The sequence below is a fragment of the Micromonospora sp. NPDC048170 genome (genome assembly GCF_040652795.1).
Taxonomy (GTDB): Bacteria; Actinomycetota; Actinomycetes; order Mycobacteriales; family Micromonosporaceae; genus Micromonospora.
This window is the reverse complement of sequence record NZ_JBEZMR010000025.1, coordinates 56957-104483: the sequence shown is the minus strand read 5'-3', so window position 1 is coordinate 104483 and position 47527 is coordinate 56957. Positions and strand designations below refer to the sequence as shown.

The window sequence follows — 47527 nt, the reverse complement described above, 5'->3', positions numbered from 1 at the left end:
CCCGCCGTGCCCGGCGCAGGGATCAAGCCTGACCGCCCGGAGCCGGGCACGGCGGGCCACACCCCCACCCCCGCGCAGCGCAACCACCCCACGCAGCACAACCAGCCCACGCAGCACAACCAGCCCACGCAACAACCAGCCCGACCCAGCGCAACAGCCCGACCCAGCGCAACAGGCCGCACGCACACAACCAGGCCGCACGCACACAACCACCCCGACACCACGCACCACCACAGAACCCCGACCGCCCGACAGCGGGCGCGCAGGATTAGCCAGGCGCTGAGAGCATCTCCCGGTGCACGTGAAGACCTCCCGCATTCCGCTCGTCGCGACCCTCGCCGCCGTCGTCGTCGCCGCGGTCGTCGCCGTAGCCCTCCTCGTCACCCCGACCCCGCTGCGCGGCCCGGACGACTCCGGCGACGACGCCGGCGTCGCCTGGGTCACCGAGACGGGCCGAGCCGCGCAGACCCCGGCAGCATCGGCGACACCGGCGACACCAGGAGCACCGGCCTCGCCCGCCGCGACGGTCCCCGGCGCGACCCCGCCCGGAACCATTCCGCCCGTCGTCGACCACGGGCCACGTACGGGGAACAAGGTGGCGCTCACCTTCGACGCCGACATGACGGACGCGATGCGGAACCAACTGCGCAGTGGGGCGGTGCGGTCGTACGCGAACCTGAAGATCATCGACCTGCTGGAGCGGGAGCAGGTGCCGGCCACCTTCTTCCTCACCGGCAAGTGGGTCGAGCAGTACCCGGACGTGACGCGTCGGCTCGCCGGGAACCCGCGCTTCGAGTTGGCCAACCACACGTACGGGCATCTGGCTTTCACTCCGGACTGCTACGGCCTGCCCCGTGTCGCGGAGCGGGAGATGACCGCCGATGTGGCCCGGACGTTCGACGTGGTGGCCGCGTACGGGGGGCGCCAGACGCGGTACTTCCGTTTCCCGGGGCTGTGCCACGACCGCAAGGCGCTGGCCGCGCTGGCGCCGTTGGGGGTGACGGTGGTGGACGGCGACGTGGTCAGCGGCGACCCGTTCGCGAAGTCCTGGCGGCCGGTGGTGCGCGCTTCGCTGGACGGGGTGCGTCCGGGCTCGGTGATCGTCCTGCACGTGACGGAGGCGAACGCGCCGATGACGGACGAGGCGCTGCCGCACATCCTGGCCGGGCTGGCCGAGCGCGGTCTTGAGCCGGCCCCGCTCTCGGAGGTGCTCGGGCTGGGCTGAACCAGTCTCACGGAAAACCACAAAAGCCTAAAATCGGGGCAAGACTCTAGAGGAGGTCCCCATGACCGCAGCAGTGGAGATGCCCCGCGTCCAGGAGTGTGTGGTCGCGGCCTGCTCGTACAACCACACCAACGACTGCCACGCCTTCGCCATCACCATCGGCAGCCCGGACCACGCGCACTGCCACACCTTCATCGAGATGCCCGCGATCCGTGGCGGGGTGAACGGCGGCATGACGGCGCAGGTCGGCGCCTGCCAGCGCGCGGACTGCCAGCACAACGAGCAGTTGGAGTGCCATGCGCCGGCGATCAAGGTCGGCCCGGACAACGACATGGCCGACTGCATGACCTACGTCAGCCGCTGACCACCTCAGCGCAGACCGTTGGCTTCGCGGACCACGGTGACCAGCTCGTCGATGATGCCGGTCAGGGCGAAGTCCTTCGGCGTGAAGACCCGGGCCACCCCGGCGGCCCGGAGCTGATCCGCGTCGCCGGCCGGGATGATCCCGCCGACCACCACGGGCAGGTCCGGCCGGCCGGCGACGCGCAGGCCGGCCAGCACCGCCGGCACCGCCGCCAGGTGTGAGCCGGAGAGCACCGAGAGGCCGACCAGGTCCACGTCCTCCTCCACGGCGGCGGCGACGATCTGCCCGGCGGTGAGCCGGATGCCCTGGTAGACGACCTCGAAGCCCGCGTCGCGGGCGCGTACCGCGATCTGCTCCGCGCCGTTGGAGTGCCCGTCGAGGCCGGGCTTGCCGACCAGCAGTCGCAGCCGGCCGCTGCCCAGCTCACGGGCGGTGGCGGCGACCCGCTCCCGGACGGCGCCCAGGGTGGCGTCCCCGCCGGCCCCGGTGCCGCCGGCCAGGCCGGTGGGGGCCCGGTACTCGCCGAAGACCTGCCGCAGCGCACCGGCCCACTCGCCGGTGGTCACGCCGGCCCGCACGCACTCCAGCGTCGCCGGCATCAGGTTCGCCGTGGTCGCGGCGTCCGCGCGTAGCCGGGCCAGCGCCGCCTCGACCGCCGCGTCGTCCCGGCCGGCCCGCCACCGCTGTACGGAGGCCGCTGCCGCCGCCTCGACCGCCGGGTCGACCTGTTCGACGGCCTCGGCTCCGGCGGCGGTCAGCGGCGAGGGCTCGGTCTCGGTGAACCGGTTGACACCGACCACCACGTCGGTGCCGGCCTCCATCCGGCGGCGCCGCTCGGCCAGCGAGGCGACCAGGGCGCTCTTGAGGTAGCCGGTCTCCACGGCGGCGACCACGCCGCCCATCTCCAGCACCCTCTCCAGCTCCGCCCGGGCCCCGGCGACGATCCCGTCGACCAGGGCGGTCATCACGTGCGAGCCCTCGAAGAGGTCCGGGTACTCCAGCAGGTCCGACTCGTACGCGAGCACCTGCTGCATCCGCAGTGACCACTGCTGGTCCCAGGGCCGGGGCAGGCCGAGGGCCTCGTTCCAGGCGGGCAGCTGGACGGCGCGGGCCCGGGCGTCCCGGGAGAGGGTCACGCCGAGCATCTCCAGCACGATGCGCTGGATGTTGTTCTCCGGCTGCGCCTCGGTCAGGCCCAGCGAGTTGACCTGCACGCCGTACCGGAACCGCCGCTGCTTCGGGTCCTGCACGCCGTATCGTTCGCGGGTGATCTCGTCCCAGAGCACGCCGAAGGCGCGCATCTTGGCGATCTCCTCGACGAAGCGCACCCCGGCGTTGACGAAGAAGGAGATCCGCTGCACGACGTCGCCCATCCGCTCGGCGGGCACCTGCCCCGAGTCGCGGACCGCGTCGAGCACCGCGACGGCGGTGGAGAGCGCGAAGCCGACCTCTTGGACCGGGGTCGCACCGGCCTCCTGGAGGTGGTACGAGCAGATGTTGACCGGGTTCCACCTCGGCATCGCCTTCAGCGTGTGCGCCACGATGTCGGCCGTGAGCCGCAGCGACGCGGCCGGCGGGAAGATGTGGGTGCCCCGGGAGAGGTACTCCTTGATGATGTCGTTCTGCGTGGTGCCGGCACAGCGGGACAGCTCCGCGCCCTGCTCCGCACCGACCGTGCCGTAGAGGGCGAGCAGCCACATCGCCGGCGCGTTGATGGTCATGGACGTGTTCATGTCGGCCAGCGGGATGCCGTCGAAGAGGGCCCGCATGTCGCCGAGGTGCGCCACCGGGACGCCCACCCGGCCCACCTCACCGGTGGCGAGCTCGTGGTCGGGGTCGTAACCGGTCTGCGTCGGCAGATCGAAGGCGACCGACAGCCCGGTCTGCCCCTTCGCCAGGTTGCGGCGGAAGAGCGCGTTGGTCGCGGCGGCCGAGCTGTGCCCGGCGTAGGTGCGCATCACCCACGGGCGGTCTCGCTCGGGCAGCCGGCCGGGGAGAGCCTTCTCGTCCATGGCGGGAGTCTAAGTTACCGTTCAGTCACCGGAGCTGTGGAAAACCACACAGGTCCATGGAGCGGAAACCCGGGTGCGAAGCGCCCGACATGGGCGCGACCACCACACCCCGGCCGGCCCGCCGCCGCGGCCACGTCGCACACTTGACGGATGCATGACGAGCTGGCGATCTCCGTGCGGGGGCTGCGCAAGGCGTACGGCGACAACGCCGCCGTCGCGGGCGTGGACCTCGACGTCCACCGCGGCGAGGTCTTCGCCCTCCTCGGCCCCAACGGCGCCGGCAAGACCACCACCGTGGAGATCCTGGAGGGCTACCGGCAGCGCGACGCCGGCGACGTCGACGTCCTCGGCAGCGACCCGGCCCGGCCGGCCGCCGACTGGCGTTCCCGGGTGGGCATCGTCCTCCAGGGCACCGGCGAGTTCGACGAGCTGACGGTCTCCGAGGTGGTCCGTCACTTCTCCGGTTTCTATGCCGGCGCGGACGACCCTGACAAGGTCATCGAGCGCGTCGGGCTGGCCGGCAAGGCGAAGGCCCGTACGCACACCCTGTCCGGCGGGCAGAAGCGCCGGCTCGACGTGGCGCTCGGCATCGTCGGCCGACCCGAGCTGCTCTTCCTCGACGAACCGACCACCGGTTTCGACCCGGAGGCCCGCCGGGAGTTCTGGGAGCTGATCCGCGACCTGGCCGCCGCTGGCACCACCATCGTGCTCACCACCCACTACCTCGACGAGGCCGAGGCGCTCGCCGACCGGGTCGGCGTGATCGCCGGTGGCCGGCTGGTCGAGGTCGCCGCGCCCGACCGGCTCGGCAACCGGCGGGAGGCCCTCGCGACGGTCTCCTGGCGTACGCCGGAAGGGGCGCGGGAGGCGGCGGAGAGCGCGACGCCGACGGCGCTGGTGGCGGAGCTGGCCGCGCGCTTCGGCGGTGAGGTCCCGGGCCTGACGGTGACCCGGCCGACCCTGGAGGACATCTACCTGCGGATGATCGGACACCGATGACCACCACGACGAAGCCGGCCGCACCGGCCACCACGGCACCGGCCCGACGGCCGGGTGCGGTCGCCCTCACCCTGCGGCAGGGCCGGCTGGAGATCACCCAGTTCCTGCGCAGCCGGGAGTCCGTCGTCTTCACGATGGGCTTCCCGGTCGTCATGATCCTGATCTTCGCGGCGATCTTCGGCGACGAGATCGCCCCCGGGGTCAGCTACACGCAGTACTTCATCACCGGCATGATCGCCACCGGCCTGATGACGGTGAGCTTCCAGAACCTCGGCATCTGGATCCCGATCGAGCGGGACCGGGGGGTGCTCAAGCGCTACCGGGGCACGCCGATGCCGAGTTGGGTCTGGTTCGCCGGCAAGGTGCTCATGGTGGTGGTGATCGGCATCGCCGAAACGGTGCTGCTGATCGTGGTCTCGGCGGCGATGTTCGACCTGGAACTGCCCGGCACCGCCACGAAGTGGCTCACCTTCGGCTGGGTGTCGGTGCTCGGCGTCACCGCCTGCACGCTGTGCGGCATCGCCATCTCGTCGCTGGCCCGCACCGCCCGCAGCGGCTCGGCGGTGGTCACCCCGGTCGCGTTGGTGCTCCAGTTCATCTCCGGGGTGTTCTTCGTCTTCACCGAGCTGCCGGCGTGGATGCAGCAGGTTGCGGCGTTCTTCCCGCTGAAGTGGATGTGTCAGGGCCTGCGCTCGGTCTTCCTGCCGGATTCCTTCGGCGCCCGCGAGCCGGCCGGCTCGTTCGAGCTGGACCGGGTCGCCCTGGTGCTCGTCGCATGGTGTGTGATCGGCCTGGTGCTCTGCCTGACCACGTTCCGCTGGACGACCAAGCGCGACGGCTGAGCGAGGCGGGGCAGCCCTTCGCGCCGCCGAACGACCTCGCTCACCCGCCGGCGGCGAGCGCGCCGCCGAGCGGCGTGCGCCAGTAGAGCACCTCGCGCCCGGACCGCCGCTTGCCGACGGCGCCCGCGTCCAGCAGCACCCGCAGGTGGTCGCTCACCGTCCCGAGGGACAGCCCGGTCACCACCACGAGCTGCGAGGTGCTCAGCGGTGTGTCCAGCCTGGCCAGGATGTTGGCCCGGTTTGCACCGATCAGCCGGGCGAGCCCGTCGGGTGCCGGTGAGGTGGGATCGACCAGGATCCCGCGCACGGGATAAACCATTCCGAACCGGGTTGGCTTGTCCCAAACCACCCAGCCGCGACGGCAGTGCGCAGGTAGGAAGACCAACTGCTCGGCCTCGTCCAGCGACAGCGGCGGCTCCGGGTAGTCGTTGACCTGGAGACGGCCGTCGCCCAGCCAGCGCATGTTGCGGTTGAGGTCGGTGAACACCCCGGCCCAGCCGCCCGTGCTCAACGCGGCGGTGCGGGCCACGATGTCCGCCCGGAGCCGGCGTTCCCGCTCCGGCCACTCCGGCTCGACGGTGTGCGTCCAGACCCAGCCGAGGAGTTCCACCACCTGCCCGGTGAGACCGTCCGCCAGCAACTCGGCGTCGAGCGGCTCCGGCCGGGTGGCACGTAGGTCGGCCCGGATCCGCTCGTCGGACAACCGCCCGACGGCCGCCAGCTCCGTCGCGAACGTCGGTTCCGGCGTGGCGGGCGCGACGGTGAGGAAGTCCGCGGTCCACCGGGGGTGGAACGACGCGGGCAGCAGCGCCCGGACCACCGGCCGACCGGCCAGCATTCGTCGGAACGGCTCGACGTGACGCCCTCGCCATGCCCGCTGCCACGGGGTACGCGGGTCGTACAGCGCGCGCAGCGCGGCGATCGTGTCGACCATCGGCGAGACCGTGAAGCGGCTCCGCGCGAGTAGATCCGATGGCACCTGCCAGACGGCCACGTTTCGCCTCCAGACGTAACTCTACGAGATCCACCCGGCGTCCCACACGATGGCGCCCGTGAGAACGTACGCAGACCTGTTCGCGGTCCGGGAGTTCCGCAACCTGTTCCTGGCAAACTGCGCGGGGATCGCGGCGCACACGACGTCGGCGCTGGCGCTGGGCGCGCTGACCTACGCGTCGACCGGCTCGGCGCTGCTCACCGCGCTGAGCATGTTCGGCGCACCGCTCGCCGGCGTGCTCGGCAGCCTGACGTTGCTGTCGGCTGCGGACAGCGTGCCGCCCCGACGGGCGCTGACCCTCGCCGCCGTGCTGGTCGCCGTCGGAGCGGCGCTACAGGCTGTGCCCGGCCTGCCGCTGTGGGCGCGGTTCACGGTCATCTTCGCCGGCGCGTATGTCGGCTCGATCACCGCCGGGGCCCGGTGGGCGCTGCTCACCGACATCCTGCCGTCCGACGCCTACGTGCTGGGCAGATCCACCATGAACACGAGCGTCGGGGCGATGCAGATCGCCGGATTCGGACTGGCCGGTGTCCTGCTGGTCTGGCTGAACCCGTACGAGGTGTTCCTGCTCGCGGCGGTGCTGCGGGTGGTGGCGGCGGCGGTCGGGTGGTTCGGGCTGTCGGAGCGCCCGGCCCGGACCACCGCCCGGACGACGGTCGGGCGCACGCTCAGGGTGAACCGGGAACTGTGGGCGGACCCCGGCCGCCGATCCCTGTTGCTCAACCTGTGGGTGCCGGGCGGCCTGGTCGTCGGTTGCGAGGCGCTGTTCGTGCCCTACGCCGGGGACCGGGCCGGCTTCCTCTACGCCGCCGCAGCCCTCGGCATGCTGGCGGGCGACATCGTGGTGGGGCGGCTCCTGCCGCCGGCCCGGCGGGAGCGGCTGGTCCCCGCCCTGCGACTGCTGCTCGCCCTGCCCTACCTGGCTTTCGCGCTGTCGCCGGCGCTGCCGCTGGCCATGGTCGTCGCGGTCGTCGCCTCGGCGGGCTTCGCCGCCGGGCTGCCGTTGCAGGAGCGGCTGATCGCCCACTCGCCCACTGAGATCCGGGGCCAGGTGCTCGGCCTGCACCACAACGGCATGCTGGCCACGCAGGCGCTGTGTGCCGTGCTCGCCGGCACGGTCGCGGACCTGGTCCCGGCGAGTTGGGCCGTCACGCTGCTCGCCACGGCGTCGCTGGTCGCCACGCTCGTGCTCACCGCCGGGCTGCGGCGGACCGCCCCCGCGCCGCTGGAGGCGGTCCGCTGAGCGGCCGGGGGGGATGTCGCGCCCCCGGCTGCCCGTCAGTACGTGTAGAAGCCCTTGCCGGTCTTGCGGCCGAGGTCGCCGGCCGTGACCATGCGCTGGAGCAGCTCCGGCGGGAAGAACTTCTCGTCCGCCGTGTCGGTGTAGATGTTCTTCGACGCGTGCATCAGCACGTCCACGCCGGTCAGGTCGGTGGTGGCCAGCGGGCCCATCGCGTGGCCGAAGCCGAGCCGGCAGGCGGTGTCCAGGTCCTCGGCCGACACCACACCCGACTCGACCAGCTTGACGGCCTCGACGACCAGCGCCGCGATCAGCCGGGTGGTGACGAAGCCCGCGATGTCCCGGTTGACCACCACGACGGTCTTGCCGATCTCCTCGGCGAACGTCTTCACCGTCGCCAGGGTCTCGTCGCTGGTCTTGTAGCCGCGCACCAGCTCGCAGAGCTTCATCATCGGCACCGGCGAGAAGAAGTGGGTGCCGACGACCGCCTCCGGGCGCTCGGTCACCGCGGCGATCTGGGTCACCGGGATGGCCGAGGTGTTGGTCGCGAGCACGGCGTCGGACTTGCAGATCTTGTCCAGCGCGCGGAACACCTCGTGCTTGATCTCCAGCCGCTCGAAGACCGCCTCGACCACGATGTCCGCGTCGGCCGCCGCCTCCAGGTCGGTGGTCGGGGTGATCCGGCCCAGCGTCGCCTCGACCTCGGACGCCTCGATCTTCCCCTTCTCGGCGAACCTGGTCAGCGACTTGCGGATGCCGTCCAGGCCCCGCCCGGTGGCCGCGTCGTCCAGGTCCCGCAGCGTCACCTGCCAGCCCGCCTGCGCCGCCACCTGGGCGATGCCAGAGCCCATCAGCCCGGCCCCGACGACCGCGAGTCGACCCGCCATCTGCTTCTCCCTCGCCTGATTGAGTATCTGCCAGCACCCTAGTCGGCGGGCCTGAACGGGTGCTAAGGCGTGTCCGACCGGCGGGATCAGATGGTCAGGTCCGGTTCCTCCGGTGCGGTGCCCCGTTCCACCCCGACCCCGAGCGCGCGCAGGTCGGCCGCGAAGTCCGGGTAGCCCCGGTCGACGTGGTGCACGTGGGAGACCTCGGTGACCCCCTCGGCGCAGAGCCCGGCGATGATCAGCCCGGCGCCGGCGCGGATGTCGGTGGCCCGCACGGGAGCGCCGGAGAGCCGGTCGTGGCCCCGGACCACCGCGTGGTGGCCGTCGGTCTTGATGTCCGCCCCGAGCCGCATCATCTCGTTGGCGAACATGAACCGGCCGTCGAAGATGTTCTCGGTGATCAGGGACGCGCCGTCGCTGACCGCGGCCAGCCCGATCGCCATCGGCAGCAGGTCGGTGGCGAAGCCCGGGTACGGCAGCGTGACGACGTCCACCGCCGTCGGCCGGTCGTCCATCCGGATCCGGAACGCGTCGCCGCGGGTCTCCACCAGCCCACCGGCGGAGACCAGCTTGTCGAGCGCGACCTCCAGGAACGCCGGCTCCACCCCGGTGACCGTGACGTCCCCCCGGGTCATCGCCGCACCGAACGCCCAGGTGCCGGCCACGATCCGGTCCCCCACCGTGGCGTGCCGCACCGGCCGCAGCCCGGGCACCCCCTCGATGTGCAGGGTGGAGGTACCCGCGCCGGCGATCCGGGCGCCCATCTGGTTGAGCATGGTGCAGATGTCGACGATCTCCGGCTCGCGGGCGGCGTTGTCGATGAGGCTCGGCCCCCGGGCCAGCACCGCCGCCATGACCAGGTTCTCCGTCGCGCCGACGCTGGGGAAGTCGAGCACGATCTCCGCGCCGTGCAGCCCGTACGGCGCCGACGCGATGACGAAGCCGTGCTCGCCGGAGATCTCGGCGCCCATCCGGGTCAGCCCGGAGATGTGCATGTCCAGGCCCCGCGAGCCGATGGCGTCCCCGCCGGGGTGGGCCACCCGCACGTACCCCCGGCGGGCCAGCAGCGGGCCCAGCACGCAGATCGAGGCACGCAGCCGGCGTACGAGGTCGTAGTCCGCCTCGGCGCCGGGCTGCTCGGGCACGTCGATGACGACCGACCGGGACCGGGCCACCCCGCCGTGCGCGACCATCGGGTCGACCGGGTCGTCGGCGTCGAAGCGGACGCCACAGCCGAGCCGGCGGAGCACCTCGCCCATGATCGCGATGTCGGTGATCCGCGGCACGTTGGTGATCACGCTGCGGCCCGGGGCGAGCAGCGCGGCGGCCATCAGCTTCAGGGCCGAGTTCTTGGCGCCGACGACGTGCACCGTGCCGGCCAGGCGCGCGTCACCGCGTACCCGGATGACGTCGACGTCGTTGACCGCCGGATCACCGGCGTCGCCGGGGCCCCACCCGACCGGCCGGACGGCGGTGCCGCCCGGGCGCTCCGGGATCGTCAGGTCCGGTATCCGTAGGCTGTGCGTCATGGCCGTCCACCTCACGCGCATCTACACGAAGGCCGGCGATGCCGGCATGACCAGGCTGAGCAACAACGAGCAGGTGCCGAAGACCGATCCGCGCATCTCCGCGTACGCGGACGTCGACGAGTGCAACGCCGCGATCGGCGTGGCGCTCGCCCTGGGGCAGCTCGACGACGAGCTGCGCGTCGTCCTGGCGTCGATCCAGAACGACATGTTCGACGTGGGCGCAGACCTGTCCACCCCGGTCGAGCCGGATCCGAAGTACCCGCCGCTGCGGGTCACCGAGGCGTACGTCGAGCGCCTGGAGGGCTGGTGCGACGAGTACAACGCACGCCTGAGCAAGCTCGACTCCTTCATCCTCCCCGGCGGCACCGCGGGCGCGGCGCTGCTGCACGTGGCGCGGACGATCGCCCGACGCGCCGAGCGGTCGGCATGGGCCCTGGTCGCGCACGACCCCGAGCGGACCGGCGCGCTCCCGGCAAAGTATCTCAACCGGCTCTCTGACCTGCTCTTCATCCTGTCAAGAACGGCAAATCCGGACGGAGATGTGCTATGGGTGCCGGGCGGCGACCGCTGACCACCCGCCCCGCGTTCCCGCCGGAGTCTCCGGTGGGAACGCTGCACCACGTCGAGGTCTGGGTGCCCGATCTGGCCGCAGCTATTCACAGTTGGGGCTGGTTGCTCGGTGAGCTGGGCTGGACGCCGTTCCAGGAGTGGCCGGCCGGCCGTTCCTGGCGGCTCGGCCTCACGTACCTGGTGCTGGAGCGGTCACCGGCGCTGCGCGGGCGGCTGCATGACCGGCTCGCCCCCGGCCTCAACCACCTGGCCTTCCACGCCGGCCCGCCGGCCGCCGTGGACCGGTTGGTGGAGGCCGCGCCCGCGTACGGCTGGACGCTGCTCTTCCCGGACCGCCATCCCCACGCCGGCGGGCCGCAGACTTACGCCGCCTACCTCACCGACAACCAGGGATACGAGGTCGAACTCGTCGGATCCGCTGACGGGGACCGTGCGAGACGAAAGGCACCTGAGGACGCGCCAGGGACGTGAGGTGTTTCCGGGGACGAGGCCCGATTCAGGCGGCGGGCCAGTCCTGGGAGGCCAGACGCGGCGAGACCGCCCCCGGAGGGGCGGCCTCGAGCCAGGACAGGAACCCGGTGACGGTGGACCGGGCCATGGCGATCTCCACCGGGGCGTGGTCGCTCGTACAGCGGAGGATGACCCAGTCGGCGGGCATCGAGAGACGCTCCTGCCCTTCGGGGAGCCGTCGCCGCTCGACGACCAGCCCCTTGCGGGAGAGCACGCGGGTGGGTCGGATGGCGAAACTGAACAGCCGGTACCAGCGGAGTTGGTCACCGACGAAGCGGCCGAAGCCGGGAGACCAGCCGCGGCCGTCGAGCATCGTGGAGGTCCGGACGCCGAGCCGGATGATGCCCCCGCTGCGGGTGACGACAGCCCGCCGGGCGAAGAGGATCAGGAGTGCGCCGAGGATGACGGCGACGCCGATTCCGATCCCTCCGACGATCTCCATCGGCGTTTCGGCTCAGCGGCTCTGCGCGGCGGAAACCGGGGTGGCGCTCTCGGCCAGGACGGTCACGCGCTCGGCGGTCACCGACAGGAAGCCACCGGCCACCTCGTAGGAGACCTGCTCGCCGCCGGGAAGCTTGATGCGCACCTGGCCGGGCTCGGCAAGCTGGCCGAGCAGGGGCGCGTGCCCCGCCAGCACACCCAGCTCGCCCTCGGTCGTGCGGGCGACGACCATCTCGGCCTCGCCGGACCAGACCTTCTCCTCGACGGCTACGAGCTCGACGTGAAGCTGCTTTGCCACGCTGTCTCCTTGCTGCGGCGGCGGATTGTCGAAAGTCTAGTCGTGCCCCCGACCCGCCCCCAACGCGGGTGGCGAGACCTGCGCCACGGCTACTTCGCCTTGTTCTGGAAGTCGGGATGCTCCACCAGGAACGCGTCCAACTGCTCCTTCCGCAGGGCGGCGAAGAAGTCGTCCACGGCTGGCTCGAACCGTTCGCCCTGGTACTTCCCGTTCTGGGTCACCGAACCACCCGGCAGCTTGATCATCTGAATCGTCTCCGGGCGGATGTTCTTGAGCGCCAGCCCGAAGTCGACCACGCTGTTGCCCCGACCGTTGAAGATCAGCGACTGCCCGGCCGCCCGCAGCACCCGGTCCAGCTTGACCGGATTGGTCACCACGTCGGCACTGAGCGCCTGACCCGCCATCGCCTTGACGAACTGCTGCTGGTGCCGCTGCCGCCCGTAGTCGCCGTCGGGTACGCCGTTCTTCGGGTAGCGCTGCCGGACGTAGTCGAGCGCCTGCCAGCCGCTGAGGTGCTGGCTGCCCTTCTTGTAGACCGCCTGCGGGCCGACGTAGCCCTCACCGTTGGGGTTGCCCTTGCGGTGCTTGCCGTCCGGCTCGCGGTGCTCGGAGCGCACCTCGCGCTCGATCTGCATGGTGACGCCACCCATCGCGTCGACGATGCTCTTGAAGCCGCTGAAGTTGATGATCGCGCCGGCGTCGAAGCGCTCGATGCCGGTGACGTCCTGCACCGTCGTCGCCAGCAACTCGAAGCCGCGGGCCGCGTCCGGGTTGGCGCCGGGCACCCGACTGCCGTACGACATCGCCGAGTTGAGCTTGTCGGTGCCGCCCCTGAACTCCGCCCGGGCGAACTCGGGGATCTCCACGATGAGGTCGCGCGGCATCGAGAAGAGGTAGGCCCGGTCCAGCTCCGCCGGCACGTGCAGCACCATGATCGAGTCGGCCAGCGGCGGCATCTCCGGATTGCGCGGGTCGATGCCCACCAGCAGGATGTTGAGCGGGCCCTTGATGTCGCTCCTGCGTTCCTTCGCCCCGGCCGCCTGGTCGCCGAAGAGATCGGCCTTTCCGACGGCGCCCTCGTAGCGGGCCATCAGCACCTCGGTGCCGACCAGCACCGCGCCGCTGAGCAGCATCAGGACGGCACCGAACACGGTGCAGGCCCGGGCCCAGCGCGGCACCCCCGACCACCTGGACGACCTACCGCCGCCCTTGCCGGCCTTACCCACGATCATCTCCGTTCGTCACGCCCACGATCAGGAGACGGGCGCACGCAGCCGATTTCGTTGCACAGATCGACGCCCACGTGGTACGCAGGCGGATCGACGTTACCTCGCGTACCGCATGATCGCCGAGCACGCGCAGCCGGAAAGGGCGATCAGCGCGCGCCCTGAGGACGGCGAAAGGCCGCCCCGGCAGTGCCGGGACGGCCTCACCTCAGGACCGACAGGTCAGCCCTTCATCAGCTCCGCTGCCTTGCGCTCCAGGTCCTCCAGGCCACCGCACATGAAGAAGGCCTGCTCGGGGAAGTGGTCGTACTCGCCCTCGCTGATCTTCTTGAAGGCCTCGATGGTCTCCTGGATCGGGACCGTCGAGCCCGGCACGCCGGTGAACTGCTCCGCCGCGTAGGTGTTCTGCGACAGGAAGCGCTCGATCCGCCGCGCGCGCTGCACGGTGATCTTGTCTTCCTCGGAGAGCTCCTCGATACCGAGGATGGCGATGATGTCCTGCAGGTCCTTGTACTTCTGCAGGATCCGCTTCACCTCGGTCGCCACCGCGAAGTGCTCGGCGCCGACGAACTCCGGGGCGAGGATCCGGGACGAGGACGCCAGCGGGTCCACGGCCGGGTAGATGCCCTTGTCGGAGATCGACCGCTCCAGGTTGGTGGTCGCGTCGAGGTGGGCGAACGTGGTGGCCGGGGCGGGGTCGGTGTAGTCGTCCGCCGGCACGTAGATCGCCTGCATCGAGGTGATGGCCTGGCCCCGGACGGAGGTGATCCGCTCCTGGAGCTCGCCCATCTCGTCGGCCAGGGTCGGCTGGTAGCCCACCGCGCTCGGCATCCGGCCGAGCAGGGTGGAGACCTCCGAACCGGCCTGCGTGAAGCGGAAGATGTTGTCGATGAAGAGCAGCACCTCCTGCTTCTTCACGTCACGGAAGTACTCCGCCATGGTCAGCGCGGAGAGGGCGACCCGCAGCCGGGTGCCCGGCGGCTCGTCCATCTGGCCGTAGACCAGCGCGGTCTTGTCGATGACGCCGGACTCGGTCATCTCGGCGATGAGGTCGTTGCCCTCGCGGGTGCGCTCACCCACGCCGGCGAAGACCGACGTACCACCGAAGTTCCGGGCGACACGGGTGATCATCTCCTGGATGAGCACCGTCTTGCCCACGCCGGCACCGCCGAACAGGCCGATCTTGCCGCCCTTGACGTACGGGGCGAGCAGGTCGATGACCTTGATGCCGGTCTCCAGCATCTCGGTCTTCGGCTCCAGGTCCGCGAAGGCCGGGGCCTTGCGGTGGATGCCCCAGTGGTCGTCCGGCTGGAGCGTCTCGCCCTCGGTGAGGTTGAGGCACTCGCCGATCGCGTTGAACACGTGACCCTTGACCGTGTCGCCCACCGGAACGGTGATCGGCGAGCCGGTGTCGCGCACCTCGGTGCCACGGACCAGGCCGTCGGTCGGCTGCATCGAGATGGCGCGGACCATGTTGTCACCCAGGTGCTGGGCGACCTCCAGGGTCAGCGTCTTCTCGCCGCCGGAGAGCGTCACGTTCACGTGCAGGGCGTTGAACAGGGCCGGCATGGCGTCGCGCGGGAACTCGGCGTCGACGACCGGGCCGATGACCCGGACCACGCGACCCGTGGCCGTCTTGGTCTCTACTGGGGCAGTCATCACACTTCACTTCCCGACGCGGCCAGCGCGTTCGCGCCGCCGACGATCTCGCTGATCTCCTGGGTGATCCCGGCCTGGCGGGCCGAGTTCATCTCACGCGTGTACTTCTCGATCATCTCTTCGGCGTTGTCGGTGGCGCTCTTCATCGCCCGCCGACGGGCCGCCGACTCGCTCGCCGCCGACTCCAGCAACGCCGCGTAGATCCGCGTGTTGATGTACTTCGGCAGCAGCGCGTCGAGCAGCGCCTCCGCGTCCGGCTCGAACTCGTACGCCGGCAGCGCGCCCTCGGACCGCGGCCGGTCCTCGACCTGCATGGGGCCGATGATCCTGGTGACCGGGGTCTGGGTCATCAGGGAGTGGAACTCGGTGTAGACGATGTGCAGCTCGTCGACCCCGCGGATCCCGTCCGGCCCGGCGCCGCCGTCGACGTCGTCCGCACCGGCGGTGAACGCCTTGATCAGCGTCTCACCCACGGTGCGGGCGTCGGCGAAGGTCGGCTGCTCCGAGAACCCGGTCCAGTTGGCCTCGATCGGCCGGTCCCGGAACCGGAAGAACCCGACGCCCTTGCGCCCGATGACGTAGAGCACCGGCTCCTTGCCGTCGGCCCGGAGCCGGGCGATCAGCGACTCGGCCATCTTGATGGCGTTGGAGCTGTAACCACCGGCGAGGCCACGGTCGGAGGTGACCAGCAGGACACCCGCCCGCCGCACCTGCGGACGCGCGGTGAGCAGCGGGTGGTCGATCCGCGCGTTGGACGCCAGCGCCGTGAGCACGCCGGTGACCGCCTGGGCGTACGGCAGGGACGCCTCCACCCGGGCCTGGGCCTTGGCGATCCGGCTCGTCGCCACGAGCTCCATCGCCTTGGTGATCTTCTTCATCCCCTTCGCCGAGCGAATCCGTTGACGAAGAACGCGTACCTGGGCCGCCATGAGTCAGCCCTTACTGCTTCTCGGCGGAGCGGTCGCTCGCGCCGTCCCGGAAACGGGTCACCGTCTCGCGGTTCTCCTCGCCCTCCAGCGGCGCGGCCGGGGCCTCGTTGATCCGCCGCTCGTCTTCCTTGCCGAGGAAGATCTGCTTGAAGTCGGCGATGGCGGCGTCGAGCGAGCCGACGATGTCGTCGTTCCACTGGTGGTCGGCGATGCTGGCCAGGACGCCCTCGTGCTTGTGGCGGAGGTACTGGAGGAACTCCGACTCGAAGCGGCGGATCTCCCCGACCGGGACGTCGTCCAGCTTGCCCTCGGTGCCGGCCCAGACGGAGACGACCTGCTCCTGCACCGGGAACGGCGCGTAGTTCGACTGCTTGAGCAGCTCGACCAGGCGGGAGCCGCGGTCGAGCTGGGCCCGGGAGGCCTTGTCCAGGTCGGAGGCGAAGGCGGCGAACGCCTCCAGCTCACGGAACTGGGCCAGGTTGAGCCGCAGCGAACCGGCGACCTTCTTCATCGGCTTCACCTGCGCGGCGCCACCGACCCGGGAGACCGAGGTGCCGACGTTGATGGCCGGCCGGACGCCCTGGTTGAACAGGTCGGTCTCCAGGAAGATCTGGCCGTCGGTGATGGAGATGACGTTGGTCGGGATGAAGGCCGAGATGTCGTTGGCCTTCGTCTCGATGATCGGCAGGCCGGTCATCGAGCCGCCACCCAGCTCGTCGGAGAGCTTCGCGCAGCGCTCCAGCAGGCGGGAGTGCAGGTAGAAGACGTCACCCGGGTACGCCTCGCGGCCCGGCGGGCGGCGCAGCAGCAGGGACACGGCGCGGTACGCCTCGGCCTGCTTGCTCAGGTCGTCGAAGACGATCAGGACGTGCTTGCCGCCGTACATCCAGTGCTGCCCGATGGACGAGCCGGTGTAGGGGGCGAGGTACTTGAAGCCGGCCGGGTCGGAGGCCGGGGAGGCGACGATGGTCGTGTACTCCAGCGCGCCCGCCTCCTCCAGGATGCCCTTGATCGAGGCGATCGTGGAGGCCTTCTGGCCGATGGCGACGTAGATGCAGCGGACCTGCTTCTTCGGGTCGCCGGAGCGCCAGTTCTCCCGCTGGTTGAGGATGGTGTCCAGCGCGACGGTGGTCTTGCCCGTCTTCCGGTCGCCGATGATCAGCTGACGCTGACCGCGGCCGATCGGGGTCATGGCGTCGACGGCCTTGAGGCCGGTCTGCAGCGGCTCGTCGACCGACTGCCGGGCCATCACGTTCGGGGCCTGGAGCTCCAGCTCGCGGAAGCCCTCGTTGGCGATGTCGCCGAGCCCGTCGATCGGGTGGCCGAGCGCGTTGACCACGCGGCCGAGGAAGGCGTCGCCGACCGGTACGGAGAGCACCCGGCCGGTGCGCTTGACGCGCTGCCCCTCTTCGAGATTGGCGGAGTCACCGAGGACGACGACACCGATCTCCCGGACGTCGAGGTTCAGCGCCACACCCAGGGTGCCGTCCTCGAACTCCAGGAGCTCGTTGGTCATGGTCGAGGGGAGACCCTCGACGTGGGCGATGCCGTCACCGGTGTCGGCGACGGTACCGACCTCCTCGCGGGAGAGTTCGGACGAGTAGGAAGAGACGTAGCGCTCCAGAGCGCCGCGGATCTCCTCCGTCGAGATGGTCAGCTCGGCCATCCTCTGCTTCCTTAAGTATCAGGGGCCCGGGATACCTAGTACCGACCGGTCCGAATGGCGTCTATTCACAGGCGCTGGGCGGCGGTGCCGCGTCAGCGCTTCGCGAGCGCGTTGCGGCTCTCGTTGAGGCGGCGCAGGACGGTGCCGTCGTACAGGTCGGAGCCGACCCGCACACTCACGCCACCGAGAACTGTGGGGTCCACCGTCTGCTTGACGGAAACCTCTCGACCGTATATCGCGGAGAGACTCGCGCCCAGCCGACGCTCGTCCTCTTCACTCAACGGGGCCGCGGCGGTCACGTACGCCACCTGCCGGTCCCGCCGGTCGGCGGCAAGCTCGACCAGCCGGGTGAGCGCCCCGGAGAAGGAGCGCCCCCCGAACCCGTTCAGCGCCGCCTCGACGAGGCTGACGGTGACCGGGCGGGCCTTGCCGGCGAGCAACTCGCGGACCAGGGCGGTCCGCTGCCCGATCGGGGCGATCGGGTCGGCCAGCGCGTTGGAGAGCGCGGGCTGACCGGCGACGACCTGACCGAAGCGGAACAGCTCGTCCTCGACCTCGCCGAGGTCGCCGGCGGAGTCGGCGCTGGCCAGCAGCGCCTCCACGCCGATCCGCTCGGCTGCGTCGAGCAGCTCCGAGGGCGCCGACCAACGGCCGGACACCAGCGAGGCGACCAGGTCCAGCGCATCGGCGCCGACCTTGCCGCGCAGCAGCTCACCGAGCAGGGTGGTGCGGTCGGCACCCGAGCGGGCCGGGTCGGAGAGCGCCCGGCGCAGCCGCGGCTCGCGCCGCAGCAGGTCGGCGACGGAGAGGATGTCGGCGGCGGTGGTGGCCACCGCCGACGGCTCCGCGCCGCGGACGTACGCGTCGAGGCGCTCGGCCGCGACCTTGTACGACTCCCGGCTGGCGGCCTGCATCAGCGGGCCCCCGCGCTCTCGAGGTTGCTCAGGAACCGGTCGACGGTGCCCTTGCGGCGTGCCTCGTCGGCGAGGGACTCACCGACGATCTTGCTGGCCAGGTCCACCGCGATCGTGCCGACCTCCGTGCGCAGCTCGCGCACGATGGTGGCCCGCTCGGCGGCGAGCTGCTCCTTGCCGGCCGCGATGATCCGGTCGGACTCCTCCCGCGCCTTGGCGAGGACGTCCTGGCGGATGCCCTCGGCGTCGGCCCGGGCGTCGTCCCGGATCCGGGCCGCCTCGTTACGCACCTCGGCGAGCTGGGTCCGGTACTGCTCCAGCAACTGGTTCGCCTCGGCCTGGGCGGTTTCGGCCCGCTTGAGGCCACCCTCGATCGCGTCGACCCGCGCCTGGTACATCGCCTCCATGCGGGGCATGACGAACTTCAGCAGGACGAAGCAGAGCAGGGCGAAGGAGATGGTCCCGATGACCATCTCCTGCCAGATCGGCAGGATCGGGTTGTGTTCCACACCTTCTGCGGCGATGAACATGTCGGACCTCCGGGTCGGCAGAGAGCTCTCGTCAGCCCTGGACGGCGAAGGCGAGCACCAGACCGAAGAGCGCGAGCGCCTCGACCAGGGCGAAGCCCAGGACCAGCCAGGTGCGGTTGTAGCCGGCGGACTCCGGCTGGCGGGCGCTCGACTGGATGTAGGCCGCGAAGACCAGGGCGACACCGATACCGGGGCCGATGGCGGCGAGGCCGTAGCCGATGGTGTTGACGCTGCCGCCGATTTCGGCAAGAACAGTCATTGCGGGTATTCCTCCTGTTCGACGCGTGAGGTCTCACGCGTACGCGGGTCGGTACCAGAAGCTTGGTCGGGCCGGGTGGCCCGCCGAGCCCGATCAGTGCTCGTCGGCGAGCGAACTTCCGATGTAGTTCGCGCTCAGCGTGACGAAGACGTAGGCCTGCAGGACAGAGACCAGGACCTCGAAGAAGGCCATCACGATCGCCATCAGGAAGGAGAAGACCGAGGTCACCTGGACGAACAGGCTGCTCGAGTTGAGCATCACGAAACCGCCGACGGTGAACACCAGCAGGAGCAGGTGGCCGGCGAACAGGTTGGCGAAGAGCCGGAGGGCCAGGGTGACCGGCCGGACGATGAACGTCTGCAGGAACTCGATCGGGACCAGCAGGATGTGCATGGGCCACGGCACGCCGGGGATGATCAGGCTCATCTTGAGGTACTTGCCCAGGCCGTGCTTACGGGCGCCGATGTAGAGGTACATCACGTAGGAGATCGCCGCGAGCACGATCGGGAAGGCGATGTGCGAGTTCGGCGAGATCTGCAAGCCGGGCACGATGGCGAAGATGTTGGTCAGCAGGATGAAGCTGAACAGCACCGTGAAGTAGGGCGCGAACCGGATGCCCGCGGAGCCCATCTGCTCCTTGGCGATGTTGTCGCGGACCAGGCCGTAGACCGCCTCGGCGTACCACTGGGTCTTGCCGGGGACCAGGGTCGGCTTCCGGTAGGCGACCATGAAGAAGATGATCAGCAGCGCGACCGCGAGCCAGACCATGATCCCGAACTTGGTGACCCAGGGGCCAGCCACGTCCGGCGGGTAGAAATCTCCGACGCTGGGGGGCCAGGGAAGCCCCTCGGCGGCGACGAGCTGTCCACTCACCGTGTCATCCTCCGCACTCGTCAGACCCGCGCGTGCTGGCACTCAAGCACTGAGCCTCTTCATGATCAGGTAAATCGCTCCGGCCGCGCCGAAGATCATGCCGACGGCGACCCCGACACCGGTTCGCAGATCGAGAAGTCGCTCCGCCAACCACCCGAGGAAACCCCACACCACGATGCCGGCGAGCAGGTAGCCCAGAACGGCTCCTGCCACACCCTCCGACGAGTGCTCGCCAGAAGGGCGGGAGTGTGGGTCTTCGGCCATGACGTGGCGAACAATATCAGCAGGGACGCGCGGGAGTGTGCGGCACCCCCCACACTGCGGACAGCGTGCGGGCGCGTGGTGCGGGCGCGAAAGTCGTTGGTCAGGTTACTCCCGTGTGGCCCGCCGCGGCAGCCCGAAATGCCGGACGCAGATCCGACAGAACGCTCACTCATCGCGTCGCTCGAAAGTGGGCAGTGGCGTACGCAGGGCCCAGCCCAGGTGGGTGCCCGTCCAGACCACCACGGCCGCGATGATGGCCACCCCCATGTCCGGCAGGCCGGGCCAGCCGGTGGCCGCCACGGCGGCCATCGCCACCCCGAGCACCACGATCTTCGTGGCGTAGGTGACCAGCCCCACCGACATGATCATCCGAGGGTTGATCGCGTCGGCCCAGGCCACCGAGAGGCCGGAGATCAGGTAGCTGGCGATGACCAGCGCGATCCCGGCGGCCACGCCGGCCGCGCCGGTGGCCCCCCGCAGCACCGCCGCGACCGGAACTCCGACCAGCGCGAGCACCCCGCAGGCCAGCAACGGCAGGCGCAGGTGCGGCAGCCGGGACCGGATGGCGCCCGGCTCGCCCGCGCGCGGCTCGCTCATCGGGGGTACGCCGGGAAGGCGGCGGCCAGCTCGGCGACCTCGCGGGCGATGCCGGCGAGGGTGTCGGTGCCCCCCGGGGCGGCCGGATCGGTGCGCACGGCGCGGGCGATCAGCGACGCGACCTGCCGCATCTCCGGCTCGCGCATGCCCTGGGTGGTGACGCTCGGAGTGCCCACCCGGATGCCCGAGGCGACCATCGGCTTCTGCGGGTCGTACGGGATCGCGTTCTTGTTCAGGGTGATGGTGGCGGCGTCGCAGCGCGCCTCGGCGTCCGCGCCGGTCACGCCGAGCTCGCGCAGGTCGAACAGGGCGAGGTGGGTGTCGGTGCCCCCGGAGACCGGGCGCGTCCCCTCGTCGGCCAGCCCGGCGGCGAGGGCCTGCGCGTTCGCCACCACCTGGGCCGCGTAGGCGCGGAACCCGGGTTGGGCGGCCTCGTGCAGCGCCACCGCCTTGGCGGCGACGGCGTGCATCAGCGGCCCGCCCTGGGTGAACGGGAAGACCGCCTTGTCGATGCGCTGGGCCAGTGGCTCCCGGCAGAGGATCATGCCGCCGCGCGGCCCGCGCAGCACCTTGTGGGTGGTGAAGCAGACGACGTCGGCGTACGGCACCGGCGACGGGACGGCCTTCCCGGCGACCAGCCCGATGAAGTGCGCGGCGTCGACCATCAGGTACGCGTTGACCTCGTCGGCGATCTCGCGGAACCGCGCGAAGTCGATCAACCGTGGGTACGCCGTGGCCCCACAGATGATCATCTTGGGCCGGTGCGCGAGAGCCAGGTCGCGCACCTCGTCGTAGTCGATCAGCTCGGTGTCCCGCCGGACCGTGTAACCGACGGTGTGGAACCACCTGCCGGAGAAGTTGACCCGGCTGCCGTGGGTGAGGTGGCCGCCGTGCGGCAACTCCATGGCGAGCACCGTGTCCCCCGGCTGCACCAGCGCGGCGTACGCGGCCAGGTTGGCGCTCGCCCCGGAGTGCGGCTGGAGGTTGGCGTGCTCGGCGCCGAAGAGCTCCTTCGCCCGCGCGATGCCGATCTCCTCCGCCCGGTCGACCTCGGCGCAGCCGCCGTAGTAGCGCCGGCCCGGGTAGCCCTCGGCGTACTTGTTGGTCAGGGTCGAGCCGAGCGCGGCCAGCACCGCCGGCGAGGTGAGGTTCTCGCTGGCGATCAGTTGCAGCCCGCCCCGGAGCCGGTCCAGTTCGCCGAGCACCACCCCGGCGATCTCCGGGTCGGTGGTGCGGAGCTGGTCGAAGTCCGGCCCCCAGAAGGTGCTCGTCTCAGTAGCCACAGCGCCAGAGTCTATTGGGCCGCACACTGGAGGCCGTGAGATGCCTGGTCACCGGAGCGACAGGTTACATCGGCGGGCGCCTCGCGCCCCGGCTGCTGGCCGAGGGGCACCCGGTGCGCTGCCTGGCCCGCAAGGCGGGACGGCTGCGGGACGTGCCGTGGGCGGCGCGAACCGAGATCGCCGAGGGCGACCTGCGCAGGCCGGAGACGCTGCCGGCCGCCTTCGAGGGCGTGGACGTCGCCTACTACCTGGTGCACTCGCTCGGCCAGGCCGGCTTCGAGGCCGCCGACCGGGAGGCCGCCACCCGGTTCGCCGAGGCCGCACAGGCCGCGGGCGTACGCCGGATCGTCTACCTGGGCGGGCCGGAGCCGGCGGCGGACCGGGAGGTCCCGTCGGCGCACCTGCGCTCCCGGGCCGAGGTGGGACGGATCCTGCTGGACAGCGGGGTGCCGACGGCGGTACTGCGGGCCGCGGTGATCATCGGATCCGGGTCGGCCTCGTTCGAGATGCTGCGATACCTGACCGAGCGGCTGCCGGCCATGGTCACGCCCCGCTGGGTCCGCAACCGGATCCAGCCGATCGCCGTCCGCGACGTGCTGCGCTACCTGGTCGGCTGCGCGAGCCTGCCGCCGGAGGTGAACCGCGCCTTCGACATCGGCGGGCCGGACGTCCTCACCTTCGAGGACATGATGCAGCGGTACGCGCGGGTGGCCGGGCTGCGCCGACGGGCCATCGTGCCGGTACGACCGCTGACGCCGTCGCTCTCCTCGTACTGGGTCGGGCTGGTCACCCCCGTGCCGAACGCGATCGCCCGGCCGCTGGTGGAGAGCCTGGTCCACGAGGCGGTCGCCCGCGAACACGACATCGCCACGTACGTCCCCGACCCGCCGGAGGGGCTGACCGGCTTCGACCAGGCGGTCGCGGCGGCCCTGGCGAAGATCCGCGACGGCGAGGTCGAGACCCGCTGGTCGACGGCGAGCGGCCCCGACGCGCCCGCCGAGCCGCTGCCCAGCGACCCGGAGTGGTCCGGCGGTACCGCCTACACCGACGTGCGCGAGCGGGCGGTGCACGCGGGGCCGGACGCCCTGTGGCGGGTCATCGAGGGGGTCGGCGGTGAGCACGGCTGGTACTCGTTCCCGCTGGCCTGGTCGGTGCGGGGCTGGCTGGACCGGCTGATCGGCGGCGTGGGGCTGCGCCGCGGCCGGCGCGACCCGCACCGCCTCCAGGTCGGCGAGGCGCTGGACTTCTGGCGGGTGGAGGAGATCGTGCCCGGCGAACTGCTGCGGCTGCGCGCCGAGATGCTGCTGCCGGGCCGGGCCTGGCTGGAGATGCGGGTGGTCCGGGCGGACGGCGAGGGCACCCGCTACCACCAGCGGGCGGTGTTCCTGCCGCACGGGCTGCCCGGGCACGCGTACTGGGGCGCGGTGGCGCCCTTCCACGCGGTGGTCTTCGGCGGGATGGCCCGCAACATCGCCCGCCAGGCCGAGCAGGCGGCCCACGGGCCCGCCGTCCCGACCGGCCACGGCTGAGTCGCGCTGACCGGTCGGGGCGAGGCGCCGGCGTGAGCCCGGTGCGGCAGCCGCTCAGTTGCCGGCGCGGGCACCGGTGAACCGGAAGGCGGCCGACTCGCTGGGCGGCACGAAGTCGCGGACCGGCTCGTCGCGCAGCGCGAACGCGAGCACCTCACCCACCGCCTCGACCAGTTGGCCCTGCACCCGCTGGCCGACCGCGTCGCGCGGGTCGTCGGGATTGGCCGCGATCGAGGCGACCGCCAGTTGCGGGGTGAAGGCGACCACGGTCTCCGTCGCGTACCCGTCCGAGCTGCCCGTCTTGCCCGCCACCGGGCGGCCGAGCTGTCGACGCAGCCCCTCGGCGGTGCCGCCGTCGCACTCCCGGTACATCGACTGGTCGCCGACCGGGCAGCGGGCCACGTCGGCCGCCGCCCGGGCCACGTCCGCGTCGACCGCCTGCCGGCAGTCCGGCCGGCCGGCGGCCACCGGCCGGCCGGCCGCGTCGGCGATCGAGACGACCGGCACCGGAGCGCACCACGTCCCCTCGGCCGCCACGGCGGCGTACGCGCCGGCCAGGTCGAGCGGGGTGGTGGCGGAGACGCCGAGGGTGAACGGACCCCACTCGCGCGCGCCGTGCCGGGCCAGCCGGGCGTCGTCCTCGGCGCGGAAGACGATGCCGAGCCGCTCGGCCATCTCCACCACCCGGTCCGCGCCGACCCGTTCGGTCAGCCACGCGAAGTACGTGTTGACCGACTCGCCGAACGCGGTCCACATGGTGTGCCGGCCGTCCATCAGGTCGCTGGCGTTCCTCGGGCACCAGTACCCGTCGCAGCTCGCGGCCCCGCTCGCCGCGTAGTCGGTCATGATCCGCTCCGGCGCGTCGAACTCCGTGCTCAGCGGCAGCCCGGACTCCAGCGCGGCCAGCACGGTGAAGAGCTTGAACGTGGAGCCGGCCTGGTAGCCCTGGATCGCCCCGCCACCGGCGACCAGCTGGTTGACCGTGTTCGGGTGGTTCTTCTGCCCGCGCGGGTTGGCGTCCACGCCGTAGTTGCGGTTCACCGCCATCGCCAGCACCCGGCCCGTGCCGGGCTGCACCACGGCCGTCGGCGCCGCCCGGCGGTCGTCCATCGAGTAGATGCGGCGGACCTGCTCGGTGGTGGCGCGCTGCACCGCCGGGTCGAGCGAAGAGACGATGGAGAAGCCGCCCCGCCGCAGCGTGAGCTGCCGCTCGTCGACCGTCGAGCCGAACGCCGGCTGGGCGTTCCACCAGCGGGTGAACCAGTCGCAGAAGAAGGCCCAGTCGTTGTGCTCCGCCGGCACCGCCGTGCAGTCGTTCGGCGTCTGGCTGGGGCGCAGCTTCAACTGCTCGGCCCTGGCGCGGTCCGCCGCCTCGGCCGGGACCTGCCCGGACTCCACCAGCCGGTCGAGCACGTACGTCCGGCGGGCGAGCGCGGCATCCGCGTCGCCGTTGATCGGGTCGTCACTGTGCGGGGAGCGGACCAGGCCGGCCAGCAGCGCCGCCTCGGCCAGGGTGAGTTCCGCCGGCGGCTTGGAGAAGTAGCGTTTGCTCGCGGCGGCCACCCCGTACGCGCCCGCGCCGAAGTAGGCGATGTTGAGGTAGCGGGCGAGGATCTCGTCCTTGCTCAGCTCCCGCTCCAGGGCCAGCGCGTACCGCATCTCCTGGATCTTGCGCGCGGTGCTCAGCTCGGTGGCGGCGGCGCGCTGCCGCTCGCTCAGCCGGGGGTCGTTGCTGAGCACGTTGCGGACGTACTGCATGGTCAGGGTGGACGCGCCCTGCCGGGTCTCCCCGGCCCCCTGGTTGACGGTGAAGGCCCGCACCACGCCACGCAGGTCGACCCCGCTGTGCTCGTGAAACCGGGTGTCCTCGGCGGCGATGATCGCCTGCCGCATGACCGGCGCCACCTCTGCCAGCGGCACGTCCACCCGGTCCTCCTGGTAGAAGGAGGTGATCAGGGTGGTGCCGTCGTTGGCGTAGAGGTTCGAACGCTGGGCCGTGGGCGGCGTACGCAGCGTGTTCGGCAGCTCCGAGTACGGCGCCGCGAGCGCCGAGAACCCGATCCCGAAGACCAGCGCGGCCGGTAGGGCCGCCATCGCCAGCGCCAGTCCGGCCAGTGCGCCGGCGAGCAGCACGGTGAACAGTTTGTCGAGGCGTGCCCGGGTCATCAGCTCTCCCCGCAGGAGCCGGTCAGGACCCACCCAGAATGACCCGAAAGCCCCTCTTGACCGCCCCTTTCCCCCAAACCCGCAGGAAACTCACGCGCGCGGGTACCTCGGGCGGGTTACGGCAGGAGCGCGGCGGCGAGCGGGTGGACGGTCTCCTCGATCTCGTCGGCGACCCGGCTGAAGCACTGGTCGCCGCGCCCCCACGGGTCGTCGAGATCGTCGGTGGGCAGCGACACAATGCCCAGCCGGGCCGCGTTGGCGGCCTCCACCAGTGCCACACCGCGCGCGTACACCCCGTCGGGGGTCGCCTCGGCCACCGGCAGCCCGGCCGCGTCCACCCCGGCGAGCAGCCGGCCGAACTCGCCCAGCACGAACGTGCGCGACGCCGCGTCGGGCCGCAACGCCACCACGTACTCCTGCTGGTCGGCCGTGGCGGTGAGGACGAGGTCGGCGGCGTCGATGTGGTCCGACCGCAGCTTGCGCGCGGCGAAGCCGGCGACGCTGCCGCCCCGGGAGTTGACCTGACGGGACGCCGGCGGGTTCATCTCCTCGCCGGCGTGCCAGCCGCCGGTGCCGGCGCTGTGGCTGTGCAGCAGCTCGTCGGCGCGACCCGGGTCGAGCTCGCGGCGGGCCAGCCGCTCCCGGACGGCGAGGGCCAGCAGCCGCTCGGCCATCGGGGACCGGCAGATGTTGCCCATGCAGACGTGCAACACGGTGAACGGAGGCACTCAGACCCCCTGGCCGGCGAGGATGTCGGGCACCACGTCGCGGAGCTTCTCCAGCGGGACGGCGCCCTGGCGAAGGACCTGCGGCACCTCGCCGGTGAGGTCCACGATCGTGCTCGGCACCGGGTCCGGGCAGGGCCCGGCCTCCAGATAGGCCCGCACCGAGTAGGCGAGCTGGTCGCGGGCCTCCTCGGCGGTGAGGGCGGCCGGCTGGCCGGTCTTGTTCGCCGAGGCGACGGCCATCGGGCCGGTCTCGCGCAGCACCTCCAGCGCCACCGGATGCAGCGGCATCCGCACCGCCACCGTCCCGGAGTTGTCGCCGAGATCCCAACGCAGGCTCGGCGAGTGCGTCACGATGATGGTCAGCGCCCCGGGCCAGAACGCCTCCACGAGGTCCCGGGCCGCCTGGGGCAGCGAGTAGACCAGGCCGTCGAGGGTGTGCCGGGAGCCGATCAGCACGGGCGGCGGCACCTGACGGCCGCCCTTGGCGTCCAGCAGGGCCTTGACCGCGTACGGGGTGAACGCGTCCGCGCCGATCCCGTAGACCGTGTCGGTCGGCAGGACGACCAGTTCGCCGTTCTTGACCGCGTCGATGGCCGCAGCGATGCCGCGGTCCCGGTCGGCGGGCGACCGGCAGTCGTAGAGCATCACGGGGAGTCAGTCTGCCACGTCGCGTCGGCGGCGGCGTGCTGGCCGTCCGCCCGCCGGGACGCGGTCGCGAAGCGGGGCCGCCCGGTCAGGTCCGGGTGGCCGGCGATCGCCTCGAACCGGCCGTCCGCGACGAGCAGATCCGGCACCGCCGTGCCGTGCGTGTCGTCGTGCTCGACGCCGAACACCCCGCCCGGACGCAACAGCGCCGCCGCCCGGGCGATCACCGGCCGGATCACCGCCAGGCCGTCCGCGCCGCCGAAGACCGCGCTCGCCGGATCGTGCCCGCTCACCTCCGGGGGCACCGCCACGTCCGACGGCACGTACGGCGGGTTGCAGAGCAGCACGTCGACCCGGCCCACCAGGTCGGCGAGCAGGTCGGGCGCGGTCACGTCGGCCGCCACCACCTCGATCGGCCGATCGCCCGCGGCGGCCCGGGCCGCCGCGTTGCGCCGCAGCCAGGACAGCGCCGCCGCCGACCGTTCCACCACCACCACCCGGGCCGCCGGCAGCTCCTGGGCGACCGAGAGCGCGATCGCCCCCGAGCCGCCGCACAGGTCCACCACCAACCCGGCGCCCAGGCGCCGGCCCTGCTCGATCCCCCAGCCGGCGAGCAGCTCGGTCTCCGGGCGGGGCACGAAGACGCCCGGCCCGACGGCCAGCTCCAGGTGTCGGAAGCCGGCGCTGCCCGTGAGATGCTGCAACGGCTCCCGTCCGACCCGTCGCCCGACCAACTCGTCGAACCGGTCGAGCTGCTCGGCGGTGAAGTCGTCGGCCAGCGCCAGCCGCCCCCGGGGCACGGCCAGCACGTACGCGGCCAACTGCTCCGCCTCGGACCGGGCCGAGGCGATGCCGGCGTCGGCGAGCGCCCGGGACGCCCGGGCCAACGCCACGGAAGGGCGCTGCCGTCTCGTCCCTTCGGACGGGTGTTGCGGCACGGTGGTCACGAGATAATCATGGGGCGTCGCGCTGGACATCTCGAGTGGATGCGTCCGGACGCACACCGACAGGGAGGTCGCGGTGGGTTGGCTCGACCGGGTCACCGACCAGGTTGACGCCCTCACGCGCGCGCGGGCCCTCCAGGAGTCCAGCCGCTCCGCCGAGGCGTACTCGATCCTCGACCGGATCGCCGCCACCACCACCGACCCGTACGCACGGGCCGACGCCCTGGTGCAGCGCCTCTGCGCGGTCATCAACCTGGGACGCACGGCGGAGTACACCCGGGCCGTCGAGGAGGCCTCCACCGCCGTCCGCGACCTCGCCGAGCCCTACCTGCTCGGGCACCTCAACGCGCTCGCCGCGCTCGCCGCGCACCACCAGGGCGCCCTGGACCGCTGCGTCACCCACCTGGTGAAGGCCGCCCGGGCGCTGGGCGCGGTGGCGGACCCCGACCGGGACACCGCGTGGGGCTGGCACGACCTGGCGATGGCCTACTCGTACCTCAGCTTCCACGGCTACGCCCTCGGCGCGATCGAACGGGCCCGGCAGCTCGGCACGACCGCCGGCATCCCGGAGGAGACCTTCGCCGCCCCCGGCATCCGGCTGCGTAACGCGGTGGCGCTCGACCACAACGGCGACAGCGACGGCTGCCTGCGGGTGCTGCGGGACGTCGCCGCCGACCTCGACCGGTTCCTGCGCGGCGGGCGGGCCGGCAAGCTGCGCCCGAGCAGCCTCGCCGCGTACGGCTACGCCGCCGCCCGGCGGGCGGCACTGGGCGACCGGCTGGCCGTCGACACGGAGGCCGCCCCGGCCCGGCTGCTCGGCCACGGCGGAGACAGCGCCCGGGCCCGCGACATGCGCCAGCTCGGCCAGGTCTGCCTGGCCATCGCCGAGGGACGGCCGATCGAGGCCGTCACCCGGCTGGACACCGTCCAGGTCTCCACCGAGACGCTGGGCGCGGCCGAACCGGCCCGGCTGCGCAGCATCGCCCTGACCCGCGCCGGCGACCACGCGGGGGCGCACCGGGCCGACCGGCTGGCGTTCCGGCTGGCCGCCCAGCGCAACGACCGGCTCCGGGACGTCTACATCGACGGCATCGCCGCCCGCATCGACCACGAGGAGATGCGCCGCGAGGCGGCCCGCTTCGAGGGCGAGGCGTTGACCGACCCGCTGACCGGGCTGCCCAACCGGCGGCGGCTGGAGCGCTACATCGCCACCGTCGTCGCCCACGGCGACCGGGTGGTGATCGGCGTCTGCGACCTGGACGGCTTCAAGGCCGTCAACACCCGGCACGGGCACCACTCCGGCGACCTGGTGCTCCAGCGCATCGCCGGGGTGATCAACCGGGTGATGCGCCGGGGCGACTTCGTGGCCCGCTACGGCGGGGACGAGTTCGTGGTGGTGCTCCCCGGCGCCGGCATGGCCGAGGCGGCCGAGGTGGGCCGCCGCATCGACGCCGCGGTACGCGCGGAGGACTGGGAGTCGCTGGTGCCCGGCACCCCGGTCGGGGTCAGCGTCGGCTTCGCCGAGGTGGGGGCCAGCGGCCCGGGCCTGCGCGACGCCCTCAGCACCGCCTTCGAGGCCGCCGACCGCGAGATGCTCCGCGCGAAGAACCGCCCCCGCGCCTCCTGACGGCGGTCAGCGGCGGGCCAGCTCGGTGTCACCGGCGAGGCGGGCCGCGCGGTCCGCCTCGACCAGGGCGTCAAGGACCCCGTCCAGGTCACCGGCGAGCGCCAGGTCGAGGTTGTACGCGGTGTAGCCGATCCGGTGGTCGGTGATCCGGTTCTGCGGAAAGTTGTAGGTGCGGATCCGCTCGGAGCGGTCCACGGTGCGCACCTGCGCCTTGCGGGCGTCCGAGGCGGCCGCGTCGGCCTGCTCCTGGGCCGCCGCCAGCAGCCGGGCCCGCAGGATCCGCATCGCCTGCTCCCGGTTCTGCAACTGGGACTTCTCGTTCTGGCAGGAGACCACGATGCCGGTCGGGACGTGCGTGATCCGGACCGCCGAGTCGGTCGTGTTCACCGACTGGCCGCCCGGCCCCGACGAGCGGAACACGTCGATCCGCAGCTCGTTCGGGTCGATGGTGACGTCGACGTCCTCGGCCTCCGGCAGCACCAGCACGCCAGCGGCGCTGGTGTGGATGCGGCCCTGCGACTCGGTGACCGGGACGCGCTGCACCCGGTGCACGCCGCCCTCCCACTTGAGCCGGGACCAGACGCCGTTGCCGCCCTCGGGCACGCCCTTGGTCTTGATCGCCAGCGAGACGTCCTTCACCCCGCCGAGGTCCGAGTCCTGCGCGTCGAGCACCTCGGTGAGCCAGCCGCGCCGCTCGGCGTACCGGGTGTACATCCGCAGCAGGTCACCGGCGAACAGCGCCGACTCCTCGCCGCCCTCGCCCGCCTTGATCTCGACGATCACGTCCTTGGCGTCGTGCGGGTCGCGCGGGATCAGCAGCTCCGCCAGCCGTTCCTCCAGCGCCGGCAGGCCCTCCGCGATCGACTCCGCCTCGGCGGCGAAGGACGCGTCCTCGGCCGCCAACTCCCGGGCGGCGGCGAGATCGGCGCGGGCCTGCTCCAGTTCCCCGGCGGCCTTGTGCAGCGGCACCAGCTCGGCGTACCGGCGACCGACCCGGCGGGCGGCGCCCTGGTCGGCGTGGATGGCCGGGTCCGCCAGCCGCTTCTCCAACTCGGCGTACTCGTCGAGGAGGGCGGCCAGACGCTCGCTGCTCATGCGGGGGAGGCTCCTTCGGCGACGAGGGCAGGATCCGGGGGAAGACGGACGACGCCCGCGTCCGGCACGAAACCGGGCGCGGGCGCCGAACGAGGAGCTACTTGGCCTTCTTGGCCTGAACCTTGGCGTACTTCTGCTGGAACTTCGCCACCCGGCCCGCGGTGTCCAGGACGCGCTGCTTGCCGGTGTAGAACGGGTGGCAGGCGCTGCAGGTCTCGACGTGGATCGAGCCGCCCTTGGCGGTGCTGCGGGTGGTGAACGTGTTACCGCAGGAGCAGGTGACCTCGGTGGTCACGTACTCCGGGTGGATGTTGGGCTTCATCTCGCCTCGGTCCTCTCGTGGGTGGTCGCCGGGTCGCCGTCGGTGTCCGTCGCGGGTGTGCGGCGGGCTCGGGCGTGAACCGGAACCGGTGGCCGATTGACCAGTGTGCCATGGGCGTACGCCGGCCCGGCAGTCGGGCCGCACGGCTGGTCCGGCAGCGACAACGCACACCTCACCTCCCGCATTCCCGCCGCGTGGCCGGGCATTCACCCCGGCACGGCCGCCGTCCGGTCGTGCCCCGTCCGGGGCACGACGGCAGCCCCGATGACGTACGACACGGAGGAGCTGATGGCCCGCCTGATCGCCACCCGGGGACTGCCCGCCTCCGGCAAGACCACGTTCGCCCGCACGCTCCAGCCGTCCGTCCTCCGGGTCAACCGGAACGACCTGCGCCGGATGCTGCACGGCGAGCGGCTGTTCACCCAGTGGGCGGAATGGCAGGTCACCGTCGTGCAGCGGGCCCAGGTCGAGGCGCTGCTGCGGACCCGGGCCGACGTCTGCGTCGACGACACCAACCTGCGGTCCCGTACCCTGCGCGACTGGGCCGAACTGGCCGCCCGGCACGGCGCCGAGTTCGAGGTGCACGACTTCACCGACGTGCCGCTGGCGGAGTGCCTGCGCCGTGACGCCGCCCGCCCCGAGGCCGACCGGGTCGGTCGGCGAGGCGTGGATCCGCCGGCTGCACGAGCGCTACCTGGAGGGTCGTACGCTGCCGCTGCCCGTGCCGCAGGCCCGGACGGGACGGCCCGCCACCGTGCACGCCCCGTCGACCGAGCCGCCGGAGATCGTCCTGGTCGACATCGACGGCACGGTCGCGCTGAACGTCTCGCGCAGCCCGTACGACATGACCCGGGTCGCCGAGGACGAGCCGAACCCGGCGGTGATCGCGGCGGTCCGGGCGATGCACGCCGCCGGGTACGGGGTGGTGTTCTGCTCGGGCCGGGACGCCACCGCCCGCGCCGCCACCGAGGCGTGGCTGGCCCGGCACGTCCGGATCCCCTACCTCGACCTGCACCTGCGCGCCGTCGGCGACAACCGGAAGGACTCCGTGGTCAAGCGGGAGATCTACGAGCGCGAGATCGCCGACCGCTACCGGGTGGTCGGCGTCTTCGACGACCGCCAGCAGGTGGTGCGGATGTGGCGCGCCCTCGGCCTCACCGTCTTCCAGGTCGCCGAGGGCGACTTCTGACGTCGACACCCGTCACCACCCGAGGCCCGCACCGAAGAGTCGGTGCGGGCCTCGGGACACCTCAGGCGGCGGGAGCCGCGGCGGCTGCCGTCAGGGTGATCGTCGCCTCGGCGTTCGTGCCGTTGACCGCTACGGCCAGCTTGACCTGCGCGCCGGGGCGCAGGGCCGTGAGCCGGCCGGTGGCCGGGTCGAAGCGGGCCACGTGCCAGGGCTTCAGCCCGAGGATCGAGCCGACGTGCACGTTCGGCGAGGCGGACCAGTCCGCGCTGACCGGCGCCGCCACCGGCACCGTACGACCACCGGGCTGGGTCAGCGTGGCGGTGACCGTCGCCGGCGTGCCGACCGCGACGCTGGCCGGGGCGGCGAGCGCGAGCGCGTCGACGTGCGCGTGGAACTCGGCGGCCACCCAGCGCGGGCCCTCGACGAGAGGGTTGCGCCGGGCCCGGTCGGCCTCGGCCGGGGTCACCGGGTCCACCCCGAACTCCGTCCACCCGGTGAAACCGCCCTGGTCGGCGGGGGTGGAGGGGTTCTTGCCCGAGTTGCCGTTGATCAGGTACGGCACCCCGTCGACCCGGTCGGCGTGGAAGGTGCCGACGTGCCCGCCGACGAACGCGGCCCCCTTGCCGGTGCGGTGCTGGAAGTCGGCCAGCCACTGCTCCAGCAGCGCCGCCTCCTTCCGGTCACCGAGCTGGCTGGCCTTGGCCGGGCTCGGGTCGCGCGGCGGGTGGTGGTGCAGCACGACCACCGAGCCGACGGCCGGGTCACCGGCCGCCGAGTCGAGCGCCTCGCGCAGCATCCGCACCTGGTCGAAGCCGCCGCCGCGCAGCGAGCCCGTCGACGAGTTCAGCGTGACGAACCGGGTGCCCCGGTGGTCGAAGGTCCGCTCGGTGTCGCCGAAGACGGCCCGGAAGTTGGCGATCGGGGCGCCCATGATCTCGTGGTTGCCGGGCACGTAGTGGTACGGCAGTTCCCCGCCGAGTTCCTCGTCCAGCAGCCGCTTGGCCAGCGCGAAGTCAGCCGGGTAGGCGGTGTCCACGAAGTCGCCGTTGATCACCAGGAAGTCCGGCTTCGCGGCCTTCACCTCGCGCAGCGTACGGCGGGCCTGGGCGACCAGGTCGCTGTCCGGATTCGCCGCGACGAACTGCGTGTCGGACATGACCGCAAAGCGCCAGGGCGCGCCGTCCACCGTGCCGTCGCGGAGCACCACCCGGTCGGTGCGCGGCGTCTCGGCCGGCACGTCGACCGTCGGCGGCACCTTCGCCACCAGGTCGTCGATGACGACCTCGCTGCGGTACTGCGCGGCGGCGTTGGTCTCCGCCACGTAGAACCGGCGGATCCGCACCGGGTACTGCACCCCGGCCGGTACGGCGAACTCGACGTACTTCCAGCCCGTCCAGGTGATCAGCGGGCCACGCAGCACGTGCTGGGTGTTCTGCGCGTCGTGCAGGTGCAGGCTGGGCCACTCGCCGGTGCCGTTGCCGTGGATCCACATGCCGAACGCCTGCGGCTGGCCGGCCACCTCGATCCAGGCCGGCGGGTCCGCGTACGCGGCCCGGGTGCCGGTGGACTGGCTGAAGTCGTACGTCATCTTCAGGCCCGTGCCGGTGCGGCCCGGCGCGGGCGCGACCGCGCCGCTGGCCCGGGCCTGGCTGAACTTCCAGGCCGCCGCGTCGTCGAAGCCGGCCACCGGCACGTCGGTGAGCCCGACGGTGACCGGCAGGACGGTGCTGCTCGGGCCGACCCGGACGGTGACCAGCGCCGAGCCGGTGTCCCGCAGGGCGGTGACCGCGAGGTTCCCGTCGGCGGTCGGGGTGATCCGAAGCAGGTCCTTGTCGTAGTCGAGCTTCAGGTCGGCCGGCTCGATCGGGGCGGTGTTGCCCTCGGCGTCGTAGCCGACCACGCCGAACAGGGCGTTGCCCTGCGCGCCGGTCAGGCCGACCCGCTCCACGGTGGAGTCGATCCGGGCCAGCGGCCCGAGCACGGTCAGGTCGAGGGTGCCCTGGGCTTCGTCCCGCCAGGCGGTGACCGTGGTGCGCCCCGGCAGGCCGGCCCGGAAGCGGCCCTGGCTGTCGACGATGCCGTGCACCGCCGGGTTGGCCCGCCACTTCGGCGCGCCGGCCGCCGGGCCGTACGTCTCGTCGTGGCCTGCGGCGGTGAGCCGCCGGGTCAGGCCGGGGAAGACCCGGTCGGGCCGACCGCCGCGCACCGGCGCGACGCCGGGGGCGGTGGTCGGGTCGCTGGCGGTCTCCAGCCAGTACCCGGTGAGCCGACCGCTGCCCTTGGGCGCGTAGATGGCCAGGCCGTTGGGCACGGCACGTTCACTGCCGTCGGACGGGTTGTTCTCCACCTGCACGCCCGCCGCGCCCGGCTCGCGGGCGAGCAGCGTCGAGGAGCCGCCGCCGTCGAGGTTGAGCGCGTGGTGCGCGCCGAGTTCGGCCATCATGCGGCCCATCTCGGTCAGGGTGACGCCGCGGCTGTCGACCTGCCGGCCGTCCACCGTCAGCATGATCATGCGGCGCCCGTCGGCGGAGAAGCCGACCGACGTACGCGGGGCCAGCGACGCGTCGGCGATGCTCTGCACCACGCCGTCGCGGACCAGCACGTGGCTGCCGCCGACCGCCGCGTGCAGCGTGCTGCCGTCTGCCGGCTTGGGCTGGTAGGCGACCGTCACCGGGTCGCCGGGGCGCAGGCCGGCGAGAGCGTCCGCGCCGGCGTCCCGGCCGAGCAGCACCGTGGTGCCGGCCGGGATCGGCCCGCTTCCGGCCGTACCGCCGACGGTGGCGACGCGGCCGTCGACCACCGTGACCTCAGTGACGCGGTTGGCGCCGGAGACCGCACGTTCCCGGGTGTACGTCCCCCAGAGCGCGGTGAACACGCCGATCCCGTTCGCCTGGATCATGTTGTTGAACTGGGTCAACGTCACCGGACCGGTGGGCAGCGTCGCAGTGCCGTCGAAGTTCACCTCGATCACCCGGCCGAGTCCCTCGGAGGTGATCGCGACGGCGTTGCGGTGGCCGCTGACCGCGGACTGGACCAGCTGGCCGTCGCGGATGCCGACGCCCTGGGCCGCACCGGAGTTGTTGATGTCGAAGAAGTCGCCGTTGACGGCGGCGACCGCACGGGCCTCGTCGACGGCGCCGCGCAGCGGCTCGGCCCGGCTGACCGCGCCGGAGTTGACGTAGTCCACGGTGAGGCCGCCGGTGAGGTCGGCGGTGAGCGCGTCGGCACGCAGCCAGCCGTCGGCGTCGTACCGGTCGAAGGAGGTGAGGGCGAGACCCGGGGCGACCGGGCGGGTGGTCTTCGCGGTCTCCAGCCCGCCGGCCGGCTCCACGCCGGTCTGGGCCGTGGCGGCCGACGTGCTCCCGGCCGGGTCGGCGGCGAGCGTGACGGAGTCCGTGGGGTGCGAGGAGGCACGCGGTGCGTCCTCGGCTGCGGTGGCGGAGGGGTCGGTGGCCGGAGCCGACGCACCGGCGGTCGCCGGCACGGTGCCGGCCAGAGTGAGCAACGGCGTCAGCAGCAGGGCGCCTGCGAGCCGGGCGGATCGTCTGCGGGTACGCATGGGCGACAGTCAACCGGACAGTGAATAGAAGTTTCAATACCCGACGGCCAAAGCGAAGGAAAACTCCACTCGTCCGGTTGTCGTCCTCCCGGCTGCCAGCACCGCCCCTTCAGCAACGTTCCCGCCCCGAGCCGCGCGGTACGGCCCACCTCACCGCAGCCCCGCCCCCGCGCCCCGCCCGCGCGCCACAGTGCACGGGGGATGCGCGGCTTCCGCGCCCAGTCACGGAGGGTGGCCAAGCCGAGCCCTCCCACACCCTCACTCCACCCCCTTTGCTCTGCAGCCCTATCGACACCGGACACGCTGCGTCAGCGGTGCGCATCTGGCTGCAGAGCAAAGGGGGCGTGGAAGGTGGCGCGGCGGGAGTGGGCCCTTCGACGAAACACCTGGTCACGAGGCACCAGCAGCCGCAGGCGAGCAGGGAGGCTTGCCGCAGCACGGAAGTCAGTCACAAAGAGTAATACTGTGGGCGCGACGCTGGTCCGTTACCGATGGTCACCGACGCGGCCCAGGATCTCGGTCACGAATCACGTTAGGACTGGCGACTGTGGAGCGCCCGGACAGCCAAGTGCGGAGGCGGACGCCGCAGCTCACGACGGAACCACAGGCAGGAATGCGAGAAGGGCACGGCCTCGTGGCCGCGCCCTTCTCGCTCGTCTCACCCTGGGAGGGTCACTCCCCCGGCGTCGACTTGGCGATCTGCATCAGGAACTCGATGTTGGTGCGGGTCTGCTTGAGCTTGTCGAGCAGCAGGTCCAGCGCCGCCTGCGAATCCAGCGAGTGCAGAACCTTGCGGAGCTTGTGGATGATGGCCAGTTCCTCCGGCGCGAGCAGGATCTCCTCCTTACGCGTGCCGGACGGGTGGATGTCGATGGCCGGGAAGATGCGCTTGTCGGCGATCTTCCGGTCCAGCTTCAGCTCCGCGTTGCCGGTGCCCTTGAACTCCTCGAAGATGACCGTGTCCGCCATGGAACCGGTCTCCACCAGCGCGGTGGCGAGGATGGTCAGCGAGCCGCCGTTCTCGATGTTGCGGGCAGCACCCAGGAAGCGCTTCGGCGGGTAGAGCGCGGTGGAGTCGATACCACCCGACATGATCCGGCCGCTGGCCGGCGCCGCCAGGTTGTACGACCGACCGAGGCGGGTCACCGAGTCCAGCAGCACGACCACGTCGTGGCCCAACTCGACCAGGCGCTTCGCCCGCTCGATCGCCAGCTCGGCCACCGTGGTGTGGTCCTGCGGCGGACGGTCGAACGTCGCCGCGATGACCTCGCCCTTCACCGACCGCTGCATGTCGGTGACCTCTTCGGGCCGCTCGTCCACCAGCACCACCATCAGGTGGCACTCCGGGTTGTTGTGCGTGATCGCATTCGCGATGGCCTGGAGCACCATCGTCTTGCCCGCCTTCGGCGGCGACACGATCAGCGCGCGCTGGCCCTTGCCGAGCGGCATGACCAGGTCGATGACCCGGGTGGTGAGGATGTGCGGCTCGGTCTCCAGCCGCAGCCGCTCCTGCGGGTAGAGCGGGGTGAGCTTGTAGAACTCCGGCCGGCGCTTCGCCTCGTCCGGCTCCATCCCGTTGATGGTGTCCAGCCGCACCAGCGGGTTGTACTTGTCCCGCCGCTGCTCGCCGTCACGCGAGGCGCGTACCGCACCGGTGATGGCGTCGCCACGCCGCAGACCGTACTTCTTGATCTGCGACATCGAGACGTAGACGTCGTTCGCGCCAGCCAGGTAGCCGGTGGTCCGCACGAAGGCGTAGTTGTCGAGCACGTCGATGATGCCGGCCACCGGGACGAGCACGTCGTCCTCGCCGACCTGCGGCTCGCGCCCGCCGTCGCCGCCGCCCTCGGCACGCTCACCACGGCCGCGGCGGCGGTCCCGGAACCGGCTGCGCCGACCGCGCCGGCCGCCGCCCTCGTCGTCGTCGCCGTCGTTGTCACGCTCGGCACGCTGACCCCGGTCGCCGCGCTCGTCACGCTGACCCCGGTCGCCCCGCTCGTTACGGTCGCCGCGCTCCGCACGCTCACCGCGCTCGTTACGGTCGCCCCGCTCGGAACGATCGGCACGCTCGTTACGGTCGGCACGGTCACCCCGCTCGGCACGCTCGCCGCGCTCGGCACGCTCGCCGCGCTCGGCACCGCGGTCAGCACGGTCGCCGCGCTCCGTACGCTCGCCACGGTCAGCCCGCTCGGCCCGCCCGCGGCCCTCGCCCCGGTCGGCTGCCTCGGCCTCGTCCGTACGCGTCTCCGCTGGACGTGCCTCTGCCGGACGTGTTTCCGCCGGACGTACCTCTGCCGGACGTGTTTCTGCCGGACGGGCCTCCGCCGGACGGGCCTCGGCGGCCCGCGCCTCGGCAGCGGCGGCCCGGCTGCGCCGGGTCCGGCCACGAGGCTCGGACTCCCCAGCCGCCGGCTCCGCCGGAGCCTTCTCCGCGGTGCGCCGCGCGGCCGCCGGCCGCTCGGTGGCCTCGCGGACCTCGGCGTGGACCTCTTCACGGGCGGGAGCGGCAGCGGCCGCGGCCGCCACCTCGGCCCGCGGTCGAGGGGTCCCGGCGGCGGCGCCGCCCTGCCGCTCGGAGATCGCGCTGATCAGCTCGCCCTTGCGCATGCGAGCCGTACCCGAGATGCCGAGCGACGCGGCCAGGCTCTGCAGCTCCGGCAGCAGCATCGCCGACAGGCCGGTGCCGCTGCGCCGACGACGGGCGGGGGCGGCGGCGGTGGTGGCATCGCCAGCGACGTTGGAAACATCCGACGTCACGTCGGTGGTGTCGCTCAATGGATTCCTTCCCTCGATAGGCCGGGACTGCCCGGAGTCGAAAAGCAAGGTGGCCGGGCGGCCTCGGTGCACCCGCCTCGCATGGACGCGTCGCGGGAGTCTGTGACACAGCAGCCGGTCGGTTTCCCGACTCACCAACGTCGGTGAGCAGGTCTCGCCGCCTGCGGCGACCTGTGAAGACTGCGGTGCGGCGTGGGCCTAGGCAGGGGTGACGGGCTGACCGCCGAAAGCTTCGGGGGTGCGCCGACCCGCAGGGAGATCGCATGCTTCGCGGCTGTGCTAAGTCTAGAGCGTAATCAACTCTTCCGACCTGCGGCAACAGGGTCCCGCTCTGCGTGTCCCAGTCTACCCCGGGCAACCTGTGCTCCGCGCCCGTCTGGATCCAACCGCCAGACCTGCCAACCTGTTCCCGGATCGAAGCCCTCAGGCAGGTCGGTCAGGGCCAGGACGGTCGGTCCCGCCCCGCTGATCACAGCGGCCACACCCGCCGCACGCAGCACTTTCACCAGAGCGGCACTGCCGGGCATGCCGTCGGCACGATAATCCTGGTGCAGCCGGTCGACGGTGGCCGGCAGCAGCAGACCCGGGTCGGCGGTCAGCGCGTGCACCAGCAGCGCGGCACGGCCGGCGTTCAGCGCCGCGTCATCGTGGGGCACGGTGGTCGGCAGCGCGGCGCGCGCGGTCGCCGTCAGGCCGCGCTCCGCCGGCACGAAGACCGTCGGTCGTACGCCGTCGGCGACGGGCAGCGACACCGCCCGGGCTCCGGAGGGCTCCGTCCAGGCCAGCGTGAAACCGCCGAGCAGGCACGGCGCCACGTTGTCCGGATGGCCCTCGATCTCGGCGGCGAGCCGCAGCGTGGCGGCGTCGTCGAGGCGGGTCTCGCCGTCGGTGACCAGCCCGCGGGCCAGCAGCACGCCGGCGACGATCGCCGCGGACGAGGAGCCCAGCCCACGAGCCTGCGGGATGCGGTTCACGCATTCCACGGCCAGGCCCGGCGGCTGCCCGCCGAGCACGTCGAAGGCCGCCCGCATGGCGCGGACGACCAGGTGCCGGTCGTCGGCCGGGAGCTCCCCGGCGCCCTGGCCGGTCACGGCCACCGTGACGCCCTCCGCCGTCACCTCGGCGGCCACGTCGTCGTGCAGAGCCAGGGCGAGCCCCAGGGCGTCGAACCCCGGCCCCAGGTTGGCGCTGGTGGCGGGGACCCGGACCCGGACCGGGCCGGAGGTGAAGTTGGTGCGCACGGGCTCATGCTAGGGCTCCGCACCGACGACCCGGTCCCCGCCCGCCGGGTGGGGCGGGTCGGGGCCGGTCGCCTTTGCCGGACGGTGGCGGCCTCGCCGGTCCGTTAGCCTGACCCGACCGACGGCGGCTGGAGGCAGGGATGCTCGAATTCGAGTACGTGGCGACGACAGCCGCCTTCCAGGCGCCCACGGTGTTGGTCGTGCTGGTCGGCCTCGTACTGGCCGCCACGGCCGGGCAACGGCTGTCCCGCAAGCCCCGGCTGCTGGCGTTCTCCGGGCTCGGTGTGCTGCTGGTCAGCACGGTGCTCAACGTGGCCTGGAACCTGCTGCTGCCCCGGCTGTTCGACGCCGACTGGGGGCGTCGAACTTCGCACTGCTCAACTTGGCCTACGGCGGGGTGCTGGCCCTGGCGTACCCGCTCGGGACGGGTCTGCTGATCGCGGCCGCGCTGGCCGGACGGCGGGCGGGCGGCGCGGAGGCCGGCCCGTTCGGCGGCGGCCACCGGCAGGAAGATGGCCGGCAGGGTCAGTGGGCGACGCTCGGGGTCGGCTGCGCCGCCGGGTCCGTGAGCGAGAGCCGCCGGGTGGCGATGCGCCAGCCGACCGCGTAGACCACCGTGACGAGCCCACAACTGGCCAGCACCACCCGCTCGTCCACCGTGTCCACCACGGCGGCCACCGCGAGCTGGCTCACCGAGACGGCCAGGGTCGCCAGCATCATGTCGGTGGCGAACACGCGGCCCCGCAGCCGGTCCGGCACCTCGCCTTGGAGCGCGAAGTTCGACATCACCCAGTTGCTGCCGCCCGCGAAGTGGGCGACGAAGACCAGGACCAGCACCAGCGGGAACCAGCTCGCGACCGAGGTGCCGAGGTAGGCCAGGCCGTAGATGGACATGGACAGCGCCAGCCCGGGCAGCAGCCAGGCCCGGTTGGTCAGCACCCGGCGCATCAGGATCGGCCCGACGAGCGCCCCCGCGCCACGCACCGCGAAGAGCAGCCCGGTGCCGACCGGACCCACGCCGTACACCGCCGCCAGCAGCGGGAACACCGTCAGCACACCGTTGCCGAGGCCGACGGCCGACTTCACGGTGACCAGCGCCAGCACCCTCGGCCGGTGCCCGATGTAGCCCAGCGCCTCACGGATCGCGGGCCAGGTCCGCTGCGCCGGGCGGTCGACGTCGCGGGGTGCCTGCAACGGCCGGCGGATCAGCGTCGCCAGGCCCGCGGCGATCACCAGGCCCACGGCCGCCACCCAGAAGCAGGCGTACGGGCCGACTGCGGCGCTGAGCACGCCGCCGAGGGAGGCGCCGACGATGGTCATGGTGCCCCAGGCCGAACCGGCGACGGCGTTGCCGGCGGCCAGCTCGTCGGGGTCGAGCACGTTGGGCAGGGCCGCCTGCGCTGCCGGGGAGTAGAACGCCTTGGCGACCGCCACCACACCGATCCCGGCCATCGCCAGCCAGGCCGTCCCGGCGCTGCGTACGCCGAGCAGCATCAGCACGCCGATCAGGGCTGCGACGTTCGAGATGATCATGACCTTGCGCCGGTCGAACCGGTCGGCGATCGTGCCGGTGTACGGCAGCAGCAACGCCACGATTCCGGTGTCGGCGGCGAGCACCAGCGCACCCCAGACGCCGCTGCCGGTCAGGTCCGGCAGCAGCACCAGCAGCGGCACCATGACGAACCAGTCGGCGCCGAAGACCACCAGTTCGGCGAGGAAGAGGTTGCGGAAGTTTCGGTTGCGGGTGAGAACCGAGACGGTGGACGGCACGTCCGGGACCCTACCGGGCGGTGACCGGCGGGCCAGCCGTACGGCGGGTACCTGACCCAACGCGAACGCCCCCGCCGGGCGGAACCCGTCGGGGGCGTTCGCGGACGTACCGCTACTCGGTGGGCGGCAGCGGGGACCTGCGGCTCTTCGGCAGCCGCAGCACCTCGAACTGGTCGGTGCCGTCCACCAGCGCACCCGACGATGTCGAACGGGACGCCGGGGCGGCGGAGCCCTCCGCAACGGCGGCGGACGGGGAGCCCGAGACGGACACCGGGACCGGCTCGGCGGCGGGCGCCCCGCCGTCGTCGCCCGCCGGGGCGGCCGGCGCCGTCCCGCCCGCCCGGCGGGCAGCCCGTCGGGACCGGAACGACTCCTTGGTGTTCTCCGCCATCGCGTAGAGCGTCGGCACCAGGATCAGGGTGAGCAGCGTCGAGCTGAGCAGGCCGCCGATCACCACGATCGCCAGCGGCTTGGAGATGAAGCCGCCCTCCCCCGTGAGGCCGAGCGCCATCGGCAGCAGCGCGAAGATGGTGGCGACCGCGGTCATCAGGATCGGCCGCAGCCGGCGCCGGCCACCCTCGACCACCGCCTCCTGGACCCCCATGCCCTGCTCCCGGTACTGGTTGACCAGATCCAGCAGCACGATCGCGTTGGTAACCACGATGCCGACGAGCATGAGTACGCCGATCAGCGCCGGCACGCCCAGCGGGGTGCCGGTGGCCAGCAGCAGGCCGATCGCGCCGGTCGCCGCGAACGGGATGGAGATCAGCAGGATCAGCGCCTGGACCAGGCTGCGGAACGTCGCCACCATGATCAGGAAGACGATCGCGATGGCCGCGAGCACCGCCAGGCCCAGGTCGGCGAAGGCCTCCGCCTGGTCCGCGCTGACCCCGCCGACGGCGAAGCTCGCCCCCCGCACGTTGATGCCGTCCAGCTTCTTCTGCAACTCCTTGGTGATGGCACCGAGGTTCGAGCCGGTGGCCGTACCGGTGACGGAGACGCTGCGCTCGCCGTCGATCCGGCTCACCTGCTGCGGGCCCTCGGTCTGGGTGACCTCGGCGATGTCGTCGAGCTTCACCGGCCCGACCCGCATCGCCCGCAACTCCTCCACGGTGGCAGGCGGCTTGCCCGCGAACCGCAGCACCACGTCCCGCTGCCCGTCGTCGAGCGTGACCTGCCCCAGGGGCGCGCCCCGGAACGCCTGGGCCACCACCTGGCCGACAGCGGCCTCGGTGAGCCCGACCCGACCGGCGGCGACCCGGTCGACGGTGACGTCGACGCGCGGCACCCGCGTGGCCAGGCTGGTGGAGACGTCCTCGACGCCCTTCAGCCCGGCCATCGCCGAACGGACCTCCTCGGCGGCCCGGTTCAGGGTCTCCGGGTCGGCGCCCTGGACGACCACCGCGATCTGGTTGGCGGCCGCCCCACCCTGGCCGGCACCGAAGCTGATCTCGCCGACGCCCTCGCCCAGCGCGTCGAACTCCCGGCGCAGGGTCTCCCGCATCTGCTGGGCGTCGGTCCCGTCGCCCAGGGCCAGCGACCAGTTGGCTACGTTGTTGCCGCCGCCGCCGAACGGGTTGTCCCCGCCGCCCGCCGTGACCTGGTACGTCTCGACGTCCCCGGTACGCTCCAGCACCGCCTCGATCTGCCGCGCCGCCGCGTCGGTGCCGGCCAGCCCGGTGCCCGCCGGCAGCTCCTGGGTGATGCTCAGGGTGTCCTGACCGGAGTCGTCGATGAAGTTGGTCTCCAGCTGACGGGACAGGCCGAAGGTGCCGAACAGCACGAGCACGCCGAGCCCCAGCGTGATCCACCGGTTGGCCCGCTTACGCGTCGCGAACCCGATCACCGGCAGGTACGCCCGCTGCAACGGGTTGCGCAGCTCCTTCTCCTCCGCCTCCCGACGCACCGCGGCGTCGTCGGCCGTACCGCCCGAGGGCTTCAGGAACCAGTACGCGAGCACCGGGATGACGGTCAGCGAGACCAGCAGCGAGGCGAGCAGGGCCACCGTGACGGTGATCGCGAACGGCGCGAAGAGCTGCCCGACGAAGCCGCCCACCAGTGCGATCGGCGCGAAGACGGCGACGGTGGTGAGGGTGGACGCGGTCACCGCGCCGGCCACCTCGCGGACGCCGGCGAGGATCGCCTCCCGCTTCGGCTCGCCGTACTCCAGATGTCTCTTGATGTTCTCCAGCACGACGATCGAGTCGTCGACCACCCGGCCGACCGCGATGGTGAGCGCGCCGAGGGTGAGCAGGTTGAGCGAGTGGTCGCCGATCCAGAGGGCGATCAGGGCGACGACCACCGAGAGCGGAATGGAGACGGCGGTGACCACGGTGGAGCGGACCGACAGCAGGAAGACGAGGATGACCACGACGGCCATGACCAGGCCCAACAGTCCCTCGGTGGTCAGGCTCTCGATCGACTTCTCGACGAACGGCGCCTGGTCGAAGACGACGGTCAGCTCGGCGCCGGAAGCCTCCCGCAGGTCGGCGAGGCGGTCCCGGATCTCGTGGGAGATCTCCACCGCGTTGCCGTCCGGGGCGGCGGTGATCGCGATGCCCAGGCTGTCCTTGCCGTTGGTGCGGGTGATCGCGGTGGCCGGGGCGAGCTGCTGCTCGACGGTGGCCACGTCGCCGAGGCGGACCGGGGCCGCCCGGCCCGTCGCCGGTGCGACCACGACGCCACGCAGGTCGTCCAGCGTGGCGAGCCGGGTGCCGACCTGCACCGGGAGCGCACGGGTGCCGTCGGTCACGGCACCGGCCGGCACCGTCACGCCGTTGGTCTTCAGCGCCGCGCCGAGGGCCGTGGGCTGGAGCTTCGCCGCCGCCAACTTGGCCGGATCCGGGGTGACCACCAGGACGTCGTCGCGGGCGCCGGTCAGGTCGACCGTCCGTACCCCCTCGATCGCCTCCAGGTCGGGCAGGACCGTGGCGCGCAGCTTCTCCGCGAGGACACGCTGGTCGGCACCGCCGGAGGCGGCGAGCACCACCGCGGGCAGGTCGTCGGTGCTGCCCGCGATGACCTGCGGGTCCACCCCCTCCGGCAGCTGCGCGTCGATCCGGTTGAGCGCGGTCTGCATCTTGTTGACGACGTCGTCCAGGTCGGTGCCGAACTCGTACTGGACCTGGACGGTGGCGGATCCCTCACGGGAGGTCGAAGTGACCTTGTCCAGCCCGGGGATGCCCTGGAGGCTGTTCTCGATCGGCTCGGTGACCTGCGACTCGACGACCTCGGGCCCGGCGCCGGGGTAGACCGCCACGATGAACGCGGCCGGGAACTCCAGCGACGGCAGGAGCTGCTGCTTCAGTGACGGTACGGCGAACGCCCCGAACAGCGTTGTCACCACCGCGATGAGGGCGATCAGCCCCCGGTTGGCGAGGCTGAATCTGGCGAGCAGCGACATCGGCGTGACTCACTCCTGGAAAGGCGATTGGCGGGGTACGGATTCTCCCCCACGCGGCCCGACCGGCCCCTGTCGGCCCTGCCCTCGCCCGGCGCCCAGAAACCGACACCCGTCGCCCTGGCCACGCCCGTGCTGCTCGACGACGAGCCGCCCGCCGTCGCGCCGTCGGCCGACAGTCCTCGCCCACCGCCGTCAACGGTCGCGTCGCCCATCGCTGTCGGCCGCCGGCCGGTGGCTGCGACCGTTGGCAGTCGCCGGTGGATCAGGCGAGGTCGAGACAGCGTGCGGCGGCCAGGGGATCGTTGGCGATGGTGGTGGGCACGGGCGCGGTGGAGATGGCCCACTCCGGGTCCTTCAGGCCGTGACCGGTGACCGTGCAGACCACCGTCGAGCCGGCCGGGACCCGACCTGCGGCGGCCTGCTGGAGCAGGCCGGCCACGCTCGCCGCGCTGCCCAGCTCCACGAAGACCCCGACCTCACGGGCCAGCAGCCGGTACGCGGCCAGGATCTCCCGATCGGTGACGGCGGCGATCAGACCGCCGGAGGCGTCCCGGGCGTCGAGCGCCCTGGTCCAGCTCGCCGGGTTGCCGATCCGGATGGCCGTGGCGATCGTGGACGGCTCGCGGACCACCTGGCCGGTGACGATCGGGGCGGCGCCGGCCGCCTGGAAGCCGTACATCTTCGGGGCCCGGGTGGCGTTGCCGTCCCGCAGGTCCTCCGAGTAGCCCATCCAGTAGGCGGAGACGTTGCCGGCGTTGCCGACCGGCAGGCAGTGGATGTCGGGCGCGTCGCCCAACGCCTCGACGATCTCGAACGCGGCCGTCTTCTGGCCGTGCAGCCGGTCGATGTTGACCGAGTTGACCAGGGCGACCGGGTAGTCCTGGGCGAGCTTCGCGGCCAGCGCCAGGCAGTCGTCGAAGTTGCCCTGCACCTGGAGCAGCCTCGCCCCGTGTACGAGCGCCTGGGCCAGCTTGCCCAGTGCGATCTTGCCCTGCGGCACGAGCACCGCACAGGTCAGGCCGGCGCGGGCCGCGTACGCCGCCGCGGAGGCGCTGGTGTTGCCGGTGGAGGCGCAGATGATCGCCTTGTTGCCGGCCTCGACCGCCTTGGAGACCGCGACCGTCATGCCCCGGTCCTTGAACGAGCCCGTCGGGTTCGCGCCCTCCACCTTCAGATACACGTCGCAGCCGAGCCGGGCGGAGAGCACCGGCGCGGGCAGCAGCGGGGTGTTCCCCTCGTGCAGGGTCACGACCGGGGTGGCATCGGTGACCGGCAGCCGGTCCCGGTACGCGTCGATCAGGCCCCGCCACATGTCGCTCTCCCTCGCCTCTACCGCCCCGCCCAGCCGGGTACGCCGTTAGCCTGGACCAGCATCACCGGGCCCCCGTCGGCGCACCCGCAGTTAACCATCAGGCGAGACGCGGAAGCGCCCGCCCCGCCGGGGCCGCGAACGGGCCGGTCACAGGCCGCCCTCCACCCGCAGCACGCTCGCCACCGAGCGGACGATGTCCAGCCCGCGCAGCTCGCCCACGGTGGCGGCCAGCGCCGCGTCCGGCGCCACGTGGGTGACGATGACCAAATCCGCGTCCTCGCCCCGGCCGGCCGCGCCGCCGCCCGCCGGCCCCTGCCGCACGGTGGCGATCGACACGTCGTGCCGGGCGAACACCCCGGCCACCGCCTCCAGCACACCCGGCCGGTCAGCCACGTCCAGGCTGATGTGGTAGCGGGTCAGCGCCTCACCCATCGGCCGCACCGGCAGGTCGGCGTACGCGCTCTCGCTGGCCGAGCGCACCCCGGCGAGCCGGTTGCGGGAGACCGCCACCACGTCGCCGAGCACCGCGCTGGCGGTCGGCGCGCCGCCCGCGCCCCGGCCGTAGAACATCAGCGGCCCGGCCGCCTCGGCCTCGACGAAGACGGCGTTGAACGCGTCGCCGACGCTGGCCAGCGGGTGGCCCAGCGGGATCATCGCCGGGTGCACCCGCACGCTGACCGTCTCCCGGCCGGCGGCGTCGGCGCCCCGGGCGGCGATGCAGAGCAGCTTGATGGTGCATCCCATCGCCTTGGCGCTGGCCACGTCGGCCGCGGTGACCTCGGTGATGCCCTCCCGGTGCACGTCGGCCGCGCCCACCCGGGTGTGGAACGCCAGCGAGGCGAGGATGGCCGCCTTGGCCGCAGCGTCGAAGCCCTCCACGTCGGCGGTCGGGTCGGCCTCGGCGTAGCCCAGCTCGGTGGCCTCCTCCAGCGCCTCCGCGAAGCCGGCGCCGGTGGCGTCCATGGCGGACAGGATGAAGTTGGTGGTGCCGTTGACGATGCCGGTGACCCGGTTGATCCGGTCGCCGTGCAGCGACTCGCGCAGCGGGCGCAGCAGCGGGATCGCCCCCGCCACGGACGCCTCGTAGTAGAGGTCGCCGCCGCCGTCGGCC

General features: G+C 72.3%; 41 protein-coding genes and 1 pseudogene (1 of these 42 only partly in view). 12 read left to right on the top strand and 30 right to left on the bottom strand.

Features of this window, described 5'->3' with window-relative positions; translation table 11 throughout:
- Positions 1 to 295: 295 nt before the first annotated feature.
- The gene (locus AB0D32_RS25275) at positions 296 to 1225 is read left to right on the top strand and encodes a polysaccharide deacetylase family protein (RefSeq protein ID WP_357095039.1); all 930 of its coding nucleotides are present in this window, start codon (positions 296 to 298) and stop codon (positions 1223 to 1225) included.
- Positions 1226 to 1286: 61 nt separating this feature from the next.
- Complete coding sequence (locus tag AB0D32_RS25270) at positions 1287 to 1589, top strand: DUF1540 domain-containing protein (RefSeq protein WP_357095037.1); 303 nt, start codon at positions 1287 to 1289, stop codon at positions 1587 to 1589.
- Positions 1590 to 1594: 5 nt separating this feature from the next.
- Here AB0D32_RS25270 and AB0D32_RS25265 read toward each other — a convergent pair whose 3' ends face one another.
- Positions 1595 to 3601, bottom strand: a complete 2007-nt coding sequence (locus tag AB0D32_RS25265) for a protein meaA (RefSeq protein WP_357095034.1) — start codon at positions 3599 to 3601, stop codon at positions 1595 to 1597.
- 150 nt (positions 3602 to 3751) lie between these two features.
- On the opposite strand from AB0D32_RS25265, the gene AB0D32_RS25260 reads away from it, so the two are divergent.
- Positions 3752 to 4600, top strand: coding sequence for an ABC transporter ATP-binding protein (locus AB0D32_RS25260; RefSeq protein ID WP_357095031.1), 849 nt, complete (start codon positions 3752 to 3754; stop codon positions 4598 to 4600).
- On the top strand, positions 4597 to 5442 hold the full coding sequence (locus AB0D32_RS25255; RefSeq protein ID WP_357095028.1) for an ABC transporter permease: 846 nt from the start codon (positions 4597 to 4599) through the stop codon (positions 5440 to 5442). The genes AB0D32_RS25260 and AB0D32_RS25255 overlap by 4 nt, the downstream gene beginning before the upstream one ends.
- A gap of 40 nt (positions 5443 to 5482) precedes the next feature.
- On the opposite strand, the gene AB0D32_RS25250 is transcribed toward AB0D32_RS25255, so the two are convergent.
- Entirely contained in the window at positions 5483 to 6376 is an 894-nt protein-coding gene (locus AB0D32_RS25250) for a helix-turn-helix domain-containing protein (RefSeq protein WP_357095026.1), read from the bottom strand.
- Positions 6377 to 6494: 118 nt separating this feature from the next.
- On the opposite strand from AB0D32_RS25250, the gene AB0D32_RS25245 reads away from it, so the two are divergent.
- Entirely contained in the window at positions 6495 to 7679 is a 1185-nt protein-coding gene (locus AB0D32_RS25245) for an MFS transporter (RefSeq protein WP_357095024.1), read from the top strand.
- Positions 7680 to 7714: 35 nt separating this feature from the next.
- On the opposite strand, the gene AB0D32_RS25240 is transcribed toward AB0D32_RS25245, so the two are convergent.
- Together AB0D32_RS25240 and murA are read right to left on the bottom strand one after the other, a co-directional pair.
- Positions 7715 to 8563 (bottom strand): 3-hydroxyacyl-CoA dehydrogenase family protein, encoded by an 849-nt coding sequence (locus AB0D32_RS25240; RefSeq protein ID WP_357095021.1) that lies wholly within the window; start codon positions 8561 to 8563, stop codon positions 7715 to 7717.
- A gap of 86 nt (positions 8564 to 8649) precedes the next feature.
- Positions 8650 to 10092, bottom strand: a complete 1443-nt coding sequence (gene murA, locus AB0D32_RS25235; protein ID WP_357095018.1) for a UDP-N-acetylglucosamine 1-carboxyvinyltransferase — start codon at positions 10090 to 10092, stop codon at positions 8650 to 8652.
- Here murA and AB0D32_RS25230 point away from each other — a divergent pair.
- Positions 10091 to 10663, top strand: coding sequence for a cob(I)yrinic acid a,c-diamide adenosyltransferase (locus AB0D32_RS25230; RefSeq protein ID WP_357095014.1), 573 nt, complete (start codon positions 10091 to 10093; stop codon positions 10661 to 10663). The two genes, murA and AB0D32_RS25230, sit on opposite strands and share 2 nt — an antisense overlap.
- Before the next feature lie 32 nt (positions 10664 to 10695).
- Positions 10696 to 11133, top strand: coding sequence for a VOC family protein (locus AB0D32_RS25225; RefSeq protein ID WP_357095011.1), 438 nt, complete (start codon positions 10696 to 10698; stop codon positions 11131 to 11133).
- A 25-nt stretch (positions 11134 to 11158) separates the two neighbouring features.
- Here the strand turns inward: AB0D32_RS25225 and AB0D32_RS25220 are convergent, their stop codons facing one another.
- The 13 genes from AB0D32_RS25220 to glyA form a co-directional block, all read right to left on the bottom strand.
- Entirely contained in the window at positions 11159 to 11614 is a 456-nt protein-coding gene (locus AB0D32_RS25220; RefSeq protein WP_357095009.1) for a DUF2550 domain-containing protein, read from the bottom strand.
- Positions 11615 to 11626: 12 nt separating this feature from the next.
- On the bottom strand, positions 11627 to 11911 hold the full coding sequence (locus AB0D32_RS25215) for a F0F1 ATP synthase subunit epsilon (RefSeq protein WP_091628483.1): 285 nt from the start codon (positions 11909 to 11911) through the stop codon (positions 11627 to 11629).
- 89 nt (positions 11912 to 12000) lie between these two features.
- Positions 12001 to 13143 (bottom strand): LCP family protein, encoded by a 1143-nt coding sequence (locus tag AB0D32_RS25210; RefSeq protein WP_357095005.1) that lies wholly within the window; start codon positions 13141 to 13143, stop codon positions 12001 to 12003.
- Between the two features lie 216 nt (positions 13144 to 13359).
- Positions 13360 to 14796, bottom strand: coding sequence for a F0F1 ATP synthase subunit beta (gene atpD, locus AB0D32_RS25205; protein WP_357095003.1), 1437 nt, complete (start codon positions 14794 to 14796; stop codon positions 13360 to 13362).
- On the bottom strand, positions 14796 to 15725 hold the full coding sequence (locus AB0D32_RS25200; protein WP_357095000.1) for a F0F1 ATP synthase subunit gamma: 930 nt from the start codon (positions 15723 to 15725) through the stop codon (positions 14796 to 14798). The genes atpD and AB0D32_RS25200 overlap by 1 nt, the downstream gene beginning before the upstream one ends.
- Positions 15726 to 15735: 10 nt before the next feature.
- Positions 15736 to 17391, bottom strand: coding sequence for a F0F1 ATP synthase subunit alpha (atpA, locus tag AB0D32_RS25195; protein WP_357094997.1), 1656 nt, complete (start codon positions 17389 to 17391; stop codon positions 15736 to 15738).
- A 92-nt stretch (positions 17392 to 17483) separates the two neighbouring features.
- A complete protein-coding gene (locus AB0D32_RS25190; protein WP_357094995.1) occupies positions 17484 to 18305 on the bottom strand; it encodes a F0F1 ATP synthase subunit delta in 822 nt (273 codons plus the stop codon).
- The gene (locus tag AB0D32_RS25185) at positions 18305 to 18835 is read right to left on the bottom strand and encodes a F0F1 ATP synthase subunit B (protein ID WP_357094992.1); all 531 of its coding nucleotides are present in this window, start codon (positions 18833 to 18835) and stop codon (positions 18305 to 18307) included. The genes AB0D32_RS25190 and AB0D32_RS25185 overlap by 1 nt, the downstream gene beginning before the upstream one ends.
- A 31-nt stretch (positions 18836 to 18866) precedes the next feature.
- Positions 18867 to 19094, bottom strand: a complete 228-nt coding sequence (atpE, locus tag AB0D32_RS25180) for an ATP synthase F0 subunit C (RefSeq protein WP_121399594.1) — start codon at positions 19092 to 19094, stop codon at positions 18867 to 18869.
- A 93-nt stretch (positions 19095 to 19187) separates the two neighbouring features.
- Positions 19188 to 20009, bottom strand: a complete 822-nt coding sequence (gene atpB, locus AB0D32_RS25175) for a F0F1 ATP synthase subunit A (RefSeq protein ID WP_357094989.1) — start codon at positions 20007 to 20009, stop codon at positions 19188 to 19190.
- Positions 20010 to 20231, bottom strand: a complete 222-nt coding sequence (locus AB0D32_RS25170; RefSeq protein WP_357094987.1) for a hypothetical protein — start codon at positions 20229 to 20231, stop codon at positions 20010 to 20012.
- A gap of 165 nt (positions 20232 to 20396) precedes the next feature.
- Positions 20397 to 20828, bottom strand: coding sequence for a hypothetical protein (locus AB0D32_RS25165; protein WP_357094985.1), 432 nt, complete (start codon positions 20826 to 20828; stop codon positions 20397 to 20399).
- Positions 20825 to 22111 carry a serine hydroxymethyltransferase gene (glyA, locus tag AB0D32_RS25160; protein WP_357094982.1) on the bottom strand — a complete coding sequence of 429 codons (1287 nt, stop codon included), beginning with the start codon at positions 22109 to 22111 and terminating at the stop codon, positions 20825 to 20827. The genes AB0D32_RS25165 and glyA overlap by 4 nt, the downstream gene beginning before the upstream one ends.
- Positions 22112 to 22146: 35 nt before the next feature.
- Between glyA and AB0D32_RS25155 the strand changes: the two genes are divergently transcribed.
- Positions 22147 to 23640, top strand: a complete 1494-nt coding sequence (locus tag AB0D32_RS25155) for an SDR family oxidoreductase (RefSeq protein WP_357094979.1) — start codon at positions 22147 to 22149, stop codon at positions 23638 to 23640.
- Positions 23641 to 23694: 54 nt separating this feature from the next.
- Here AB0D32_RS25155 and AB0D32_RS25150 read toward each other — a convergent pair whose 3' ends face one another.
- From AB0D32_RS25150 to prmC, 4 genes are all read right to left on the bottom strand, one after another.
- Positions 23695 to 25806, bottom strand: coding sequence for a transglycosylase domain-containing protein (locus AB0D32_RS25150; RefSeq protein ID WP_357094976.1), 2112 nt, complete (start codon positions 25804 to 25806; stop codon positions 23695 to 23697).
- 116 nt (positions 25807 to 25922) lie between these two features.
- A complete protein-coding gene (locus AB0D32_RS25145) occupies positions 25923 to 26534 on the bottom strand; it encodes a phosphotyrosine protein phosphatase (protein ID WP_357094973.1) in 612 nt (203 codons plus the stop codon).
- Positions 26535 to 27179 carry an L-threonylcarbamoyladenylate synthase gene (locus tag AB0D32_RS25140; protein WP_357095054.1) on the bottom strand — a complete coding sequence of 215 codons (645 nt, stop codon included), beginning with the start codon at positions 27177 to 27179 and terminating at the stop codon, positions 26535 to 26537.
- Positions 27179 to 28126 (bottom strand): peptide chain release factor N(5)-glutamine methyltransferase, encoded by a 948-nt coding sequence (prmC, locus tag AB0D32_RS25135; protein ID WP_357094970.1) that lies wholly within the window; start codon positions 28124 to 28126, stop codon positions 27179 to 27181. Before prmC ends, AB0D32_RS25140 begins: the two co-directional genes overlap by 1 nt.
- Before the next feature lie 73 nt (positions 28127 to 28199).
- Between prmC and AB0D32_RS25130 the strand changes: the two genes are divergently transcribed.
- Positions 28200 to 29750: a GGDEF domain-containing protein gene (locus AB0D32_RS25130; protein ID WP_357094968.1), complete on the top strand. Its 1551-nt coding sequence runs from the start codon at positions 28200 to 28202 to the stop codon at positions 29748 to 29750.
- 6 nt (positions 29751 to 29756) lie between these two features.
- Here AB0D32_RS25130 and prfA read toward each other — a convergent pair whose 3' ends face one another.
- Together prfA and rpmE are read right to left on the bottom strand one after the other, a co-directional pair.
- On the bottom strand, positions 29757 to 30845 hold the full coding sequence (prfA, locus tag AB0D32_RS25125) for a peptide chain release factor 1 (protein ID WP_357094965.1): 1089 nt from the start codon (positions 30843 to 30845) through the stop codon (positions 29757 to 29759).
- 97 nt (positions 30846 to 30942) lie between these two features.
- A complete protein-coding gene (rpmE, locus tag AB0D32_RS25120; RefSeq protein ID WP_203867866.1) occupies positions 30943 to 31167 on the bottom strand; it encodes a 50S ribosomal protein L31 in 225 nt (74 codons plus the stop codon).
- A gap of 264 nt (positions 31168 to 31431) precedes the next feature.
- Here rpmE and AB0D32_RS25115 point away from each other — a divergent pair.
- Both AB0D32_RS25115 and AB0D32_RS25110 read left to right on the top strand, forming a co-directional pair.
- Positions 31432 to 31758: pseudogene (locus tag AB0D32_RS25115) on the top strand (AAA family ATPase); the annotation flags it as partial.
- A 31-nt stretch (positions 31759 to 31789) separates the two neighbouring features.
- Positions 31790 to 32356, top strand: coding sequence for a hypothetical protein (locus AB0D32_RS25110; RefSeq protein WP_357094962.1), 567 nt, complete (start codon positions 31790 to 31792; stop codon positions 32354 to 32356).
- A 61-nt stretch (positions 32357 to 32417) separates the two neighbouring features.
- Here AB0D32_RS25110 and AB0D32_RS25105 read toward each other — a convergent pair whose 3' ends face one another.
- The 3 genes from AB0D32_RS25105 to thrB all read right to left on the bottom strand — a co-directional run bounded on the left by AB0D32_RS25105 (position 32418) and on the right by thrB (position 39931).
- Positions 32418 to 35915 carry a phosphodiester glycosidase family protein gene (locus tag AB0D32_RS25105; protein WP_357094960.1) on the bottom strand — a complete coding sequence of 1166 codons (3498 nt, stop codon included), beginning with the start codon at positions 35913 to 35915 and terminating at the stop codon, positions 32418 to 32420.
- A gap of 672 nt (positions 35916 to 36587) precedes the next feature.
- Positions 36588 to 38690, bottom strand: a complete 2103-nt coding sequence (gene rho / locus AB0D32_RS25100; RefSeq protein ID WP_357094958.1) for a transcription termination factor Rho — start codon at positions 38688 to 38690, stop codon at positions 36588 to 36590.
- A 296-nt stretch (positions 38691 to 38986) separates the two neighbouring features.
- Positions 38987 to 39931: a homoserine kinase gene (gene thrB / locus AB0D32_RS25095; RefSeq protein ID WP_357094956.1), complete on the bottom strand. Its 945-nt coding sequence runs from the start codon at positions 39929 to 39931 to the stop codon at positions 38987 to 38989.
- Between the two features lie 140 nt (positions 39932 to 40071).
- On the opposite strand from thrB, the gene AB0D32_RS25090 reads away from it, so the two are divergent.
- Positions 40072 to 40368 carry a hypothetical protein gene (locus tag AB0D32_RS25090; RefSeq protein WP_357094953.1) on the top strand — a complete coding sequence of 99 codons (297 nt, stop codon included), beginning with the start codon at positions 40072 to 40074 and terminating at the stop codon, positions 40366 to 40368.
- An 88-nt stretch (positions 40369 to 40456) separates the two neighbouring features.
- Here AB0D32_RS25090 and AB0D32_RS25085 read toward each other — a convergent pair whose 3' ends face one another.
- The 4 genes from AB0D32_RS25085 to AB0D32_RS25070 all read right to left on the bottom strand — a co-directional run.
- The gene (locus AB0D32_RS25085) at positions 40457 to 41701 is read right to left on the bottom strand and encodes an MFS transporter (RefSeq protein ID WP_357094950.1); all 1245 of its coding nucleotides are present in this window, start codon (positions 41699 to 41701) and stop codon (positions 40457 to 40459) included.
- Between the two features lie 112 nt (positions 41702 to 41813).
- Positions 41814 to 45104 (bottom strand): efflux RND transporter permease subunit, encoded by a 3291-nt coding sequence (locus tag AB0D32_RS25080; protein ID WP_357094947.1) that lies wholly within the window; start codon positions 45102 to 45104, stop codon positions 41814 to 41816.
- A gap of 262 nt (positions 45105 to 45366) precedes the next feature.
- Complete coding sequence (gene thrC / locus AB0D32_RS25075; protein ID WP_357094944.1) at positions 45367 to 46416, bottom strand: threonine synthase; 1050 nt, start codon at positions 46414 to 46416, stop codon at positions 45367 to 45369.
- Between the two features lie 147 nt (positions 46417 to 46563).
- A protein-coding gene (locus tag AB0D32_RS25070) for a homoserine dehydrogenase (protein ID WP_357095051.1) crosses the window boundary here: on the bottom strand, positions 46564 to 47527 show its 3' portion. It continues 350 nt past the right edge of the window; the window shows 964 of its 1314 coding nt (coding positions 351-1314); the start codon falls outside the window, past its right edge; its stop codon occupies positions 46564 to 46566.

What these genes read in the sequence shown, in the direction of transcription:
- AB0D32_RS25260 (WP_357095031.1), top strand. Translation starts at nt 3,752, where the DNA reads ATGCATGACGAGCTGGCGATCTCCGTGCGGGGGCTGCGCAAGGCGTAC.
- AB0D32_RS25150 (WP_357094976.1), bottom strand. Translation starts at nt 25,806, where the DNA reads ATGACCCGGGCACGCCTCGACAAACTGTTCACCGTGCTGCTCGCCGGC.
- AB0D32_RS25270 (WP_357095037.1), top strand. Translation starts at nt 1,287, where the DNA reads ATGACCGCAGCAGTGGAGATGCCCCGCGTCCAGGAGTGTGTGGTCGCG.
- rpmE (WP_203867866.1), bottom strand. Translation starts at nt 31,167, where the DNA reads ATGAAGCCCAACATCCACCCGGAGTACGTGACCACCGAGGTCACCTGC.
- AB0D32_RS25090 (WP_357094953.1), top strand. Translation starts at nt 40,072, where the DNA reads ATGCTCGAATTCGAGTACGTGGCGACGACAGCCGCCTTCCAGGCGCCC.
- AB0D32_RS25140 (WP_357095054.1), bottom strand. Translation starts at nt 27,179, where the DNA reads ATGCTCTACGACTGCCGGTCGCCCGCCGACCGGGACCGCGGCATCGCT.
- thrC (WP_357094944.1), bottom strand. Translation starts at nt 46,416, where the DNA reads ATGTGGCGGGGCCTGATCGACGCGTACCGGGACCGGCTGCCGGTCACC.
- AB0D32_RS25230 (WP_357095014.1), top strand. Translation starts at nt 10,091, where the DNA reads ATGGCCGTCCACCTCACGCGCATCTACACGAAGGCCGGCGATGCCGGC.
- AB0D32_RS25200 (WP_357095000.1), bottom strand. Translation starts at nt 15,725, where the DNA reads ATGGCGGCCCAGGTACGCGTTCTTCGTCAACGGATTCGCTCGGCGAAG.
- AB0D32_RS25220 (WP_357095009.1), bottom strand. Translation starts at nt 11,614, where the DNA reads ATGGAGATCGTCGGAGGGATCGGAATCGGCGTCGCCGTCATCCTCGGC.
- AB0D32_RS25210 (WP_357095005.1), bottom strand. Translation starts at nt 13,143, where the DNA reads ATGATCGTGGGTAAGGCCGGCAAGGGCGGCGGTAGGTCGTCCAGGTGG.
- prfA (WP_357094965.1), bottom strand. Translation starts at nt 30,845, where the DNA reads ATGAGCAGCGAGCGTCTGGCCGCCCTCCTCGACGAGTACGCCGAGTTG.
- AB0D32_RS25185 (WP_357094992.1), bottom strand. Translation starts at nt 18,835, where the DNA reads ATGTTCATCGCCGCAGAAGGTGTGGAACACAACCCGATCCTGCCGATC.
- AB0D32_RS25080 (WP_357094947.1), bottom strand. Translation starts at nt 45,104, where the DNA reads ATGTCGCTGCTCGCCAGATTCAGCCTCGCCAACCGGGGGCTGATCGCC.
- AB0D32_RS25255 (WP_357095028.1), top strand. Translation starts at nt 4,597, where the DNA reads ATGACCACCACGACGAAGCCGGCCGCACCGGCCACCACGGCACCGGCC.
- atpA (WP_357094997.1), bottom strand. Translation starts at nt 17,391, where the DNA reads ATGGCCGAGCTGACCATCTCGACGGAGGAGATCCGCGGCGCTCTGGAG.
- AB0D32_RS25265 (WP_357095034.1), bottom strand. Translation starts at nt 3,601, where the DNA reads ATGGACGAGAAGGCTCTCCCCGGCCGGCTGCCCGAGCGAGACCGCCCG.
- AB0D32_RS25190 (WP_357094995.1), bottom strand. Translation starts at nt 18,305, where the DNA reads ATGCAGGCCGCCAGCCGGGAGTCGTACAAGGTCGCGGCCGAGCGCCTC.
- murA (WP_357095018.1), bottom strand. Translation starts at nt 10,092, where the DNA reads ATGACGCACAGCCTACGGATACCGGACCTGACGATCCCGGAGCGCCCG.
- atpD (WP_357095003.1), bottom strand. Translation starts at nt 14,796, where the DNA reads ATGACTGCCCCAGTAGAGACCAAGACGGCCACGGGTCGCGTGGTCCGG.
- AB0D32_RS25250 (WP_357095026.1), bottom strand. Translation starts at nt 6,376, where the DNA reads ATGGTCGACACGATCGCCGCGCTGCGCGCGCTGTACGACCCGCGTACC.
- AB0D32_RS25105 (WP_357094960.1), bottom strand. Translation starts at nt 35,915, where the DNA reads ATGCGTACCCGCAGACGATCCGCCCGGCTCGCAGGCGCCCTGCTGCTG.
- AB0D32_RS25240 (WP_357095021.1), bottom strand. Translation starts at nt 8,563, where the DNA reads ATGGCGGGTCGACTCGCGGTCGTCGGGGCCGGGCTGATGGGCTCTGGC.
- atpE (WP_121399594.1), bottom strand. Translation starts at nt 19,094, where the DNA reads ATGACTGTTCTTGCCGAAATCGGCGGCAGCGTCAACACCATCGGCTAC.
- AB0D32_RS25165 (WP_357094985.1), bottom strand. Translation starts at nt 20,828, where the DNA reads ATGAGCGAGCCGCGCGCGGGCGAGCCGGGCGCCATCCGGTCCCGGCTG.
- AB0D32_RS25170 (WP_357094987.1), bottom strand. Translation starts at nt 20,231, where the DNA reads ATGGCCGAAGACCCACACTCCCGCCCTTCTGGCGAGCACTCGTCGGAG.